Below are 55,668 nucleotides of genomic sequence, written 5' to 3'. Positions count from 1 at the left end.
GGTCAGATCTTCAAAAATGGCGCGACGGTTGGGTAAACCGGTAAGGGCATCCGTATAGGAGTGCGCGATGAGGGCCGCATTGGCTTCGCGAAGCTGGGTGACCAGCGACTCTTTCTGAATGGACTGGGCGATCAGCCCGGCGAAGAGCTTCAGAACCTGTTCGCCGCGCTCGCTCAGCGGCTTTCTGGCCGTGCTGGTGGCACAGAGCGTTCCGTAAAGTGAACCATCCGCAAGATGGACAGGAATACTCATGTAGGTGGTAATGCCAAGTGCTTTCGCTGCTTCACACTCGGGCCAACGCTCGGGCACGTCATTGCTGAATATCGTGTCACTATCCAGCGCGCGCTTGCACAGCGTCTCATCCCATGGGACGCTCAGCCCCTCCGGGATCGTCATCTGCTTGCTGTTGCGGGCGTAGAGGATGTGCTGCAGCCGCGCCTCGATATCCACCTTCGTCAGGTAGGTCGACTCCATGTCGGTGACAATTTCCAGCATCTCCAGCAGCTGGCGAACGAGGCTTTCAAGGGATTGCTCGGTGGCAAGGGTTTCTGAAACGCGAGCGAGGATAAGATCCGACATGACGTAGAATGACTCCCAGGCAGAAGACGTCTGCATCTGCATGTTATGCTGAATTTTTAGGCTTCAGACATAGTAAAACATGAATACATAAAATTTAATATATGCAGGGGGCGGGCAGCAGGCGAGAAAAAAAGCCCCGTTGTTGAGACCGGGGCAAAGACATCTTGATTACGGAATGATGTTCTCTGGTCATATCGAGAACATGCCACACTATAGTGCTGAAAAGTGCAGTTAAAATGGAGAAATCATGGAGAACGTGGCGATGACCCGTTACCCTTAGACTCTGATGACGTCAAAAGGATCAATGAGATGAGATTTCTGCTTCTGGCGCTGGCGCTTCCCCTGGCCGCCTGCACCGCCAAAACCACGCCACCTGATGCACCGAAACCGCCGCACGTTATCGGTATGGCGAACCCAGCTTCCGTCTACTGTCTGGAGAAAGGCGGGGAACAGGTCCCGGTTCAAAGCCCGCAGGGCGTGCGTACCGAGTGCAAATTACCGGGCGGCGAAGTGATTGATGAATGGACGCTCTATCGTCGCGACCATCCGCAACCCGCCAGGTGACAAAGTAATATTGCCTGCGATACACTTCTCTTTAAGATTATTCTTAGCCAGTTCCTGGCGTTCGTTATCGTGAGAGAAGTATGTTTCAGCTAAAACCGGGCAGCATGGCGATGATCGTTGGCGCCCGCACGGCGTCAGGCCGTCGCAATATTGGTAAATCCGTTGAGCTGTTTGGCCTTTGCCAGCCTGGCCTGCGTTTTGTTAACCCGGTCAACGGCGTGATGACGCAATTACCGGTCACCGCAGATCGCGCGCTTTGGCTGGTGACGGGTGATGTCTACGCCTTTGACAACCAGCACGGCTTTGCGTTTGTCCGCGCCGAACATCTGATGCCGCTCACCCCGGATGAAGCGCCGCAAATTCTGGATGAACTGACGATCGGCTGATCACAGATGGCGCAGCCAGTCGGCTAAGACCAGAGCGTGATTTTGCTCCGTGTTTTTGGCAGCAAAGAGCAGGGTGACGGTCTGCCTGCGCGCCAGCGTCGCCAGACGCACGCCCTCGTCAGCCTGCTGCGCCAGCTCTTCCCGATAGGCCTGACTGAAGGCGGTGAAATCAATCGTGTCGCTGTGAAAGGCCTTTCGTAGTTCATTCGAAGGCGTGAGCGCTTTACACCATTCGTCATACGCGAGATCCGTTTTCTTCAGCCCGCGCGGCCACAGCCTGTCCACCAGTATCCTATAGCCGTCGTCAGGGCTTGCCTGTTCGTATACCCGTTTGCACTGAATCATGATTCCACCCTCCCAATTTAAGGTATTGTGATAATTGCAAAAGATCGGTAGTCTGAGGTTCCTTATGTTATCTGATAATACTCTGGCATAAGGAACCTTTCATGGAACACCTCCCGGTTAAAACAACGCTGCGCATTGCGCTGGTTGGCGATTACAATCCCAATGTTATTGCGCATCAGGCTATCCCGCTGGCCATTGACGACGCCGCCGCAGTGCTTGACCTCACCGCCGATTACGACTGGCTGGCCACGACGGAGCTAACAAGCGCTGAAGATCTGGTGGGCTACGATGCCATCTGGCTGGTTCCTGCCAGCCCCTATAAAAACACGGCGGCCGCTTTTATTGCCGCGCGCTACGCCCGTGAGAACGGCATCCCGTTCCTGGGCACCTGCGGCGGGTTCCAGCATGCGCTGATTGAGTATGCCCGAAACGTGCTGGGCTGGGCTGATGCGGCACACGCTGAGACGGATACCGAAGGCACCATGGTGATTGCGCCGCTGACCTGCTCGCTGGTGGAAAAAACGGATGCCATTGAGCTGCGCAATAATACGCTGATCGCCAAAGCGTACGGCAAGCCCGAAATTGAAGAGGGGTATCACTGTAACTATGGCGTGTCGCCGGCGTTTGCGCAGGCGCTGGAAAGCGGTGATATGCATGTGACGGGCTGGGACGATCGGGGTGAAATCCGTGCCGCGGAGCTGGTGACGCACCCGTTCTTCGTGATCACCTTATTCCAGCATGAACGTGCCGCGCTGGAAGGACGCCCGGTCGTGCTGGTGCAGGCGATGCTGCGCGCAGCGCGCGGGTAAAAAAGGCAGACCCGGTGGTCTGCCTGAGGATTTAACGGGGCGCGATCTCCCGGTCTCGCCCGGCTAACACACCGCAGATAGCCATTATCACAGCGGCCAGCGCACAGCCCAGAAGCGGGATTTGCCAGTCTCCTGCGGTATCGTGAATTTTCCCCATCAGCGGCGGGCCGCAGGCGGCAAGCAGGTAGCCAATCGACTGTGCCATTCCGGAGAGCGCCGCCGCCTGGTGCGCAGAGCTGGCGCGCAGGCCGATGAACGTCAGGCCGAGGATCATTGTTGCCCCTGTGCCAAAGCCAAACATCAGCGTCCACATCACCGCCATTCCGGGCATAAACCATAATCCTGCCGCGCTTATCGCGCACATCAGGGCCACTAAGCCTGCGATCGCTCGCTGATCTTTCAGGCGGTGGAGGATCAGCGGAACGGCGAGTCCCGGCACGGCCGTGGCCAGCTGCAACAGACCGTGCACCGAACCGGCCTGCGCTTCGCTGAAGCCGTGGCTCAGCAATATCGCCGGCAGCCAGCCGATGATGACGTAGTAGATCAGCGAGTTAATTCCTAAAAAGAGCGTCACCTGCCAGGCGAGGGCCGAGCGCCAGAGCGCGCGGTTTTGCAGCGCGCCTGCGCCCGTTACCGTTGCGACGTGTTTCTGACGCCACTGCGGCAGCCAGAGCAGCAGTGCGACCAGCGGAAACGCCATCAGCATCAGCAGCGCGCCATGCCATCCCGCGCTCCCCTGTGCAAGGGGAACGATCATTGCTGAGCCAAACGCCGCCGAGACTCCCATCGTCAGGGAATAGGCGCCGGTGAGCTTCGCCACCTGGCCCGGAAAATCACGCTTAATTAATCCCGGTAACAGCACATTACCGAGCGCAATACCGCAGCCGACGATCGCCGTTCCGATGAAAAGCAAAGCGGCGGAAGGCAGCGAGCGAACGGCAATCCCGGCGCAAATGAGCAGCAGGGCGATAAACAGGCTGCTCTCCATGCCGATACGCCGGGCAACGCCTGCGGCGAGCGGCGAGACAAGGGCGAAAGCCAGCAGGGGCAGGGTGGTCAGCAGACCGGTTTGCGCCGTGCTTAAGCCATAATCAAGACGAATGGTATCGAGCAGCGGCGCTGCGCCAGTAAAGGTGACGCGAAGCGTGGTGGCAATCATCAGGATGCCTGCAATCAACAGCGCGCCGTGTTTTCCTGAGGTGCGAATAGCAGTAGTCATTATGTTCTCATACGTTCAAGCGAGCGCACACAATACCGATTTTCTCAGCGGTTGAAATCAGGCTAAAATGACAGTTTATCGCTCATATCGGACAAACTGATGATTGGTCTGGGACTGGAAGGCTACGATCCGGATAGCCAGTACGATGCAGCCGTCGCATTTCGCATTCAGGTAGTGGCGGAGGAACAATATATTCCGCTTCATCATCACCGTAAGGGGCAGCTGATTCTGGCCCTCGGCGGCGCAATCACCTGTGAAGTGGAAAATGCCATGCTGATGGTGCCGCCCCAGTATGCCGTCTGGATCCCCGGACAGATGCCGCACAGTAACAGGGCCACGCCGGGCGCGCAGCTCTGCTTTTTGTTCATTGAGCCGGGGGCTGCCAGCCTGCCCGAGCGCTGTTGTACCCTGAAAATTTCCCCCCTGGTGCGGGAGCTGATTTTATCGCTCGCGGAAAAATCACGTGAACAGCTGCAGCTCGCGGCCACCTCGCGTCTGGTGGACGTCCTGTTTGACGAGCTGCCGCTCCAGCGACAGGAGCATCTGCAGCTGCCCGTGTCGCCCCATCCCAAAATCAGGCTGATGAGCGAGAAGATGGCGGAAGAGCCCGCCGCCTGGCAGACGCTGGCGCAGTGGGCGAGCCACTTCGCCATGAGCGAGCGCAACCTGGCGCGGCTGGTAGTGAAGGAGACCGGTCTGAGCTTCCGCCGCTGGCGTCACCAGCTGCAGCTGATTGTGGCGTTACAGCATTTAATAAGCGGCAAATCGGTGCAGCAGGTGGCCCAGTCACTGGGCTATGACTCGACCACCGCGTTTATCACCATGTTCAGGAAGGGACTGGGCCAGACGCCGGCGCGTTATATGGCCAGCCTGACTACGACTTCCCAATAAACAGCGAGACAAGGCCTGCCGCAATCAGCGGGCCGACCGGCACGCCGCGAAAGAGCGCCACGCCCAGCACGGTGCCCACCAGCAGGCCCGCCACCAGCGAGGGCTGGCTACTCATCAGCGTGACGCCGCGTCCGCCCAGCCATGACACAAAAATCCCCACCGCGATCGCCACCAGCGATTTCCAGTTTACAAACGAGTGCAGCAGCGTTGAGGCGGGAAGCGTGCCGCTGGCGATGGGCGCCATCACCCCGATGGTTAAGATGATGATCCCGATGGTGAGGCCTTGTTTTTCTATCCACGGGAAAAAGGTATTTAACGGAGTCACGCGCACAATAATCAGCACCAGAATCGAGATGGCAACGGTGGTGTTATGGCTGATAAAGCCGAGCGCGGCGAGTGCCAGAAGAATGAGCAGAGTAGGGTCAAACATTGGGAATCCTTGCCAGAATAATGGTCCTGTTTACTGTACGCGCAAACGCGGCAGAGAACAGTGTTAAAAAGATTTTATCGTTGTCATAACCTTGTCATTTACGCGGATTAAAACGAAAGCAGATATCGCAAAAGGGTCGCCATCATGAACGATCACATGTTTGTGGAAACGCTGATCATCTCCTCATCGTTTTTCGCTATTGCCGTTATTCTTGTTGCCTCCGTGCTGTTCCTGGAACGAAAAGGCTGACAGGGCGTCAGCCGTTGCAGTTAGGCTTTATGGAAGGTGACGAGCTCAGGACGGGCGATGCGCAGGTAATCCTGGGTATCCATAATCACGGATTTCTCCAGCAGGCCGGCGTTAAACGCGATTTCGTCAAAGCGCTCGAACAGCAGCGGGTCGGCAACCAGCGCCAAATCAGGATGGAAGCTAAAGGGCGGGATAGCGCCGAAAACGCAGGCGGTCAGGGCATCTACTTCGGCCGGGCTGGCGAGGGAGGCCTTTAGCCCGCCAAAATGGCTGGCAAGCTGGCTCAGGTCAGCCTGCAGGTCGGCGGCGAGGATCGCCAGAACATGTTTCTTTACGCCGTTTCCCTTCACCTTGCAGACCAGGGCTTTAGCGCCTTGCCGCAGGTCGGTTCCGCGAATTTCACTTACCGCTTCACATTTCCCGACCGCCTCGTGCTCCATGACGCGAAAACGCGCGCCCTGCTCGGTGAGTAAGGTAATGAGCTGCTGGTGGGTTCCTGTGCCAATAACGTCGTCAGTCATAACGATTTTCCCGGTGATAATCCAGTATGCAGGGGTCTACATTAGCACGGGATGAACGGGGTCGAAAGAAAACAGCCAGCGGGTTCGCTGGCTGTGGGATTATGCGTTGCTGGTAGCAGACTGCTTGTGGAACAGCTCCCTGAACACCGGATAAATGTCATCCTGGTCACGGATATGCTGCATGGCAAAATTATCGAACATCGACTGCAGATGCTCATACTCCCGCCACAGGGTCTGGTGCGCACGACGGGTGATTTCGATATAGCTGTAGTAACGCACCACCGGCAGAATTTTCTTCGCCAGAATCTCGTGACACAGCGGCGAGTCGTCGGCCCAGTTATCGCCATCCGACGCCTGCGCGGCATAAATGTTCCACTGTGCCGGGTCGTAGCGCTCTTTGACCACTTCATCCATCAGCTTCAGCGCGCTTGAGACGATGGTGCCCCCGGTTTCCTGCGAGTAGAAGAACTCATGTTCATCCACTTCTTTTGCCTGGGTATGGTGACGGATATAGACCACCTCGACGTTCTTATAGGTTCTGCTCAGGAACAGATAGAGCAGAATATAGAAGCGCTTTGCCATATCCTTGGTGGCCTGGTCCATCGAGCCGGACACGTCCATCAGACAGAACATCACCGCCTGGCTGGAGGGCTCAGGGCGTTTCTCGTAGTTCTTGTAGCGCAGGTCGAAGGTGTCGATAAACGGGACCCGTTCGATCTTCGCCCTCAGCTCTGCAATCTCTTTACGCAGGCGCTCCTCTTCCAGCAGTTGCGCCGGTTCCGTATTTTCCACCACCTTCAGGCTGCTCTCCAGCTCGCGCAGTTCGCGACGTTTGCCTGCCGTCATGGCCGTGCGTCGCGCCAGCGAGTTCTGCAGCGAACGCACGACGCTGATGTTGGCGGGCACGCCGTTGGCGGTATAGCCCGCGCGGTGGGTTTTATATTCATTAAGCTGACGATGCTGATTCTTTTTCAGATTCGGCAGCGCCAGGTCTTCGAACAGCAGGTCGAGATATTCATCTTTTGAGATCTGGAAAACAAATTCGTCCTGACCTTCACCGTCCTGGCTGGCCTGTCCCTGACCGCTTCCTGAACCACCGCCGCCGCCCTGAGGGCGCTCAATTCTGTCGTTCTGAACGAAGTGGTCATTACCTGGGTGTACGCGATGGCGCAGGCCGCCTCGCCCCTGATGAAACATCGGTTCGCTGATGTCATCGGTGGGGATGGAGACAGACTCGCCGCTGTCGACGTCGGTCACCGAGCGTTTGTTGATGGCCTCGGAGATAGACTGTTTAATTTGCGCTTTATAACGACGCAAGAAGCGCTGGCGGTTCACCGTGCTCTTGTTTTTGCCGTTAAGACGCCGGTCAATAAACCAGGTCATATACCCCCCGTACTGCATTTGCCAACTTGCATTTTGTAGGCCCGGCAGGCGCTAACCGCCGCCGGGCACTTGTTTTAAGACGATTTACGCACGCGCAGGTACCATTCGCAGAGCAGGCGGACCTGTTTGCGGGTGTAGCCTTTTTCCATCATACGGTCGACAAAATCGTCGTGTTTTTTCTGTTCATCGGTTGAGGTTTTGGCGTTAAACGAGATCACCGGCAGCAGCTCTTCGGTATTGGAGAACATTTTCTTCTCAATGACCGTGCGCAGCTTCTCGTAGCTGGTCCAGTTCGGATTGCGCCCGTTGTTATGCGCTCTGGCGCGCAGGACGAAGTTCACAATCTCATTACGGAAATCTTTCGGGTTGCTGATCCCGGCAGGCTTCTCGATTTTTTCCAGCTCCGCGTTCAGGGATTCACGGTCAAACAGCTGGCCGGTATCCGGGTCGCGGTACTCCTGATCCTGGATCCAGAAGTCAGCGTAGGTGACATAACGGTCAAAAATGTTCTGCCCGTATTCTGAATAGGATTCCAGGTAGGCCGTCTGGATCTCTTTGCCAATGAACTCGGCGTATTTCGGGATCAGGTAACCTTTCAGGAACTCAAGGTAGCGTTCAGCCTGCTCCTGCGGGAACTGCTCGCGCTCGATTTGCTGCTCCAGCACGTAGAACAGATGCACCGGGTTGGCCGCCACTTCCGCATGGTCGAAGTTAAAGACGCGGGAGAGGATCTTAAACGCGAAGCGCGTGGACAGACCGTTCATCCCTTCATCAACCCCGGCGTAGTCGCGATACTCCTGATACGACTTCGCTTTCGGATCGGTATCCTTCAGGCTCTCACCGTCATAGACGCGCATTTTCGAGTAGATGCTGGAGTTTTCCGGCTCTTTCAGGCGCGACAGGATGGAGAAGCGAGACAGCGTTTCCAGCGTGCCCGGCGCGCACGGCGCATGCACCAGCTCACTGTGGTTAAGCAGTTTCTCGTAAATTTTGATCTCTTCGGAGATCCGCAGGCAGTAAGGCACCTTAACGATGTACACGCGGTCAAGGAAAGCCTCATTGTTTTTGTTGTTACGGAAGGTCACCCATTCAGATTCGTTCGAGTGGGCAAGAATGATCCCGTTAAACGGCAGGGCGGAGATACCTTCCGTCCCGTTGTAGTTTCCTTCCTGAGTGGCCGTCAGCAGCGGATGCAGCACCTTGATGGGCGCTTTAAACATCTCGACGAATTCCATAATCCCCTGGTTAGCCCGGCACAGCGCGCCAGAGTAACCGTAGGCATCCGGGTCGTTTTGCGCGAAGTTTTCCAGCTTGCGGATGTCGACCTTACCGACCAGCGCCGAAATATCCTGGTTGTTCTCATCACCGGGTTCCGTTTTAGCGATGGCGATCTGTTCCAGGATCGACGGCCAGACTTTCACCACGCGGAATTTGGTGATGTCGCCCCCAAACTCATGCAGGCGTTTTGCCGCCCACGGCGACATGATGGTGCCGAGGTAGCGACGCGGGATGCCGTACTCTTTATCCAGAATCTGCGCATCTTCCTGCGGATTGAACAAGCACAGCGGGTGGTCATTCACCGGGCTGCGCTCGCCGTTGGCGCTCAGGACATAGATAGGCACGCGCTGCATCAGCGACTTCAGGCGTTCCGCCAGCGAGGATTTACCGCCGCCCACGGGGCCGAGTAAATAGAGGATCTGTTTCTTCTCTTCCAGACCCTGAGCGGCATGCTTCAGGTAGGAGACAATCTGCTCTATGGCATCTTCCATGCCATAGAACTCTTCAAACGCCGGGTATCGGGCGACCACCCGATTCGAAAAGAGACGGGAAAGCCGGGGTTCCAGGGCAGTGTCAACCATGTTTGGCTCACCAATAGCCATCAATAGCCGTTCTGCCGCATTGGCATAGGCACTGCGATCTTGCCGACAGATGGTAAGAAACTCCTGCAGTGTGAACTCTTCGTCCTTGGCAGCTTCATAGCGCTGGCGATAGTGATCGAATATATTCATGGCATGCCGTCCTTTCGTTTTTTAGCACAGGATAAGAGCCGTTCGTATGAGTAGTGGAGGCTCCCGGAAGAGAATCTCTCGCACCTCACTGCCAGAGCAGCAACCTGTGTGCCAGGTCAGACGCTAAGAACCGCAGGGTGTTCAGGAAAACTCTTCTTAAATTAAAGCGTAGATGGCATTTGCAAAACTTGCATGCCCATAAAATCTACTTTCAATGACATATCAATAACTCATCCAAAAATTTCCACTCTGGTAATAAGGCAAAAGCACATTTTTCATTCAGCGGTCATGTAAATGAAAGCCGGTTGTCATCTGATAAGTTAAAAATAATGGGTTAATCAGACTGATTAGCAGGCAAAAAATTTTGGGATGTACGGGAATGGCGGTTACACTTCACCCGCTGATTATTTGACTACAGGAAAGAATGGATTGTGACCAAACTCAAACTTCTGGCATTAGGCATCCTTGCCGCGACCGCAGTAAGCACCGCACAGGCGGAAAGTCAGTGGACGGTTGGCGCGGGTGTTGGCGTCATTAACAGCCCGTACAAACAGTATGACCGTGATGTTTATCCTGTGCCGGTTATCACCTATGAAGGCGATAACGTCTGGTTCCGTGGGCTCGGCGGCGGCTACTATCTGTGGAACGATACGGCCGATAAGCTCTCCATCATGGCGTACTACGATCCTACGCACTTCAAGCCGGGTGACAGCGACAGCCACGCGCTTCGCCAGCTCGACAAGCGTAAAAGCTCGATGATGGCCGGCCTCTCTTATGTGCATAACACCCAGTATGGCTTCCTGCGTACGGCCCTGGCAGGCGATACGCTGGATAACAGCAACGGCTTTATCTGGGATCTGGCGTGGCTGTACCGTTACACCAACGGTGGTCTGACCCTGACGCCGGGTATTGGTGTGCAGTACAACAGCGAGAACTACAATGACTACTATTATGGCGTCTCTAAAAACGAGTCCCGTCGTAGCGGTCTGAAGAGCTACAGCGCAGATGACGGCTGGGATCCGTACCTGGAGCTGACCGCGAGCTATAACTTCCTTGGCGACTGGAGCGTGTATGGTACTGGCCGTTATGAGCGTCTGAGCGATGAAGTGAAAGACAGCCCGATGGTCGATAAGTCCTGGGCAGGCATCTTCTCTGCCGGTGTGACCTACAAGTTCTGATTGGGCACTTATATTGTGCAATTGGTGCATCAAAACGGGGCGCTTGCGCCCCGTTTGCTTTAGTGTGGTGCAGCGAGATTATCGCTTAATAATGCGGATCGTCTGCCCTAAACGAGATGGCTTTTCTTCACTCGCTTTCTGCGGGGTAGTCACGCAGGCCGTTTCCACGCAGACAAACGTTTTATAACCGTCGTCAGGCACGTCGGCCATGCTGACAGACAGTGCAGGGCCCGGGTTCCAGCCCACCACGTTGCTGTGATGGTGATGTACTACCTCAATGCCGCGGTTCAGGGCACCGTCGTGGATCATGCTGCATGCTTCCGGATGCAGATAGACGCGGTCGGTACGGTCAGGAAACGCCTGAACGCCGTCGCTGAGTTTGCCTTCTTTCGCGTTGTCGACTTTATCGATAAAGGTATCGCCCAGACCGCTCACCTTCACAGCGCTGATGTCACCCACGTTGAAATAGGTGTGCAGGGCGGAGGTGGTTTCGAACTCGCCGTGGGCTTCCAGTTCGATTTCACAGGTTTTACCCAGCTTAAAGCGGGCGTACAGGGTGAAATCGTGCGGCCACAGAGCGCGGGTTTCGTCATTTGCCTGCAGCTCAAAGGTCAGCACGGCGCCGCTGTCGTCTTCGTTATGCGCTTTCAGGGTCCACTGCTGGTTACGGGCAAAACCGTGAGAAGGTAAACCCGGCTGTGCGGACGGGCCGAACCACGGCCAGCAGATCGGTACGCCACCACGGATTGCAGCCCCTTTTTTGAAGGAGGTCGCATCACTGAGCCACAATCCCTCAACTTCACCTTCCGGCTTCCAGGAGAGCAGGTGGGCGCCGTTCAGCGCCACGGAGGCCTTAACGCGCGGATGGTCAACGACGATAACGTCAGCACCGTCAATCTGGCGGCGGGAGAGCACAGGGGTAAGTTGTTCGACTACCGGAAGTGCAAAAATTTTATTAATCATTAAGCAATCCTCTGTCTTATAAATAAAAAAGGCGACCGAAGTCGCCTTTTTGGATCAAACACTCATCTCAACTTATTTGGAGATGTGAGCGATCAGGTCCAGTACTTTGTTAGAGTAGCCGGTTTCGTTGTCGTACCAGGATACCAGTTTAACGAAGTTGTCGTTCAGTGCGATACCTGCTTTAGCATCGAACACAGAAGTGCACACTTCGCCGTTGAAATCGGTAGATACAACGTCGTCTTCGGTGTAACCCAGAACGCCTTTCATTGGGCCTTCGGAAGCAGCTTTGATTGCTTTCTTAATTTCTTCATAAGAAGCAGCTTTTTCCAGACGAACGGTCAGGTCAACAACGGATACGTTAGGAGTTGGAACGCGGAACGCCATACCAGTCAGTTTGCCATTCAGTTCTGGCAGTACTTTACCTACAGCTTTAGCCGCACCGGTAGAGGATGGGATGATGTTCTGAGCCGCGCCACGGCCGCCGCGCCAGTCTTTGTGAGACGGGCCATCAACGGTTTTCTGAGTAGCGGTGGTTGCGTGAACGGTGGTCATCAGACCTTCGATGATGCCGAAGTTGTCGTTGATAACTTTAGCCAGCGGTGCCAGGCAGTTGGTGGTGCAGGATGCGTTGGAAACGATGTCCTGGCCAGCGTAAGTTTCGAAGTTTGCACCACGAACGAACATTGGGGTGTTGTCTTTGGAAGGACCCGTCAGAACAACTTTCTTCGCACCCGCAGTGATGTGTTTACGTGCAGTTTCGTCGGTCAGGAAGATACCGGTTGCTTCAGCAACAACGTCAACACCAATTTCGTTCCATTTCAGGTTAGCTGGGTCTTTCTCAGCAGTAACGCGGATGGTTTTGCCATTTACAACCAGGTGGCCGTCTTTCACTTCAACGGTGCCGTCGAAACGACCGTGAGTTGAGTCGTACTTCAGCATGTACGCCATGTATTCAGCGTCCAGGAGATCGTTGATACCAACGATTTCGATGTCAGAACGTTTCTGAGCAGCACGGAAAACAATACGGCCGATACGGCCAAAACCGTTGATACCTACTTTGATAGTCATATATTCCACCAGCTATTTGTTAGTGAATAAAAGGTTGCCTGTAAAATTACAAAAACCTTACGCAGCGTCAAGCGGAATCGTGTCAATCATTGCGACAAATCAATCCTGTGACTAACGTTTGTGCGACTGACTCGCCTCACTTTCCCTTTGAGCTTGCAACCACATGGGGGCTGCGCCCGGAATTTTAAAGTCCTCGCAGGATAAAAATGTGAATATGATCACAATTGCCTGACCGCCTTTTCGCGACACATAAGTTTAGATCAAAAGTGCACGCAAGGGTGTTAATGTTTTGTTAGAATGCGGGGTAAAAGATGTCTGTTTCTACAGCGAGATGTAAGCATATGTCGAACCAACGTAACCCCGACGATTTGAAAAAAAACCTCACAGAAATGCAGTTTTACGTGACGCAAAACCACGGGACGGAACCGCCGTTCACCGGGCGTTTACTGCACAACAAGCGAGACGGCGTCTACCACTGCCTGGTCTGTGATGCTCCGCTGTTCAATTCCCAAACGAAATTTGATTCGGGCTGCGGCTGGCCGAGCTTTTACGAGCCGGTGAGCGATGAGGCTATCCGCTATCTGACCGACTCGTCGCACGGTATGGTGCGCACGGAAATTCGCTGCGGCAACTGCGATGCGCACCTTGGACACGTCTTCCCGGATGGCCCTCAGCCGACGGGCGAGCGTTTCTGCGTGAATTCAGCCTCAATGAGCTTCACTGACGACGAAAACGGCGACCAGATCAAGGGTTGAAAAAACGATTCAGCAAATTATTCCTTTAAAAGGGCGGGATTGTGAATATTGAAGACATGATTAGCGGTATGACGCCGGAGATTTATCAGCGTCTGGTCACCGCCGTAGAGCTGGGAAAATGGCCCGATGGCGTCGCGCTGACCCCGGAGCAAAAAGAGAACAGCCTGCAGCTGGTGATGCTGTGGCAGGCGCGCAACAACACCGACGCGCAGCACATGACGATCGACACCCATGGTCAAATGGTGATGAAGAGCAAGCGTGAGCTGAAAGAGGACTTTGGTATCACCCCGAAGCCGATTGCGACTTTCAAATAATGCTCTCATGTAGGCCGGGTAAGCGCTAGCGCCACCCGGCACGCTACACTTTAGTGCGGGATCCCGAGCGACGCCGCCAGCTGCTTCGCTAACTGGTTTTCGTCATCTGCGCCGTACTCCCAGAACATCGCCCCGGCGAGACCTTTCTCTTTGATGTAGTCCGCTTTGATCGCCACGGATCGCGGGTTCTCATACGAAATCGCAAACAGCGCGTTGCCATCGGCACCCTTCACCGAAAGCCACGGCACCTTTGCCTGGTCGTCCCAGTGTTCAGTAAAGCGTTTCTGCGGATCGTTCAGCAGCTTTTTGACGATATCGTTGTACTTCACGTAGGTATCTTTGGTCAGGTCATAGCCGAGCGACTTGAACAACCCGATCTCCTGCGGCACGAAGTAGGGCTGAGTGGCCGGATTTTTTTGCGCATCGGGTTTCGTCCAGTCAATGCCCGGCTCCACGGCGCGTTTCGGTACGCGGCCATAGAAACCAATCCCGAGATTCATCTGCTGTGGCTTCAGCCCGGCGGCCAGATAGTTGTTCACCACAAAATCGACGCTGTATTTGTCCGCGGCGGCCACCGTCGGCCAGGCGCTGGAGTCGTACAGGTTGGCGTTGAAATACTGCGTGCCGTACGCCATGTCGTAGGTCATCAGGTTGATGTAATCGAGCAGGGGCGCAATGGCTTTCACATCCACCCAGCTTTTCGGACTTTCCGCATTCGCGCCTACCGCAATGGTCACCAGCTTTTTATGCCCGAACGCGTCGCGCATCTCCTTCAGCAGGGCGGTAAAGTTTTCCCTGTCGGTGGGCTGGCTTGCCACCAGGCCCCAGGCGCCGTTGACCGGATACTCCCAGTCGAGGTCGATCCCGTCCAGACCATATTTTTCAACAATCTCCTGCGCGGAGCGGATGAACACTGCGCGGCTCTCTTGGGTTGCCGCTGCGCCAGAGAAACCACGCGCGCCCCAACCGCCGACGGAGAGCAGGACCTTAATATTTGGGTTTTGCTTACGCAGCGTGGGGATTAAGGCCAGATCGGACGCCACTTTTGGCGATAGCCAGATTTGATGCAGCTTCGCCGGATCTTTCAGCGCGGCGTTGGTTTCGTCTTTTTCGTCGTTATAGACCAGACCAAACGAGTAGTTCAGGTGGGTGATCTGGCGAACGTCCAGCTTATTGATATCGCCACCCGGTCCGGCGGTGACGTCGCCACCCCCGTTAAAGTAGCCCACGGACATCAGGGAACTGGCGGAGGCAACTGACGCGCAAAGCAAGGGTAAGGCTGCCAGCAAGGGCAAACGTTTCATACAAGTTCCTCTTTGACTTAATAAAAATAACCACGCCACGGAAAAGGCGTGGCGAAAAAACAGCCTGAAGAGAATAGCATTACCGCTTCGCTGAGGTTGCGAGGGAGTTCACTTTATGGGGATCGGAGGGGGAGTTTTGCCGGGTGGCGCTGACGCTTACCCGGCCTACAAAACCAAAGAAGTCGGCCGGGTAAGGCGCAGCCGCCACCCGGCTTAAAAGGCCTAAGCCTGGGTTTCCAGCCAGTCTTCGAGCGTATACAGCGTCGCGCCTTCCGCAGCCATATCCATAAACGCCTGAGCGCTGTCCTGCGGGTGAATGTTCACCCCGCGGCAGCCGTCGGTGATGACGCTGACGGTGTAGCCAAGCTGAAGCGCATCCAGCACGGTGAACTTCACGCAGTAGTCCGTTGCCAGCCCCAGTACAATCAGCTCGGTGATTTCATGGTGACGTAACCAGGCGTCCAGCGCCGTTTTCTGGCGATGCCCGTTATCAAAAAACGCGCTATAGCTGTCGATAGCCGGGTTTTCACCTTTATGGAACACCGCGTCGATGGCTTTCTGGTTCAGGAGCGGATGTAACTCCGCGCCTTCCGTTTGCTGTACGCAGTGATCCGGCCAGAAAGTTTGCGCCAGCCCGTCGAGTTCACCCTGGGTGAAGGGCTCAACATTGTGCTGGCTGGCAAAGCTGCCGTGATTTGCCGGGTGCCAGTCCTGGCTTGCGACAACTGCTTCACCACGGGCTTTGCACCAATCAATCAGCGTGTTGGCCACGTCAACGGTGCTGTCACCTTCGGCGACGGCCAGCGCACCGCCCGCGCAGAAATCATTTTGCAAATCGACCAGGAGCAGGGCGCGTTGCTTCATGAGACCTCCTTATTCGTCAGGCGTCAGTTCGCCGCGCAGGTTTTGCATCATCGCGCTGCGAATGGACTGAATGTCCAGATCCTGACTCAGTAAATAGTGAAGTTTAGTCAGCGTTGCCTCAACGGTCATATCGAAGCCGCTGATCACCCCCGCATGCGCCAGCGCGTTGCCGGTGGCATAGCCGCCCATATTGACTTTACCGGACATACACTGGGTCAGGTTTACCACCACAATTCCGCGCTCGCTGGCCTCCTGAAGCTCTTTCAGGAATTCACCGTTCTGCGGGGCGTTACCCACGCCGTAGGAGCGCAGGATCAGCGCCTTCACCGGCTGGCGCAGGAAGTTACGCACCACGTCCGCAGAGATACCCGGATAAATGGTCACCACGCCAATCGGTTGTGGAGTAATCGGATGCACAATCAGCTCGCCCGCGGTGTTTGGCGCAGGCGGCGTGCCCAGACGACGGATATGAATCCCGGCCTCCAGCAGCGGCTGCAGGTTGGGTGAGGCGAAGGCGTCAAAGCCGTCGGCGTGGGCTTTGGTGGTGCGGTTACCGCGATACAGACGGTTGTTAAAGAACAACGACACTTCGTTAATCGGGTAATTCGCCGCCACGTAAAGGGAGTTCAGCAGGTTGATCTGCCCGTCAGAGCGCAGCTCCGCCAGCGGAATTTGCGATCCGGTGACGATAACCGGCTTGCTCAGGTTCTCCAGCATGAAGGAGAGCGCCGAGGCGGTAAATGCCATGGTGTCGGTACCGTGCAGGATCACGAAGCCGTCGTACTGGTCGTAATGGGCTTTAATATCATCCGCGATGTGCTGCCAGTCTTCCGGCGTCATGTCGGAGGAGTCCATCAGCGGCTCGTATTCGTGGATGGTGAAGTCAGGCATTTCCGGACGGTGGAATTCGGGCATCAGCGCAAGCTGACGCTGCAGGTGGCCGGAGACGGGGATATAGCCGTTTTCAGAGCGCTGCATACCGATGGTACCGCCAGTGTAGGCTACATAAATCGATTTCTTCTGCATGGTAGTGAGTTCTTGTTCTTCAAAAGAAAAAAATCCCCTCTTCGTAGGAAGAGGGGACGGTTTTTAACGGACGTTCGCGCAGGTCAGGCAAAACGCGTAACGACTCTGTGGATCGTTAAAGGCCGCAAGCTTATCGCTTTCTGCCTTCATCGCTTTTGCCGCCGTGGCGACCGGCGCAGGCAGATAAGCCTGCAGCGCCTCCGGCAGCATGGCGCGTACCGAGCCGGACATGCTGTCCATGACCATATCGAAGAACGACGGTTCGTCCTGGTAATACTCGATATGCCACTGCTTCAGCTTCGCCAGTTCGGCGGCTTTCTTCACCGCGTCATCGAAGTCGCCCAGGCTGTCCACCAGTCCGTTGCTCTTCGCATCCTGACCGGTCCAGACGTGGCCCTGCGCAATCTGGTCGATCTGCTCAGGCGTCTTTTTGCGCGAGTCGGCGACCAGGGTGATAAAGCGTTTATAGCCGTTCTCAATGCTGAGCTGCATCATCTCAGAGACTTCCGGCGGCAGGGATTTGGTCACCGCGACATCCGCGAGCGGAGAGGTCGCTACGCCGTCAGTATGCACGCCCAGAAAATCCAGGCTGTTCTCTACGGTGTTGATCACCCCGAAGATGCCAATCGAGCCGGTGAGCGTGCTTGGGTTCGCCACGATGTAGTTGGCTGGCGTGGAGATCCAGTACCCCCCGGAGGCGGCCATTCCGCCCATTGAGACGACGACAGGCTTACCGGCGGCGCGGGCCGCGGCCAGTTCAGCGCGGATCACTTCGGAGGCGCTGACGCTACCGCCAGGGCTGTTGACCCGCAGGACAATCGCCTTCACTTTCGGATCCAGGCGCGCATCGCGGATTTGTGACGCGGTGGTATCGCCGCCCACGTTCCCCGGGGTCTCCTGACCGTCCATGATCGCACCGTTAGCAAAGACCACCGCGACGCTGTCCCCGTTCTCATCCGGTTTCTTCGTCGAGTAATCATACATGCTGATGGCGCTGTAATTTTTGTCCTCTTTGCTCCAGCCAAACTGTTTGCTCAGGGATTTTTCAATCTCGGCGCTGGTGCCCAGGGCATCAACCAGTTTGTTATCGAGCGCGTATTTCGCGGTATCGCCGTCAACCTTGCGCAGGCCTTCGAGCACGCCCTGCGCGCCAGGGAACACCTGCTCAGGCGTAATCTGACGGTTAGCGGCAACGGTGCCGAGATAGTTCTGCCACAGCTCGCCAATCCAGCGGCTGTCCGCTTCGCGGGCGGCAGGTGACATATCGTCGCGGATAAACGGCTCCACGGCGGATTTGTACGTGCCGACGCGGAAGACGTGGGTGGTAACCTTCAGCTTATCGAGCAGCGATTTATAGTACAGGCCGTTGGTGGCAAAGCCGTGCAGATCGACCGTACCCTGCGGGGAGAGCCAGATTTTATTGGCGAAGCTCGCCAGATAATATTGTCCCTGGCTGTAGCTGTCGCCCACGGCAATGACCGGCTTGCCGCTGTCGCGGAATTCGCGCAGCGCTTTACCGATGTACTGCATAGACGGCTGATCGCCGCCGGCAAAATCTTTCAGATCCAGCACGATGCCGGTGATGTTGCGGTCATCTTTCGCCTGACGGATGGCATCGACGATATCGAACAGGGAGTTTTCCTGCAGGCGGTCGGACGTGGCGCCAAACAGCTGGCGGCCGATCACCCCCAGACGGTTGCTGGCTGACGGTTTATCAACGATGACGCCGGTAATATCGAGTAACAGGGCCCCGCGAGTCGAATGCTGCGCCTGATTTGCGTTGCTGATGTGCATCCAGATGCCCGCGCAAACCAGAACCAGGAAGATGAAGAAGATGTTCATCACCAGGTTGCGGACGAAGTTGAGCAGTCGCCACGTCCATTTAAAGAAACCGGCAATAATTCGCCAAAGGGTTCGCATGTATTCTCCCTAACCAGAAAATGACTGTTTCCGTCGCCACTGGACGGTAATGTTGGGTTATCGTAATGACCCAACCGCCACTTGTCAGCAGGAATCGCCTGCCAGGCTGTAACAAAATCTGCCGTCGTGTTAATTTTGTGAGTAAATTTCAAGAAAGGAGTTAACCAATGGACGCACTCGAACTGCTTGTTAACCGCCGTAGCGCTTCCCGTCTGGCCGAACCTGCCCCGGCAGGCGAGCAGCTGGAGAACATTCTGCGTGCCGGCATGCGTGCCCCCGATCATGGCACGCTGCAGCCGTGGCACTTCTTTGTGATTGAAGGCGAAGGCCGCGATCGTTTCAGTAAACTGCTGGAGCAGGGGGCGGTGGCCGCAGGGCAGGATGAGAAAGGAATCGAGAAGGCGCGTAATGCCCCGTTCCGCGCCCCGATGATCATCACTGTCGTGGCAAAATGTCAGGTGGATCATAAAGTCCCGGTCTGGGAACAGGAAATGTCTGCGGGCTGTGCGGTGATGGCGATGCAGATGGCCGCCGTCGCGCAAGGCTTTAACGGTATCTGGCGCACCGGTGCGCTGACCGAAAGCCCGGCGGTCCGGGACGGTTTTGGCTGCGGTGAGCATGACAAAATTGTCGGTTTCCTCTATCTCGGTACTCCGCAGCTTAAAGCCTCCAGCACCATCAGCGTGCCGGACACCACGCCTTTCGTCAGCCGTTTCTGATAGCGCGCGCTAAACTGTCTGGATTCTGAGCATCTGCCGCAGAATTCAGACAGTCATACTTACCTCTTTATGGAATGAGCGCTACCATAGCGCGATTGAGATGACAGGAGACGTCCATGAGCGAGCAAACCATTCGTTTAACGCAGTACAGCCACGGAGCCGGTTGCGGTTGTAAAATTTCCCCGAAAGTGCTGGAGACCATCCTGCACAGCGAACAGGCGAAGTTTGTCGACCCGAACCTGCTTGTCGGCAACGAAACGCGTGACGATGCAGCGGTTTATGACCTGGGTAACGGCACCAGCATTATCAGCACCACCGACTTCTTTATGCCGATTGTCGACAACCCGTTCGATTTCGGGCGTATTGCGGCCACTAACGCCATCAGCGATATCTTCGCCATGGGCGGCAAACCGATTATGGCGATCGCTATTCTGGGCTGGCCGATCAACACCATCCCGCCGGAAGTAGCCCGTGAAGTGATTGATGGCGGCCGTTTCGCCTGCCAGCAGGCGGGGATTGCGCTGGCCGGTGGTCACTCTATCGATGCGCCGGAGCCTATCTTCGGCCTGGCCGTTACCGGCGTGGTCCCGACCGAGCGCGTGAAGCGCAACAGCACCGCGCAGGCGGGCTGCAAGCTGTTCCTCACCAAGCCGCTGGGCATTGGTGTGCTGACCACCGCCGAGAAAAAATCCCTGCTGAAGCCTGAGCACATAGGGCTGGCAACCGAAGTCATGTGCCAGATGAACCTCGCGGGTGCGGCGTTCGCCAATATCGACGGCGTGAAGGCGATGACCGACGTGACCGGTTTTGGTCTGCTGGGGCACCTCTCCGAAGTGTGTCAGGGCGCGGGCGTGCAGGCGCAGGTCTGGTATCAGGACGTGCCGAAGCTACCGGGCGTGGAAGAGTATATTGCTCAGGGCGCGGTCCCGGGCGGTACCCAGCGTAACTTCGCCAGCTATGGTCACCTGATGGGCGAAATGCCAGAAGAATGGCGCAACCTGCTGTGCGATCCGCAAACCTCCGGCGGCCTGCTGCTGGCGGTCACGCCGGAATCCGAAGCCGAGGTTCAGGCCACGGCCGCCGAGTTCGGCATTACCCTGACGGCGATCGGCGAGCTGGTGACCGCGCGCGGTGGCCGACCGATGATTGAGATCCGTTAATTCGATGCGGTTGTTTATTGCCGAAAAGCCGAGCCTGGCCCGTGCCATTGCCGATGTGCTGCCCAAGCCGCATCGCAAAGGCGACGGCTTTATCGAATGCGGTAACGGGCAGGTGGTCACCTGGTGTATCGGTCACCTGCTTGAGCAGGCGCAGCCGGATGTCTATGACAGCCGCTACGCCCGCTGGAATTTAAACGATCTGCCCATCGTGCCGGAAAAATGGCGACTGCAGCCCCGACCTTCGGTGACCAAACAGCTCAACGTGATCAAGCGCTTCCTGCATGAAGCCGATGAAATCGTGCACGCGGGTGACCCGGACAGGGAAGGACAGCTGCTGGTGGATGAGGTGCTGGACTATCTTGAACTGGCGCCGGAAAAGCGCCAGCAGGTGCAGCGCTGCCTGATCAACGACCTCAACCCGCAGGCGGTGGAGCGTGCGATCTCGCGCCTGCGCGCCAACAGCGAATTTATTCCGCTGTGCGTCTCGGCGCTGGCCCGCGCGCGCGCGGACTGGCTGTACGGCATCAACATGACCCGCGCCTACACCATCCTCGGGCGCAACGCGGGCTATCAGGGCGTGCTCTCCGTGGGGCGCGTGCAGACGCCGGTGCTGGGGCTGGTCGTGCGTCGTGATGAAGAGATTGAGAACTTCGTCGCCAAAGATTTCTTTGAAGTGAAAGCGCATATCGTCACGCCTAAAGACGAACGCTTTACCGCCGTCTGGCAGCCGAGCGATGCCTGCGAGTCATATCAGGATGAAGAGGGGCGTTTGCTGCACCGTCCGCTGGCGGATCATGTGGTTAACCGCATTACCGGACAGCCCGCTATCGTCACCAGCTATAACGATAAACGGGAATCAGAACCCGCGCCGCTGCCGTTCTCGCTGTCGGCCCTGCAGATTGAGGCCGCGAAACGCTTTGGCCTCAGCGCGCAGAACGTGCTGGATATCTGCCAGAAGCTCTATGAAACCCATAAGCTGATCACCTATCCGCGTTCGGATAGCCGCTACCTGCCGGAAGAGCATTTTGCCGGTCGTCATTCGGTGATGAACGCCATTAGCGTGCACGCGCCGGATCTGCTGCCGCAGCCGGTGGTGAACCCGGACACCCATAACCGCTGCTGGGACGACAAAAAGGTGGACGCCCACCACGCGATTATCCCGACGGCGCGCGCCAGCAGCGTCAACCTGACCGACAACGAAGCAAAGGTCTATAACCTGATCGCCCGCCAGTACCTGATGCAGTTCTGTCCGGACGCGGTGTTCCGCAAATGCGTGATCGAACTGGAAATCGCGAAAGGGAAATTCATTGCGAAAGCCCGTTTCCTCGCAGAAGCAGGCTGGCGCACGCTGCTGGGGAATAAAGAGCGTGACGAGGAGAACGACGGCACGCCGCTGCCCGTCGTTGCCAAAGACGATGAGCTGCTGTGTGAAAAAGGGGAAGTGGTGGAACGTCAGACCCAGCCCCCGCGCCATTTCACCGATGCGACGCTGCTGTCCGCGATGACCGGCATCGCCCGGTTCGTGCAGGATAAAGATCTGAAGAAGATCCTGCGCGCCACCGACGGTCTGGGTACGGAGGCGACCCGCGCGGGGATCATCGAGCTGCTCTTTAAGCGCGGTTTTCTTGAGAAAAAGGGGCGCTATATCCATTCGACCGAGCCGGGCCGCGCGCTGATTCATTCCCTGCCGGAGCTGGCCGCCAGGCCGGACATGACCGCGCACTGGGAATCGGTGCTGACGCAGATCAGCGAGAAGCAGTGCCGCTATCAGGACTTTATGCAGCCGCTGGTGGGGACGCTTTACCAGCTGATCGATCAGGCGCGCAGCACGCCCGTGAAAACGTTCAGAGGGATGGTTGCACCCGGTGGTGGCGCGAAGAAACCGTTTAAAAAGAAAAAGAGCGCGGCCGCTTCTTAACCCGTAGGCCGGGTCAGGCGAAGCCGCCACCCGGCGAAAGACAGCTCTGCGGCCTGAAAAAAGCCCGGTGGCGGCTACGCCTTACCGGGCCTACAGGGCGAGAACGCCGCGAAAACTTAAATCACACCCTGCCCAATCATCGCATCCGCCACCTTCACGAACCCGGCGATATTCGCCCCGCGCACGTAGTTGGTTTGTGACGCTTCACCGCCATACTCCACGCAGGCGTGGTGAATATCCAGCATGATATGGTGCAGGCGCGCATCCACTTTCTCCGCCTTCCAGCCGAGACGCGCGGCGTTTTGCGCCATTTCGAGGCCGGAGGTTGCCACGCCGCCCGCGTTGGCGGCCTTGCCCGGTGCAAACAGCACGCCTGCCTCCAGGAACAGGTCCGTCGCGTCGATGGTGGTCGGCATGTTTGCCCCTTCGGCGACCGCTTTTACGCCGTTGCTAATCAACGTGCGCGCGGCTTCAGCATCCAGCTCGTTCTGCGTGGCGCACGGCAGGGCGATATCCACCGGCACGCCCCACGGCTGTTTACCTTCGAGGTAGGTCAGGCCAAACTCCCGGGCGTAATCCGCTACGCGTCCATCGCGGCTGGCTTTGATTTCACACAGGCGCGCCAGCTTCTCTGCCGTGAAGCCCGCTTCATCCACCACCGTTCCGCTGGAGTCAGAGGCGGTCACCACGCGAGCGCCAAACTGCATCGCTTTTTCAATCGCGTACTGCGCCACGTTACCGGAGCCGGAAACGGCTACGCGCATGCCTTCGAAGCCTAAGCCGTGACGCTTGAGCATGGCCTCTGTGAAGTATACCAGGCCGTACCCGGTCGCTTCCGGGCGGATCAGGCTCCCGCCAAACGACAGCCCTTTGCCGGTAAAGACGCAGGCGCTGTTGTTGGAAAGCTTTTTCATCATCCCGGCCATAAAGCCCACTTCACGTCCGCCCACGCCGATATCACCGGCAGGCACGTCGGTGTCCGGGCCGAGGTGACGGTAGAGTTCGGTCATCAGCGCCTGGCAGAAACGCATCACTTCACCTTCGCTTTTGCCTTTCGGGTCGAAATCGCTGCCGCCTTTTCCGCCGCCCATGGGCAGCGTGGTCAGTGCGTTTTTAAAGGTCTGCTCGAAGCCGAGGAATTTCAGAATCGACAAATTCACGGACGGATGGAAACGCATGCCGCCCTTAAACGGGCCGATGGCGGAGTTAAACTGGACGCGCCACGCGCGGTTAACCTGCACCTGATTGCGATCGTCCACCCAGGTCACGCGGAACTGGATCACGCGCTCTGGCTCGACCAGGCGTTCGAGCAACGACATCTGGCGATAGCGCGGGTTTTGTTCAAGGAAGGGCCACAGGGTGGTCATCACTTCACGCACGGCCTGGGCGAACTCGCTTTGGTGCGGGTCGCGCTGCTGAACATGGGCAAGGAAACTTTCCAGAGAGCGTGTCTGATCCATAGATATAAGAACCTCTTATAATAATGTTTGTATATGACTTATGCGTTTTGTGTTGTTTTTTTGACTATACCACCCGTACCGCTTTGTGTGGCAAGCAGAAATTCAGGACGAAAGGGAAATTAATGACAGGTGCTGCGTCATAACCAAAAGCGATGACGAGATAAATTAAAGGTTCCGCGCGGGTTTACCGTTATAGTCATTATCAAGGGAACAACAGGAAGATGTGTCTATGAACCGTTATGTACTTACCGCGTTATGTGCGATCTTTACCGCAGGCGCGCAGGCTGACCGCATTCGCCCGGATGTAGAAGTGAACGTGCCGCCGGAGGTGTTTAGCTCCAGCGGCCAGCGCGCGCAGCCGTGTAACCAGTGCTGCATCTACCAGGATCAAAACTATTCTGAAGGGGCCGTCGTGAAGGCGGAGGGCGTGCTGTTGCAGTGCCAGCGCGACGAGCGCGCCATCAGCACGAACCCGCTGGTCTGGCGTCGCGTAAAACAATAAACGCCTCCAGCAGGGGAATATCCGCGGGGGCTAAGGCGTAGCCAAACGCCTCTTCCGGCGTGCACCATGCCAGCGCGCTGTGGTAGTGCGCCGTGAGCGCACCGCTAAACGCAGGAACGTGCCAGGCGTGCAGGTTGATTAAGCGCTGCGAGACTACACGCTGGTGGCTTGCCACGTATTGCGCGGGCAGCGCTTCAATACCCAACTCTTCGCGCAGCTCGCGGATAAGCGCCTCGGGCTGGGTTTCACCCGCCTCGACTTTGCCGCCTGCAAATTCCCACATGCCCGGCTGGTCGGCGTGGGCAGGGCGCTGCGCCAGTAAAATTTTGTCGTCTTTTTCGATGATGGCGGCAACGACATCGAGTGTTTTCAGCATGGTCGTCAATAATTGATAGCGAAAAAAGACATATTATCGTGCCCTTTCTCAGAGTCCAGTAATCAGGAGAATCAGGTGAAAGAGACTACCGCCTGGGTTGCCCCTATCGAATCCCTTCCCGCCAGCCTTAGACCGATTGCCGTGATGCAGAAAAAGCATTTTGGCGCCGTGCTGAATCCCACGCGCTGGTGGGGGCGCATGCCGCGTCTGTTCTGGCTGGTGGCGCTGTTCGTCGGTTTTCTGGAGCGTCGTCGCGCGCGCCTGTCACCCGTGCTGCGTTCGCTGCTCATGACGCGGGTGTCCCAGCTTTGCCACTGCGCTTTCTGTATTGATGCCAACAGCCTGCGGCTGGCCGAGCGCTGCGGGGCGCTGGAAAAGGTGCAGGCCGTTAGCGACTGGCAGGCATCCGCCTTGTTCACGCAGCAGGAGCGCGCGGCGCTGGCCTACGCCGAGGCGGTGACCGCCACGCCGCCCCGGGCGGATGAGGCCATCAGAACGGCGCTGAAGCGCCACTTTACGGAAGATGCCATCACCGAGATGACGGCGCTCATTGCCTTTCAGAATCTCTCTGCCCGCTTTAACGCCGCGCTGGATATTCCGGCGCAGGGGCTATGCGCCACCTTTAACGAGACGCCCCATGCTTGATCGCCATCTTCACCCGCGGATAAAACCGGCGCTGGATCGTCTGGTCTCCGTGCTGGACAGGCCGGGCATCACGCCCGACGGATTGACCCTGACCGGGTTTGCCATCGGCGTGCTGGCGCTGCCGTTTCTGGTCCTTGGCTGGTATCCGGCGGCGCTGGTCGCCATCGTGCTTAACCGCCTGCTGGACGGTCTGGACGGGGCGCTGGCGCGCCGCAGAGGCCTGACCGATGCGGGGGGATTTCTCGATATCGCGCTCGACTTTCTGTTCTACGCCCTGGTGCCGTTTGGCTTTGCGCTGGCAGCACCGGCAGAAAATGCGCTGGCGGCCGCCTGGCTGCTGTTTGCGTTTATCGGGACCGGCAGCAGTTTTCTGGCGTTTGCGGCCCTGGCCGCGAAGCACGACATCGACAACCCCGGCTATGCGCACAAGTCGTTTTATTACATCGGCGGGTTAACGGAAGGGACGGAGACCATCATGCTGTTTGTGCTGTGCTGCCTTTTTCCTGCGCACTTTACGCTCTTCGCGTGGGTATTCGGCGCGCTGTGCTGGCTGACCACCACAACGCGCATCTGGAGCGGCTACGTGACGCTGAAGTCACTTAATCCTTAGCGCGCGCTTTCAGGCCCGCGCTCACCGGTCGTCACCGGGTTCTGCGGATGACTGCTCCATTCGTACCAGCCGCCGTCATAGACGGCGATATTCTTCCAGCCCATCGCCCGGGCGTACATAAAGGTTTCAGACGCCCGCCAGCCGGTGCCGCAGTAAAACGCGACGTGCTGTTCCGGCAGAATATTCCAGCGCTTCCACTGGGCGGCGATGTCGTCAGCGCTGCGCATGGTGCCATCCGGGTTATGGAAATCCTCCATGTGGGTGGCATCGCTGCCCGCGTGACCCCAGCGGGCACCGGCAATTTCACCTTTTGGCTTGATGTAGCTGTAGCCGCTGGTTTCGCCGATGAACTCCGGCCACGAGCGTATGCTGACCAGAGAGGCATCCTGACGGTGCAGCATGCCGCGCGCCTGTTCCATATCCACCATCAGCTGCGGCTGACCGGGGATCGGCGCGCCGAAATCGGGGGCGGGCGTCACTTTACCGGGCGTACCGCGCTCAACCGGCAGGCCTGCATCCGACCACGCCTTCCAGCCGCCGTCGAGAATACGCACATCCTTCACGCCCGCATACAGCATAATCTGCGCCACGCGCGCGGCGGCGTAGACGTCGCGGCCATACAAGATGACGGTGGTGTCGTGACGGATCCCGTGCTTCGCCAGCATCGCTTTCAGCTTGTCGTCGGAGACTTTATTCCACAGCGGTTCGCTTTCCACCTCGTTGGTGTCGATATAGCCCGCGCCGGGAATGTGGTTCAGCAGGTAAAACTTCGGTGCACCCCAGGCGGCCTCAATCACTTTCCAGTCGCCCGCCGGTGCGGCAGCCACGGGTTTACCCTGCTGGAGCCGGTGGATCCACTGCGGGTAAACAAGCTGTTCAAAGTGAGGCAGGCGCTGAAGGCGCTCGGGCGTCTGCAGAGCATCGCTGAGCAGCGAAACGTGGCGGTACCCGGCTTTCTCCAGGCGGGCTTTCACCGCCTGGTTATCGTTCTCGTCGCCGTACAGGGCGATGGTCGTCGCAGGGGTGAGCTGATGCTGTTTTGCCCACAGCGCAATCTGCTCGTCGCTCATGGCGCTGAGCCAGGCGGCAGCAAGGTTGAGCGCGGCGGGTTCATGCCCGGAGGGGCCGCTAAGCATCTGCGGCCAGCCGTTATAGAAGGCGCTGGCGCGTGTGTCGACAGGCGTGCCGTGCTGTGCCTGAAGCTGAGACAGCGTGATGGCGTTGGGCATATCAGCCGCCAGCGAGGAAAAGGAAGCGAGGCCGCAGAGCAGGGCCAGCGCGGTCAGTTGAGAAACACGTTTCATCGAATAACCTGACGTCAGTAAAAGAGGGGGGCATTGTCGTCTCTCCCGAATCGGAAAACATTGCGTTAGCACATTATTGCCAGCGAGAAATCTCAATCATCTCGCCGCCGGGTGGAATATCGTCCTCATCGTGCGTGACCAGCACCGCCGGAATATTGCGCGCGCGGACGGCGTCAAATACCCATGCCCGAAACGTGGCCCGTAACGCTTTATCGAGGCGGCTGAACGGTTCATCCAGCAGCAGCGCCTGCGGCTCCGCGAGCAGGGCCCGCAGCAGGCTGACCCGGGCACGCTCCCCGCCGGAGAGGGTGGCCGGATCGCTGGCGTAATGGCCGCTCAGCTCGGCGGAATCCAGCGCCTGCGCGACCGCCTCCCGACGCGCGCGTCCGGTGATGCGCTCGGGCAGCGCCAGCAGCAAATTTTGCCCGACGCTGAACTGATCGAACAGCAGCGCGTCCTGAAAGAGAATACCCAGCCCGCGGGACTCCACGGGAAGCGCGTCGCAGCGACGCGCGTCGAGCCACAGTTCGCCCCGCGCCTGGAAATCGTCTGACAGCGCGCCGACCATCCAGGCAAAAAGGGTCGACTTTCCGCTGCCGGACGGCCCCATCAGGGTGACGATCTCCCCGCGGGGCACGCAAAAACTGACCTCGCGGAAAAGCGGTTCGATGGTGAGATTTTTTACCTTCAGCATTAACGTAACCCTTGTCGGTAGCGGCCCACGAGCCGGGATAGCAGGGCGGCAAGACCAAATACCGTGCCCGTGACCAGCAGTAATCCCAGCGCCCGGTTAGCGAGAATCGGGATGCTGCCCCCGCTGCTGAGCGCCACGGTTTCGGTGGTCAGCGTGGCGAAACGCCCCGCGCCCAGCCACAGCGTCGGCATATATTGCGCCATGCTGACGGAAAAGCCGGTGGCAAAGGCCAGTAGCGCAGGGCGCACCAGCAGCGGGCATTTCAGCAGTAAAAAGATTTTTGTCCGTCGCCAGCCGAGGGTTCTGGCGGTGAGAATAAGCCGGGGATCGATCCGGCGCCAGGCGGGTTGCAGTACCAGCAGCATCCACGGCAATACCCACAGAAGGTGGCTCCAGAGCACGGCGGCGTAGTGCCCGTCGATGCCCAGGTGCAACGCAATGGCATACTGGCCGGTGACGAGCGGGAGGGCCGGAAGGGCGAGCGGTAACCATACCCACAGCGTGCCGCGCTGCGGGCCCCACTCCAGCCAGAGTAACCCGACGACCAGGCCGGTCAGGCTTGAAAGCAGACCGAAGGAGAGGCTGCTCCCCACCGGGCCAACGTCATCCCGTTGCGCCAGCATCAGCAGTACCGCGGCGCACAGGACGCCGCAGGCGGGCAGAAACCCGCTCAGTGCCCGCTCAGGCAGCACGCGCTGCGACCGGGGACGCGTTCCGGTGAGGTCCGCAAGTGTGCGAACCCATGCCTTCCAGAGTCCGTATCCCAGAGCGGCAAGCGCGGCCAGCAGCAGAAGGAGAAGCAGGCACAGCAGCGTCCCTTTTGCCTGCTGCTGCGCGTCGCCCTGGCTTAACCACTGCCAGGCCAGCACGGCCAGGGTAGGCGGGTTGCCGGGCCCGAGAACGATCGCCACGTCCACGACCGACAGCGACCATGCCAGCACCGCCAGCATGACTGCCCCGAGGACGGGCGCGATAGCTGGCAGAATCAGCCAGCTCAGCGTCTGAAAACGCCCGTAGCCGAGCGTCTGCAGGACGATCTTCTGCTGCGCGAGCCGTTTTTCCGGCAGTACGGCATAAATCGCCCACAGGACAAACGCGCTCTCTTTGACCGCGAGCGTCAGCCCCAGCCCGGCGCCGTAGCGGTCAAACGGCGGCGAACAGACGGTGCAGACCTGATAAAACAGTCCGCCCTCGGCAAACAGCAGTAGCGCGCCGGTGGCGAACGCCACATGGGGTATCGCCAGCAGCCACGGCAGACGGGTTGTGAGACGTCGCCAGCGTTTTCCGGGCCAGAGAAGGCTGACGAGGAGAAGGGCAATGAACAACGCCCCCAGCGTGGCGATGAGCGTTGAGACCAGCGTGGCGACGGCCGCCTGCGGGAGCTGCGGATCGTTCAGCAGCCGCTGCCAGTTTGTCACCGAAAACGCCGGGGCAAGCAGCATGGCGCCGGCGGGCAGGATCGGCAGATAAATCACCGCCATCGCCAGCCAGACGAGCCCGCTCAGCGGGTGCCGTAACGACGCAGCCATTCCTGCTCCAGCGCGTTCACCCAGGCGGACTGCGGCTCGGCAAGCACCTTCGGCAGCCCCTGAGGCGTGTGGGCCAGCAGCTGTCTGGCTTCTTCTTCGGGCAGCGTTTTCGCATCCAGCACGCTCGGATCGCCCCAGATGGCCGGGTCAGCTTTGCGGATCTGCGCCTGCGGCGACAGCAGGAAATTGGCGACCATTTTCGCTCCCGCGCTCGCGCTGGCGTTGGCCGGAATCGCCACAAAATGGACGTTGCCGAGCATCCCGCTCTGAAAACCAAAGCTATAGCCGTCGGCGGGCAGTTCGCCGCTCGCCACTTTCTGCTGCGCATGGGCCGGGTTAAAGGTCAGCGACAGATTCAGGCTGCCGCTGGCAAGCAGGGCATCCATCCGTGCAGGAGAAGGGGGAAAATCTTTCCCTTCGCGCCACAGCAGCGGGTGGAGCGTGTCCAGATAATCCCAGAGCGGGGCCGTGACCTCGGCAAAGGTGCTATCGGGGGCCTTTTGCAGCGCCTCCGGGTGAGCGGTTAGCGTCATCAGCAGCTGCTCAAGAAATGCCGTGCCGGTAAAATCGGGCGGGCGAGGATAGCTGATCTTGCCCGGATGCTGCTGCGCGTACGCCAGCAGCGCCTGAGGATCGGTCGGCGGCGTCGGCATGCTGGCTTTGCGGGCGATAAAGGTCAGCTGCGCGCCGCCCCACGGCGATTCCGCGCCGTCTGTGGGGATAGCAAAATCCTCCGTAACGGGCTTGCGGGTATCAACATAGCGCCAGTTGGGCAACGTCTGCGCCCATCCGGTCTCCAGCAGGTTTGCCTCTTTCAGCGTGCGGAAGTTCTCGCCGTTAACCCACAGCAGGTCAACGGAGCCGTTGGTCTTGCGCCCCGCGGCGGCTTCGGTCTGAATACGTTTTACCGCGTCGGCAGCATCCGCCAGCGGGACAATTTTAAGGGTAATGGCATAGTGCGTTTGCATCTCGCCGCTGACCCACTCCAGATAGCGGTTGACCGCCGGATCGCCGCCCCAGGCGTTAAACCAGACGGTCTGGCCTTTGGCCTGTTGCTGAATAGCCTGCCAGCCGTCGGCGGCATACAGAGGGGCCGCCAGCAGCAGCCCGGTCAGAAACGCGCAAAAACGCACACGGCGCATAATGCCTCACTTTTTAGCAGACGGGAGATAACGGGAAAACAGCCGGCGGGTGACCAACGGCAATACCCCCAGTAGTGTAAAGGCGAATAGCATGCCCGGCGACAAAATATCGCGCAGCGAGGTCACTTTTCCCAGCTCGCGCCCGGCGTTGAGAAAGACCACCGTCGCGGGCAGCATGGCGACCTGGCTGACCCACCAGTAGCGAAATACTCCCATGCGGGTCAGTCCCATCAGCAAATTCACCAGGAAAAACGGGAACAGCGGCATCAGGCGCAGGGCAAAAAGATAGCCCGCGCCGTCGCGCGCCATGCCGGTATTCACCGTACCCATCTGCCTGGCAAACCGCCGTTGCACCCAGTCGCGCAAAAGATAGCGGCTGGCGAGCATCGCCAGCGTGGCCCCAAGCGTGGAGGCAAACGAGACCAGCACAGTGCCTTCCCACAGGCTAAACAACGTCCCGCCCAGCAGGGTCAGGATCGCCGCGCCGGGGATCGAGAGGGCGGAGACCGCCACATAGACCGCAAAGAAGATCAGCGCGCTGCGCAGCGGCGAGTGGTCGACATAGGAGAGTAATGCCTGCTGGTGCGTTTTAATCCCTTCCAGGGAGAGGGTTCCCGGCGGAAGCATGATAAACGCCAGAATAAAGGCGCCCAGAAGGGCGCACAGGAAGAGTGTTTTTGAAAGGTTCACGCGTCATTACAGCTTGAATTTAGCCCACACCGGCGCGTGGTCAGACGGTTTTTCCATGCTGCGGATGTCGTAGTCGATCCCGGTTTCGATGCAACGCTCGGCCAGCGGGGAACTGGCCAGCAGCAGATCGATACGCAGGCCGCGGTTGTCGTCAAAGCCTTTAGAGCGATAGTCAAACCAGGAGAAGCGATCCTGCGTTTCCGGGTTGGCATTGCGGAAGGTATCCACCAGGCCCCAGCCCAGCAGGCGCTCCATCCACTCACGCTCTTCCGGCAGGAAGGAGCATTTGCCGGTGCGCAGCCAGCGTTTGCGGTTCTCTTCGCCAATACCGATATCGAGATCCGTCGGGCTGATATTCATGTCGCCCATGATCAGCACCGGATTCTCTTTTTTGAGTTCGGTGGTCAGGTAGTCCTGCAGATCCTGATAAAACTTCGCTTTAGCCGGGAATTTGGTCTCATGGTCACGGCTCTCACCCTGCGGGAAATAGCCGTTGATGACCGTGATATTGCCGATCTCAGAAGGGACTTCCGCCATGATAATGCGACGCTGTGCTTCTTCACCGTCGCCCGGGAAGCCGCGACGCACGGAAACCGGCGGCGCTTTGGTCAGCAGCGCGACGCCGTAGTGACCTTTCTGGCCGTGATAAAAGACGTTGTAGCCGAGTTTCGCCACCTCTTCGAGGGGGAACATGTCGTCGTGAACCTTTGTCTCCTGCAGGCCGATCACATCTGGCTGATGTTGCTCAACGATAGCTTCAAGCTGATGAGGGCGGGCACGCAGGCCGTTGATATTAAAAGAGACAAATTTCATAGTCGCTGCCAGTGCAAGGTGAATAGTGCAAGGATGGTAGCAGAATTTGCGTCAACTGTTACCGGGTTCGACCAATAACTGCAACAGATAATGCCGGTGGTGCAATATTTGCACCATTCTGACGCGCTTCGCCCCCAAAGAGGGCGTAAATGGCCGATAAATTTCGCGAGCGATCACAATTCCAGAATTATATTTGGCCTGTGCATACTCTTTCTGATTTTCATGCGGCAAAGCGCCGCTTGTCGTAAAAATATTCACTTTTTATGCACTAACAGTGAATAACTCCATGTTGTAACTTATTGATATTCTGTTCTCTCAACCCGTTTATGCATTTTTATCGCTGGCTGGCACGAAGGCTGCAATCTACATTCACAGTGCAAACACTCAATTATTTAACATTCAAATAACCTTTTATTTACCGGATGAGGTCGCTATGTCTCTGTCAATTACGCGTGAAAATTTCGATGAATGGATGATGCCGGTTTACGCTCCGGCGGCTTTTATTCCGGTTCGTGGGGAAGGCTCGCGCCTGTGGGATCAGCAGGGTAAAGAGTATATCGACTTTGCCGGTGGGATTGCGGTGAACGCGCTGGGGCATGCGCACCCGGCGCTGCGTCAGGCGCTCAATGACCAGGCGGCGAAGTTCTGGCATACCGGCAACGGCTTTACCAACGAGCCTGCGCTGCGCCTGGCCAAAAAACTGATCGACGCGACGTTTGCCGAAAAAGTCTTTTTCTGTAACTCGGGGGCGGAAGCCAACGAAGCGGCGCTGAAGCTGGCGCGCAAATATGCGCACGATAAGTTTGGTACCCACAAGAGCGGTATCGTGGCGTTTAAAAATGCCTTCCACGGACGCACGCTCTTTACCGTCAGCGCGGGTGGCCAGCCTTCCTACTCGCAGGATTTCGCACCGCTGCCGCCGGATATCCGTCACGGTATTTATAACGATCTGCAGTCTGCCAGCGAGCTGATTAACGACACCACCTGTGCGGTGATCGTCGAGCCGATGCAGGGTGAGGGTGGCGTGCTTCCGGCGAAAAAGGAATTCCTGCAGGGGCTGCGCGAGCTGTGCGATCGTCATAACGCGGTGCTGATTTTCGACGAAGTGCAGACCGGCGTGGGGCGCACCGGCGAGCTGTATGCCTATATGCACTACGACGTCACGCCGGACGTGCTGTCGACCGCCAAAGCGCTGGGCGGCGGCTTCCCGATTGGCGCGACGCTGACCACCGAGAAATTCGCCAGCGTGATGACCGTTGGTACCCACGGCACCACCTACGGCGGCAACCCGCTGGCCACCGCCGTTGCCGGACAGGTGCTCGACATCATTAATACCCCTGAGGTGCTGAAGGGCGTTAAGCAGCGCCACGACTGGTTTGTTGAGCGCCTGAATGCCATCAACGGCAAGGTTGGCCTGTTTAAAGAAATTCGTGGCCTGGGGCTGTTAATCGGCTGCGAGCTCACCGCTGAGTTTGCCGGAAAAGCTAAACTTATTTCACAGGAAGCGGCAAAAGTGGGTGTGATGGTGCTGATTGCCGGTGCCAACGTCGTGCGTTTTGCTCCCGCGCTGATTGTCAGCGAGGAAGAGGTGCAAACCGGTCTGGACCGCTTTGCGCTGGCGTGTGAAAAGGTGAAATCCGGGGTGTCATCATGATGGTCATCCGTCCCGTTGAGCGCGGCGATCTCGCCGGGCTCATGCAGCTTGCCGGTAAGACGGGAGGCGGGCTGACCTCGCTTCCTGCCGATGAAAAAACGCTGTCGGCGCGCATTGAGCGCGCCCTTCAAACCTGGCAGGGGACGTTGCCAAAAAGCGAACAGGGGTATGTGTTCGTGCTGGAAGACACCGACACGGGGACCGTGGCCGGGATCTGCGCCATCGAAGTGGCCGTCGGGCTTAACGACCCGTGGTACAACTACCGCGTCGGCACCATGGTTCATGCCTCGAAAGAGCTGAACGTCTATAACGCGCTGCCGACGCTGTTCCTCTGCAATGACCACACGGGCGCCAGCGAGCTTTGCACGCTGTTCCTCGACCCGGCGTGGCGCAAGGAGGGCAACGGCTATCTGCTTTCCAAATCGCGCTTTATGTTTATGGCCGCCTTCCGCGATCGCTTTAACGAAAAGGTGGTTGCGGAGATGCGCGGCGTGATCGACGACACCGGCTATTCACCGTTCTGGGAGAGCCTGGGCGAGCGCTTCTTCTCGATGGAGTTCAGCCGGGCGGACTTTCTCTGCGGCACGGGTCAGAAAGCCTTTATTGCCGAACTGATGCCGAAGCATCCTATCTATACCCATTTCCTCAGCCCGGAAGCGCAGGCGGTGATCGGCGAAGTGCATCCGCAAACCGCGCCTGCCCGCGCGGTGCTGGAGAAAGAGGGCTTCCGCTACCGTAACTATGTCGACATCTTTGACGGCGGGCCCACGCTTGAGTGCGATATCGACCGCGTACGCGCGATCCGTAAGAGCCGGCTGGTTGAGGTCTCTGAAGGCCAGCCCGCGCCGGGCGACTGGCCCGCATGCCTGGTGGCGAACGAAAATTACGCCAACTTCCGTGCGATGCTGGTGCGGACCAACCCGAAATGTGAACGTCTGGTGCTGACGGCTGCAGAACTGGATGCCCTGAAATGTAACGCCGGCGATAAGGTTCGCCTGGTGCGTCTCTGCCCTGAGGAGAAAACAGCATGACATTATGGATTAACGGTGACTGGGTCACGGGCGAAGGCGAACAGCGCGTAAAGACCAATCCGGTAGGAAAAGAGGTGCTCTGGAAGGGGAACGACGCCAGCGCCGCGCAGGTGGAACAAGCCTGCCATGCCGCTCGCCGCGCGTTCCCGGCGTGGGCAAAACAGCCTTTCGCCGTGCGCCAGGCGCTTGTTGAAAAGTTTGCCGGGCTGCTGGAGGCAAATAAGGCCGAACTGACGCGCATCATCGCGTCTGAAACCAGTAAACCGCGCTGGGAAGCGGCAACCGAAGTGACAGCGATGATCAACAAAGTCGCCATTTCGGTGAAGGCGTACCACACCCGCACCGGCGAACAGCACACCGAGATGCCGGACGGCGCGGCCACGCTGCGCCACCGTCCGCACGGCGTGCTGGCGGTGTTTGGTCCGTACAACTTCCCGGGGCATCTGCCGAATGGCCACATTGTGCCCGCGCTGCTGGCGGGCAATACCGTGATTTTCAAGCCGAGCGAGCTCACCCCATTAACCGGCGAGGCGGTGGTTAAGCTGTGGGAACAGGCTGGCCTGCCGCCGGGCGTGCTGAACCTGGTGCAGGGCGGACGCGAAACCGGCCAGGCGCTGAGCGCGCTGAGCGATATCGACGGCCTGCTGTTTACCGGCAGCGCCGGGACGGGCTATCAGCTGCATCGCCAGCTGGCGGGGCAGCCGGAAAAAATCCTTGCTCTCGAGATGGGCGGCAACAACCCGCTGATTGTGGAAGACCCTGACGATATCGACGCCGCGGTGCACCTGACGATTCAGTCCGCCTTTATTACCGCCGGACAGCGCTGCACCTGCGCCCGCCGCCTGTTGGTGAAACGGAGCGCGCAGGGGGATGCGTTCCTCAAACGTCTGGTTGAGGTGAGCGCGCGTCTGGTGCCAGCCGCGTGGGATGCCGATCCGCAGCCGTTTATCGGCGGGCTGATTTCCGAGCAGGCCGCGCTGAACGTGCTGAAGGCCTGGCAGGACCACGTCGCGCGCGGCGCGAAAACCCTGCTCGAGCCGAAGCAGGTTCAGCCGGGTGCCTCGCTGCTGACGCCGGGCATCGTTGAGATGAGCGGCGCGAGCAACGTGCCGGATGAAGAGGTCTTTGGTCCGCTGCTGTGCGTCTGGCGCTATGACGATTTTGACGACGCCATCGCAATGGCCAATAACACCCGCTACGGTCTTTCGAGCGGGCTGATTTCGCCGCATCGCGAGAAGTTTGACCAACTGCTGCTGGAAGCGCGCGCCGGGATTGTGAACTGGAATAAACCGCTGACCGGGGCCGCGAGCACCGCGCCGTTCGGCGGCGTGGGCGCGTCGGGGAACCATCGCGCCAGCGCGTGGTATGCCGCCGATTACTGTGCCTGGCCGATGGCGAGCCTGGAAACCCCGGCGCTGACGCTGCCGGAAACGCTTAATCCGGGGCTGGACTTTACCGGAGGGGACCGTCATGAAAGCGCGTGAAGTCAACTTTGACGGGCTGGTGGGGCTGACGCACCACTACGCCGGTCTCTCTTTTGGTAATGAAGCCTCCACGAAGCACCGTTTTCAGGTTTCCAACCCGAAGCTGGCGGCGAAGCAGGGGCTGCTTAAGATGAAAGCGCTGGCGGATGCCGGTTTCCCGCAGGCGGTGATCCCGCCGCAGGAGCGTCCGAACGTGGCGGTGCTGCGTCAGCTCGGCTTTAGCGGTACCGATGAGCAGGTGGTCGAAAAAGCGGGGACGCAGACGCCGCACCTGCTCTCGGCGGCAAGCTCCGCCTCTTCGATGTGGGTCGCCAACGCGGCCACCGTCGCGCCGTCAGCCGATACGCTGGATGGCAAAGTCCACCTGACGGTGGCGAACCTGAATAACAAGTTTCACCGCGCCACCGAAGCGGAAACCACCGAGCGCGTGCTGCGCGCCATTTTCAACCAGGACGCCCATTTCGCGGTGCATCAGGCCCTGCCGCAGGTGGCGATGTTTGGCGACGAAGGCGCGGCCAACCATAACCGCCTGGGGGGCGATTATGGCGAGCCGGGTCTGCAGCTGTTTATTTACGGGCGCGAAGAGGGGGGCCACGCCGCGCCAACCCGTTATCCTGCGCGCCAGACGCTGGCGGCCAGCCAGGCCGTTGCCCGCCTGAACCAGGTCAATCCTTCCCAGGTGATTTTCGCCCAGCAGAACCCGCATGTGATCGACCAGGGCGTGTTCCACAACGACGTGATTGCCGTTTCCAACCGCCAGGTGCTGTTCTGCCACGAGCAGGCGTTTGCCCATCAGGAAAAGCTGCTCGCCACGCTGCATGAGCGCGTGCGCGGCTTTACGCCCATTCAGGTGCCAATGGCGGCGGTAAGCGTGCAGGACGCGGTTGAAACCTATCTGTTCAATAGCCAGCTGCTCAGCCGCGATGACGGCAGCATGATGCTGGTTCTGCCGCAGGAGTCCCGGGATCATCAGGGCGTGTGGCGCTACCTGACCGAGCTGGTGAAGGCCGATAACCCGATTGACGAACTGCGCGTGTTTGACCTGCGTGAAAGCATGGCCAACGGCGGTGGTCCAGCCTGTTTACGTCTGCGCGTGGTCTTGACTCAGGACGAAATGCAGGCGGTTAATCCGGCGGTCATGATGAACGATACGCTCTTTACGCGCCTGAATGACTGGGTCGATCGCTACTATCGCGACCGGCTAACGCAGGCCGATCTGGTTGACCCGCAGCTTCTGCGCGAAGGTCGCGAGGCGCTGGACGCGTTGTCGACAATCCTGCAGCTGGGATCGGTTTATCCGTTCCAGCGCTAAAGGAGTGGGTATGGAAAATTTACTGGCGCTGACCCTGGCCGATGAAACGCCGGAACAGAAAGAGGGGGATGGCCCCTCATTTCGCTGGCGGTGGCTGGGGCGCGGGGTGCTTGAGCTGACGCCGACCGCAAAGAGCGATCTCTCGCTGCTGCTTTCAACAGGCATTCACGGGAATGAAACGGCGCCCGTTGAGATTGTCGATCTGCTGCTGCGCGCGCTGTATCGCAATGAAATTGCCCTGAAGTGCCGCGTGCTGGTGGTGCTCGGCAATCCCCCTGCGCTGGCGCAAAACAAACGGTATCTGGTGAGCGACATTAACCGCATGTTCGGCGGGCGCTGGTCGCAGTTTCCGCAGAGTGACGAAACGGCGCGGGCAGCGTGGCTGGAGAACGTGGTGACCGCGTTCTTTGCCGCTGCGGGGCCCGTGCGCTGGCATCTGGATCTGCATACGGCCATCCGCGCGTCCTACCATGTCCGCTTTGGCGTTCTGCCGCAGCGCAATCAGCCGTGGGAGGAAGATTTCCTGAGCTGGCTGGGAGACGCCGGGCTGGAGGCGCTGGTGTTTCACCAGTCGCCGGGCGGAACCTTTACGCACTTCACCTGTGAGCACTTTGGTGCGTTGTCCTGTACGCTGGAGCTGGGGAAAGCGCTGCCGTTTGGGCAAAACGATCTCACCCGCTTTGCGCCAACGCATCTTGCCCTGCGGGCGCTGCTGGGCGGGTCGGCTCCCGAGCCTACGCATCAGACCGTTGAGCGTTACCGGGTCGTACAGCAGATCACGCGCCGCAGCGACGCCTTCCTGCTCCACATGGCCGCACACACCCTCAACTTCACCCCGTTCCGCAAAGGGGCGCTGCTGGCCGAGGACGGCGAGGAACGTTACGAGGTGCAGAAAACCACCGAGTATGTTTTATTCCCTAACCCAACCGTCGCGTTTGGCCTGCGGGCCGGGCTGATGCTGGAAAAAATATCCTGAACCTTTCCCCTCTCATCATCCGGGAGGGGAAGTTAAATACCGTTTCTTAGCAATTAAAGCGCGTGAACGTGTTTTGCAGAATATTCCTGGTGAATTGCTTTATTATTCACCTTCACTCCGTTATACTTTTGCTAAATCGCTTTAAAATCATCGTATTGAATATTTTTGGTTGCAACTCTCCACGCTTTATCCTTATTTCCTCCACATTTGGCGAAAATTTGTTTTTTACACTTTCATTGTTTTACCGTTGCTCTGACTAATTGACGATAAACCCCGTAAAGTTAATCTCGTCAACACGGCATAGCGCCGAAGAATAACTGAAAGAAAGGAAATAAATTATGCGTAAGTTTACTGCACTGTTTGTTGCTTCTACCCTGGCTCTGGGCGCTACCAGCATGGCGTTCGCCGCAGATACTGCGACCACCACCGCTGCCGCGCCTGCTGAAGGCAAAATGATGATGCATCATAAAGGCCCGGGTATGCACAACGAGATGATGATGTTTAAGGATCTCAACCTGACGGATGCGCAGAAACAGCAGATCCGCGATATCCGGAAAAGCGAACGCGAGCAGATGAAACGTCCGCCGCTGGAAGAGCGTCGTGCCATGCATGACATCATCGCCAGCGACAGCTTCGACAAGGCGAAAGCCGAAGCGCAGATCGACAAAATGGCCGAGCAGCACAAAGCCCGCATGCTGGCTCACCTGGAAACCCAGAACAAGATCTACAACATTCTGACCCCGGAACAGAAAAAACAATTTAATGCGAATTTTGAGAAGCGTCTGACAGAACGTCCGGCGATGGAAGGTAAAATGCCAGCACCAACCGAATAATCGGTTCACTCTCTTAAGACCGCCGGGATCCTGTCCACAAAAGCGAAAACGCTGTGGACAGGACCGGCGGTTTTTCTTTCCTGCCCTCTTGTCTGCCGCCGCCAGCGCGGTATGCTCCTGTAGTCGCATCAGAGAATGTTTGTAGAGTCATGGCGTTAGAATTTTTATTAACGTTCCGCTAAGGCCTGCCCGCTCTGCTGCCGATACTGTGTTGTGAATACCTAACGATAACAAACAAGACAGCAACGATAGCAATATCCTTGCCCTGGCACGGGTTGTGCCATTCAGGAGTGGTGATGGAGTTCTTTGATATCCGTAAGATGCCGGTCAGCCTCTGGCGCAATGGTGCGGGTGAAACGCGTGAGATTTGTTGTTTCCCTCCCGCAACGCGCGATTTTCACTGGCGCGCCAGTATCGCGACTATCGCCAGCAACGGCGAATTTTCCTCTTTTCCCGGCGTCGATCGGGTAATTACCTTGCTGGAAGGCGGGGAGGTGACGCTGGATGCGGGCCAGGCGTTCTTCCATACCCTTAAGCACCATCAGCCCTACAGCTTTGCCGGCGACCTGCCGGTGAAAGCGCTGCTGTCCGATGGGCGGATGGCGATGGACTTCAACATCATGACCCGTCGCGACTGCTGTCGGGCGAAGGTGCGCGTGGCTGACCGTACCTTTACCACCTTTGGCACACGCGGGGGCGTGGTGTTTGTGTTAAGCGGGGCGTGGCAGCTGGGTGATAAATTGCTGACGGCCGATCAGGGCGCCAGCTGGGAGGAGGGTACCCACACGCTGCGTCTGCTGGAGGCTCAGGGTACCTTATTGTTCAGCGAAATCACGTGGCTGCCAGGCCATTGAGCTCAATGATTTCAAACTTACCGGCCAGCACAGGTTTACAGAGAATTTTGTAGCCATCGTGGTCAAATCCGGCGGGCGTGCGCAGCAGGGTTGCCGCGTCGTTGATATCGTCGACAGCGCCCAGCCAGAGCCAGTTATTGACGATGTGATATTGGGTCATCGCGTCACCCACTTCTTTGAGCGCAACGGCGCTTTCCCAGGGCCAGCACTTCACGCTGATGGCCGCCAGACCGGCGAGGAGCCGGGCGTCGTGGGCCTCAACGCTCTCTTTCCCACAGCAGGCACCGGCACAGCGCTTCAGCGCGGATCGGAAACAGGCGCGTCCACGCGTGGTCGCCTCCAGGCCCAAAAGGCTGTAGCAAAGCTGGAGCTCGTCCGCCAGCGTCTGCAGCGCCTGAAGTGCGGCACGTTTATTGGCGAACAGTCCGTAGAGATTCGGGGCATGAGAAAAATCGACGTCGCGCGCGTAGACGACCTGCGGCTTGCCTTCGTTGATCTGCAGGGAGCAGAGCTGACGGTTGCGGCGCAGGCGCTTGTTGAAAAGCGGCTGTTGTTCTTTTATCAACCGCGCCTCCAGCAACAGCGCGCCCATTTCTCCCGCCGTCTGGAACCAGGTAATGCGTCGCGACTGGCGCAGCATGGCGGCCTCATCCGGAGTACGCAGATGGGATAACACCCGACTGCGAATGTTAACGCTCTTGCCGATGTAGAGCGGCAGCGTGTCGCTTTCACCGTGAAAGATGTACACGCCCGGCTGTTTAGGCAATGCCTCAAGCCAGGGACGAAGGTGCTCGGGATATTCGTAGATAGCCGCCGCTTCAAACTCAAGACGCGGGGCGGATTGACGCCTGCTCACATACTGCTCCATATACTGTTCAGGCATACAGTGTAGCAGAGAGGGTTTGGTTAAAAAAGAGCCGGGTGGCGGCTACGCCTTACCCGGCCTACAAAACGGGGCTACCGTTTTGCGTTTATTTCCAGAAGTCGTCAAACACCGTTATCGGTGGGCGACGCTTGTGCTCGGTTTTCAGATACCAGCCTTCGATGATCTTTGCGGTGCCTTCATCCAGCTTTTTGCCTTCCAGATAATCATCAATGTTGTCGTAGGTGACGCCAAGAGCCGCTTCATCCGGCAGGGAAGGGCGATCGTCCTCCAGATCGGCCGTCGGCGCTTTCTTATACAGATGCTCAGGACAGCCCAGCGCGGCAAGCAGCTGCTTACCCTGACGCTTGTTCAGGCGGAAGATCGGGTTGATGTCGGTGCCGCCGTCGCCGTACTTGGTGAAGAAACCGGTGATCGCTTCGGCCGCATGGTCGGTGCCGACCACGACGCCTTTGGTCATCCCGGCAATGCTGTACTGCGCTTTCATGCGCTCGCGGGCTTTCTCGTTGCCGCGAACAAAATCGCTTAACTCAATGCCCGCTTCGCGAAGCGCCTGCTCGCTTGCCAGCACGGAGCCTTTAATATTGACGGTCAGCACGCGGTCAGGCTGAATGAAGGCGATTGCATCCTGGCAATCCTGCTCGTCCGCCTGTACGCCATATGGAAGACGCACGGCGATAAATTGCAGGGTTTCATCTCCCGTCTCCTCGCGCAGCTCTGAAATTGCCATCTGGCAGAGCTTACCGGTCAGCGTTGAATCCTGGCCGCCGCTGATGCCCAGCACCAGAGATTTCAGGAAAGAGTTCTTCTTTAAATACGCTTTTAAAAAATCCACGCTGCGGCGGATCTCTTCATTTGCATCTACCGCAGGCTTCGCGCCCAGCGCCTGGATAATCTCTTGTTGCAGAGTCATCACGCTCTCCATAAACAGAATGTGTTAACTGTTAAAACTAACCCTTTGGACGTAAAACGACAAGGATCACAGTTTCGAGTGCGCTAATTTACGCCGTTTTAGCAGGTTATCGTTGTTTTATTAGAATTTTCCGAAATTCGTCTGGCGTAACGCACAAAGTTGAACAATAGTACTTTTTATCCCATGCTTAGATAACACGCTGATAAACAAGAGGACGGAATATGAACAAGAACGTAGCAGGAATTCTTAGCGCAGCGGCGGTACTGACTATGCTGGCAGGGTGTACGGCTTACGATCGCACCAAGGATCAGTTTACGCAGCCCGTAGTAAAAGATGTCAAAAAAGGGATGACCCGTTCGCAGGTCGCTGCGATTGCCGGTAAACCTTCTTCCGAAGTCACCATGATTCATGCTAAAGGGACCTGCCAGACCTACATTCTGGGTCAACGTGATGGTAAGGCAGAAACCTACTTTGTCGCCCTGGATGATACCGGTCATGTGATCAACTCCGGCTATCAGACCTGTGCTGAATACGATACTGACCCGCAGGCACCTAAGGCGTAGTAACCCTGCTTGCCTGAGGATGTTAACAAACCGGCCCCGGGGCCGGTTTTTTTATGCATCAGAAAATCTTATTTCTTTTCGCGAATTATTTGCCCGAAATGTGAGGGTAGTCAACAAGCCAGGTCAATGAGAGACAATTTGAGTCTGTTCAGAATTATCCCCTGTCTGTACCATTGCGTATACTCACTCCAACGATAAACAACAGTACGCAAACTACCTGTCTGCCGGGACAGCGAGTCGAGTGAGAACGCGACGGCAGGTAGTCATACAAGAGGGAAATTACGATGGAAAAGAAACATATCTACCTGTTCTGCTCAGCGGGCATGTCAACCTCGCTTCTGGTGTCAAAGATGCGTGCGCAGGCTGAAAAGTATGAAGTCCCTGTGGTGATCGAAGCGTTCCCGGAAACGCTGGCGGGCGAAAAAGGTCAGACAGCCGATGTTGTTTTACTGGGACCGCAAATTGCCTATATGTTGCCCGAAATTCAACGACTGTTACCCAATAAACCGGTCGAAGTGATCGACTCGGGGCTGTACGGCAAGATTGATGGTTTAGGTGTTCTTAAAGCTGCTGTGGCAGCGATTAAAAAAGCTGCTAATTAATTTTTATTTTTCCCGTCAAAGAGTTATTTCACACACAATACGCCGTAACATGCGTTACGGCATTTAAGGGTATTTTCCTATGAGTAAAGTCATCGCTTCACTTGAAAAGGTACTCCTTCCTTTTGCTGTTAAAATAGGAAAGCAGCCTCACGTTAATGCCATCAAAAACGGCTTTATTAAATTAATGCCGTTGACGCTGGCCGGGGCCATGTTCGTTTTAATTAACAACGTTTTTCTGAGCTTTGGTGAAGGTTCCTTCTTTTATTCATTAGGAATTCGGTTAGACGCTTCCACAATTGAAACCCTTAATGGTTTTAAAGCCATCGGCGGCAACGTCTATAACGGTACGTTGGGGATTATGTCGCTGATGGCGCCTTTCTTTATTGGGATGGCGCTGGCAGAAGAGCGTAAGGTGGACCCACTGGCTGCCGGGTTATTATCCGTCGCCGCCTTTATGACAGTGACCCCGTACAGCGTCGGTGAAGCCTATGCTGTGGGCGCCAACTGGTTGGGTGGGGCTAACATCATCTCCGGTATTGTTATCGGCCTGGTGGTGGCAGAGATGTTCACCTTTATTATCCGTCGCAACTGGGTGATCCGCCTGCCGGATAGCGTACCGGCCTCCGTTTCCCGTTCATTTTCCGCGTTGATTCCAGGCTTCATTATTCTCTCTATTATGGGGATTATCGCCTGGGCGCTCTCCCACTGGGGCACGAACTTCCACCAGATCATCATGGACTCTATCTCTACGCCGCTGGCGTCTATGGGTGGCGTGGTCGGTTGGGCGTACGTGATTTTCACCTCTCTGCTGTGGTTCTTTGGCGTGCATGGTTCACTGGCACTGGCCGCGCTGGACAGCGGAATTATGACCCCGTGGGCACTGGAAAACGTTGCACTTTATCAGCAGTACGGCTCCGTTGACGCGGCGCTGGCAGCGGGTAAAACCTTCCATGTGTGGGCGAAGCCGATGCTTGACTCCTATATCTTCCTGGGCGGTACCGGGGCAACCTTGGGTCTGATCATCGCGGTCTTTATTGTCTCTCGTCGCGCAGACTACCGTCAGGTCGCGAAGCTGGCGCTGCCATCAGGCATCTTCCAGATTAACGAACCGATTCTGTTCGGTCTGCCAATCATCATGAACCCGGTCATGTTCATTCCGTTCATCCTGGTTCAGCCGCTGCTGGCCGCTATCACCCTGACGGCGTATTACATGGGCATCATTCCACCGGTCACCAACATTGCACCGTGGACCATGCCAGCGGGTCTGGGCGCCTTCTTCAACACCAACGGCAGCGTCGCAGCCTTCCTGCTGGCGATATTTAACCTCGGGATTGCCACCCTGCTGTACATGCCGTTCGTAGCGATTGCGAACAAAGCCGCCACCATCATTGATGAAGAAGAGAGCGAAGAGGATATCGCCCTCTCACTGAAATTCTAAGATTGACGGCGCGGGGAAACCCGCGCCAGCCACAAGGAGCTTAAAGATGTTAGATTTGGATAATATTGTCGCAGACGACGCCGTCGAGAACGATCTCGAAGAAGTGGTGATGGGGCTTATCATCAACTCCGGGCAGGCCCGCAGCCTGGCCTACGCCGCGCTGAAGCAGGCCAAGCAGGGGGATTTCGCCGCGGCGAAAACCATGATGGAACAGTCCCGCACGGCGCTGAACGAAGCGCACCTGGTGCAGACAAAGCTGATTGAAAGCGATCAGGGCGAAGGGAAGATGAAGGTCAGCCTGGTGCTGGTCCACGCGCAGGATCACCTGATGACCTCGATGCTGGCACGCGAGCTGGTGGCGGAGCTTATTGAGCTTCACGAGAAGATGCAGTAAGTCAGACTGAGTAGCAGGAGGTCAGCACGATGGAAATTAAAACCGCACTTGAACAGCAGCTGTTTAATGGCAAAAATTTTCACGTGGTTATCTACAACAAGACGGAGAGCGCCAGCGGTCTGCATCAGCATGACTACTACGAGTTCACGATTGTTCTGACCGGCCGCTACTACCAGGAGATCAACGGTAAGCGCGTTCTGCTTGAACGAGGGGATTTTGTCTTCCTGCCGATGGGATCTTATCACCAGAGCTTTTACGAATTTGGTGCCACCCGTATTCTGAATGTGGGCGTCAGCAGACGTTTCTTCGAGAAGCATTATCTGCCGCTGGTGCCGTTCTGCTTTGTGGCCTCCCAGGTTTATCGCGTCAAAAACGAGTTCATGACCTGGATTGAAACGGTTATCGCCTCGCTTAACTTCCGCGACAATGAATTTGATGAGTTTATTGAAACGGTGACCTTCTACGTGATGAACCGGCTGCGCCATCATCGTGAAGAGCAGCAGGTGACGGATGATATTCCGCAATGGCTACGCAGCACCGTTGAGCTGATGCACGATAAAAGCCAGTTCAGCGAAAATGCGCTGGAAAATATGGTCTCCCTGTCGGGCAAATCCCAGGAATATCTGACCCGCGCGACGCAGCGTTATTACCGTAAAACGCCCGTGCAAATTATTAATGAAATCCGCATTAATTTTGCTAAAAAACAGCTGGAAATTACCAACTATTCTGTCACCGATATTGCATACGAGTCAGGATACAGCAGCCCCAGCCTGTTTATTAAAACCTTTAAGAAATTGACGTCATTCACACCGAACAGTTACCGGAAAAATTTGACGGTAATTAATTAACTGTCGGCGGATTACCCGCCACGAATATTGCTTTAATGGCTTGCCCAAATAGCGGGAAGAGCACGCTATACCTTGCAGGCGATTAACCTGATACGCTAAGGGAGATATTATGCAGAAGAAATTAAAAGTCGTAACCATTGGTGGCGGCAGCAGCTATACCCCGGAATTACTCGAAGGTTTCCTGAAACGTTATCATGAATTACCGGTCAGCGAATTATGGCTGGTAGACGTTGAGGAAGGTCAGGAGAAGCTGAATATTATTTTCGACCTGTGCAAGCGCATGGTGGAAAAAGCGGGCGTGCCTCTGACCGTGCATAAAACCCTCGATCGTCGTCTGGCGCTGAAAGATGCGGATTTTGTCACCACCCAGCTGCGCGTCGGCCAGCTGAAGGCGCGTGAGCTGGACGAGCGTATTCCCCTGAGCCACGGGTATCTGGGGCAGGAGACCAACGGCGCGGGCGGCCTGTTTAAAGGCCTGCGCACCATCCCGGTGATTTTCGACATCGTCAAAGACGTGCAGGAGATCTGCCCGAACGCGTGGGTCATTAACTTCACCAACCCGGCCGGTATGGTGACCGAGGCGGTCTATCGTCATACGAACTTCAAGCGCTTTATCGGCGTCTGTAATATTCCGATCGGCATGAAGATGTTCATCCGCGACGTGCTGGCGCTGACCGACAACGACGATCTCTCCATCGATCTGTTCGGCCTGAACCACATGGTGTTTATTAAAGATGTCATCGTGAACGGAGAATCGCGCTTTGCCGAGCTTCTCGACGGCGTGGCCTCCGGTCGTCTGACGGCGGCATCGGTGAAAAACATCTTTGACCTGCCGTTCAGCGAAGGGCTGATCCGCTCGCTGAATCTGCTGCCTTGCTCGTACCTGCTTTACTACTTCAAGCAGAAAGAGATGCTGGCCATCGAAATGGGCGAGTATTATAAGGGCGGCGCGCGTGCGCAGATCGTTCAGAAGGTCGAAAAGCAGCTGTTCGATTTGTATAAAGACCCGAACCTGAACGTCAAACCGAAAGAGCTGGAGCAGCGCGGCGGGGCCTATTACTCCGATGCGGCGTGCGAAGTGATCAACGCCATCTACAACGACAAGCAGGCGGAGCACTATGTTAACGTCCCGCATCACGGCCATGTCGACAATATTCCGGCTGACTGGGCCGTTGAAATGACCTGCATCCTGGGGCGCGAGGGGGCTAAACCGCATCCGCGTATCACCCACTTCGATGACAAGGTCATGGGGCTGATTCATACCATCAAAGGCTTTGAAGTGGCAGCAAGCAACGCGGCGCTGAGCGGGGAGCTCAATGACGTGCTGCTGGCCCTGAACCTCAGCCCGCTGGTGCATTCTGACCGCGACGCGGAGCAGCTGGCCAGCGAGATGATCCTGGCGCATGAAAAATGGTTGCCGAACTTTGCCGCCACGATCGAGAAGCTGAAGTTCAAACAGCAATAAGAGGACGCACAATGGAAAACCTGCTGATCGTTAATGCTGATGATTTTGGTCTCTCGAAAGGTCAGAACTACGGCATTATTGAAGCCTGTCGCCGGGGGGTTGTGACCTCTACAACGGCCCTGGTTAACGCTGAGGCGGTTGAACACGCGGCGCAGCTGAGCCGCGAGGTGCCAGAGCTGGGCGTCGGCATGCATTTTGTGCTGACGCTCGGGATGCCGCTTTCGCCAATGCCGGGCCTGACGCGCGACGGCCAGCTGGGTAAATGGATTTGGGAACGGGCGGAGCAGGGTGCTCTGCCGCTCGAAGAGATTGCCCGCGAGCTGGAGTGCCAGTTCAACCGCTTCGTTGATGTGTTTGGTCAGGCGCCGACGCACATCGACAGCCATCACCACGTGCATATGATCCCGGCGATTTTCCCGCTTGTCGCCGGGTTTGCACAGCGCAAAGGCGTGGCGATGCGCGTGGATCGCAATGTGCACGGATTGCCGGACTGCGCTGTTACGTCCACTGAGGGGTTCAGCAGCGCGTTTTACGGAGAAGAGATCAGCGAAGCGCTGTTCCTGAAGGTGCTGGATGATTCCGCTGCCCGCGGTGAAACCTCGGTGGAAGTGATGGCGCATCCTGCCTTTGTCGATAACACCGTGCGTAAAAGCGCCTACTGCTGGCCGCGGCTGGCGGAGCTGGACGTGCTGACGTCGGCCTCGCTGAAATACGCGATTGCCGAGCGCGGGTATCGGTTGGGGACGTTCAGGGAGCTGTAAGAGTTGCCGGGTGGCGGCTTCGCCTTACCCGGCCTACGAACGACCTGCTAACTCTTGTAGGCCCGGTAAGGCGAAGCCGCTACCGGGCTTTTTTTTACGCCGGAATCTGATCGATCTTACAGCTGCGTGACCAGACGCGGTGCGCGGCGAGCAAATCAAACAGCTTCGTCATGAAGGCATCGTCAACGTTATCTCCCTCGACAATGCCGTCCTCACCCTGATCGGCCACCTTCAGCTGCGCTTTAAACTGTCGCGCGTCGCCGGACAGCGCGATCGGTTTCAGGTGCTTATAGGCTTCCAGCAGATAATAGACGGCGTCGCCGTTGGTCAGCAGACTGGCAAGATCTCCGCCTGGCACAATCACCGCATCGACGGTGAGCGATGGCGCACCGGCAAAGGTCGCCGCGACCGGCAACACAGAACCATCGTCGGCCGTCAGTTCACCCATGCGGGAATAGAGCAGTTTGGCATGCACGCCCTGGGTTTTTAGCGCCTGCATGATCCCCAGCACGTCGCTGGCGCGGGTTTTGTCGTTCAGCAGAATGGCAACCACGCGGCCTTTAATCGAGCCGCCCGGCACCGCATACAGGCTCAGCGACGGATCTTTCTTCACGCCGTTAACCTCTTTCGGCGGAGCGAGGTTACGCTGCTCGTCGGTCAGCGTAATGCCCAGGTTGTCCGCGACGCTCTGGGCAAGCTGAACATCAATATGCGCCAGCTGATCGACCACGCGCTCGCGGATGTAGGTGCGCACCACTTTACTCAGCTCAAAGCTGAAGCCGCCGATGATGTGCTGTTGCTCAATCGGCGTCTGGCTGTTCCAGAACAGGCGAGGGTGGGCGTAATACTCGCCGAACGAGGGGCTGCGCTCGCGAATTTTATTGCCATCAATACGCTCCTGATAGGATTCAAATCCACCGCGTTTCGGTCCGGGAGGCGTTTCACGCGGCCAGTTATCGTTGATGGAGTTCGGCTCATAGTTCGCCGGGTTGGTATCAATATCCTGACGGTGCATCCCGTCGCGCTGGAAGTTGTGGTACGGGCAGGTTGGGCGGTTAATCGGAATTTCGTGGAAGTTCGGCCCGCCAAGACGGCTGATCTGCGTATCGGTATAGGAGAACAGGCGTCCCTGCAGGAGCGGATCGTTGGTGAAGTCCAGCCCCGGCACGATATGCCCCGGGTGGAACGCGGCCTGCTCGTTTTCGGCAAAGAAGTTATCCGGGTTGCGGTTGAGCACCATTTTACCCACCAGCTGCACCGGCACCAGCTCTTCCGGGATCAGCTTCGTCGGGTCCAGAAGGTCGAAATCGAACTTAAATTCGTCCTCTTCCGGGATGAGCTGCAGGCCCAGCTCGTATTCCGGGAAGTCGCCCGCTTCAATGGATTCCCAGAGCTCGCGGCGATGGAAGTCCGGATCGCGCCCGGTCAGCTTCTGCGCCTCGTCCCACACCAGCGAGGCTTTACCCGCCACCGGCTTCCAGTGGAAACGGACAAACGTGGCTTTCCCCTCGGCGTTGATCATTCGGAAGGTATGGATGCCGAACCCCTCCATGGTGCGGTAGCTGCGGGGGATCCCGCGGTCTGACATCGCCCACATCACGTTGTGTAAGGTTTCAGGCTGCAGGGAGACATAGTCCCAGAAGGTGTCGTGCGCACTTTGTCCCTGCGGTATGGCCCAGTGGGGCTCCGGTTTTACCGCATGGACAAAGTCAGGAAATTTATGCGCGTCCTGAATGAAAAACACCGGGGTGTTATTGCCCACCAGATCGAAAATGCCCTCTTCGGTATAAAACTTGGTGGCAAAGCCGCGGATATCACGCACCGTGTCTGCCGAACCTGCGCCGCCCTGCACGGTGGAGAAACGCACAAATACCGGGGTAATTTTATCCGGGTCGGAGAGGAAGTCCGCTTTGGTGATCGCCTTCAGGCTCTTGTAGGGCTGAAAATAGCCGTGCGCAGCGGAACCGCGTGCGTGGACGATGCGTTCCGGTATCCGCTCGTGGTCAAAATGGGTGATTTTTTCCCGCAGAATGAAGTCTTCCAGCAGGGTTGGCCCGCGCGAGCCTGCGCGAAGGGAGTTCTGATCGTCAGCAATGCGCACGCCCTGATTGGTGGTGAGCGCAAAACCTTCGCCGCCTTTACGGTGTGGCTCAAGCGATTTCAGCTTCTCGTTTCCCGTATCCGGGGATTTCATGCTTCCCGGTGCGGTAGGCTGTTCGCCCGGTGCGGAAGGGCCCGGGGAGGGGCGGTGAGAGCCGTCAGAAGGGGCGAGAGAGTCCATGCCCGGTTGAGATTCTTCAGTGCCATGAATCGGTGATTGATGTGTTTTATCTTTGTTCGACATTGCACGCTTCTCCTTTATCCATTGCTAAAAACCCTATTAAGGATAGAACAATGTCGTGAGATGGCTCGCGAACTAAGAGTTTTCACATGCCATCATTAACGAAAGGAGCCATCTCACCCACTCGGAGCGCGACGGAAGGCAGCAGGATCGGCTATCATAGAATTTTCCTGCTTCAAGAATTTGCTTTAGTGAATCCGTCGCTTATGAAACCTCTTCGTCAACAAAACCGCCAGGTTATTAGCTATGTGCCCCGCGTTGAGCCCGCGCCGCCAGACCATGCCCTGAAAGTGGAGGGCTTTCGCGATGTGTGGCAGTTACGGGGGAAATACGTGGCCTTTGTGCTAATCGGCGAGCATTTCCGTCGCTCTCCCACCTTTACGGTGCCGGAGTCCGCACAGCGGTGGGCGATGCAGATCCGCCAGGATGAAGAGGTTGAAGAATAACAGCCATAAAAAAACCGCCTGTTGGCGGTTTTTTTATATCTACAGCGATTAACGATGCGCCAGTTCGGCGTCGTCTTCACTTTCCAGAATCGCTTTGTCGGTCTGCTTCAGCCACTGGCTGGTCAGCGTACCGGCGGTCATGGAGCCGCTGACGTTCAGCGCGGTACGGCCCATGTCGATCAGCGGCTCAACGGAGATCAGCAGCGCGACAAGCGTCACAGGCAGACCCAGCGCAGGCAGCACAATCAGCGCGGCGAAGGTTGCACCGCCGCCAACGCCCGCAACGCCTGCGGAGCTTACGGTGACAATCCCGACCAGCGTGGCGATCCAGACCGGATCCAGCGGGTTGATGCCGACTGTAGGAGCAACCATTACCGCCAGCATCGCCGGGTACAGACCCGCACAGCCGTTCTGACCAATGGTGGCACCAAAGGAGGCAGAGAAGCTGGCGATGGATTCAGGCACGCCCAGACGACGAGTCTGTGCTTCAACGTTCAGCGGAATAGACGCGGCGCTGGAACGGCTGGTGAAGGCAAAGGTCAGTACCGGCCAGACCTTACGGAAGTATTTCAGCGGGCTGACGCCGTTCACGCCCAGCAGGATGCCGTGCACCACGAACATAATGCCAAGGCCCAGGTAAGAGGCGACAACGAAGCTGCCCAGCTTAATGATGTCCTGCAGGTTAGAGCCGGCAACCACTTTGGTCATTAGCGCCAGCACGCCGTAAGGGGTGAGCTGCATGACCAGACGAACCAGCTTCATCACCCAGCTTTGCAGGGTATCAATCGCGGTCAGCACGCGTTCGCCTTTTGGCGCATCGTCTTTCAGCAGCTTCAGCGCCGCCACGCCCAGGAACGCGGCGAAAATAACCACGCTGATGATGGAGGTTGGGCTCGCACCGGTCAGGTCAGCAAACGGGTTCTTCGGAATGAAGGAGAGCACCATCTGCGGCACGGTCAGGTCAGCCACTTTACCGACGTAGTTGGTCTGAATTGCGGCCAGACGCGCCGTTTCAGCGGTCCCCTGAACCAGACCTTCTGCGGTCAGGCCAAACAGGTTAGTGACCAGCACACCCACCAGCGCGGCAATCAGCGTGGTGAACAGTAGCGTACCAATGGTCAGGAAACTGATTTTTCCCAACTGGGTCGCGTTATGCAGGCGGGCAACGGCGCTCAGAATAGAGGCGAATACCAGCGGCATAACGATCATCTGCAGCAGCTGAACATAGCCGTTACCGACAATGTTGAACCACTGAATGGAATCTTTCAGTACTGGATTATCGGAGCCATAAATAGCCTGTAATGCCAGACCAAATACGACACCCATGGCCAGACCAACCAGCACCTTTTTCGCCAGGCTCCACTGTTTATGGCGCGCCTGCGCGAGAAGCAATAGCAATACAACGAACACAACGACGTTCGCGATGAGTGGAAAATTCATCTCCGTTCTCCTGATTTATTATCGGGTCGGTTTTTACCGATCCTGTTGGCGGAAGGTTAGCAGAAGTGTGATGTCGCGCTTATATCCAAATGGAATGGGTTATGACAAATGGGATAGTTTTGTTGGTTTACTGTTCAATCTGGTGATGAATAAAGCGATTGAACTGAAATTGTAGCGAATTAATCATCTGGGAAGACCAGCGGACTGCACTGTTTTCGGGCAACGTTTGCGGCATCCAGACGGCGTAAGCAAACAGCGCCATGCACAAGACGCGCTCCAGCTGGTTCCCTTTCTGCGGTGCGAGGATGGGAAAACGGAAGCGCCAGCGGCAGGGCCACAGCAGCGGTACGCCCGCGGGCGTCAGCATATCGGCCAGAATATGGCTCAGATAGCCCAGCACCATCCCCTGGATGGCATCGGCGGGGACGATCCAGCTTTCGGGCACTTTTAAATAGAAAAGCGTCAGCAGGCCAAACACGGCCAGCAGGCTGTGCGTAAACCCCCGGTGGCCGAACGCGCGGGCGATGGGTTTCGATACCCACTTCAGGCGCTGTCCGAGGAACGACTTGGGGTGATCGATGTCGGGCAGCAGACAGGTCAATACGGCGGAAGGGACGATATGCCACCAGTCCCCCTGTGCCAGCACGGGGGTGAGTTCAGCGTTTTTGGCAAATACTGCGCACGCGATAGAAAAAAGCAGGTGGCCTTCCGCCGTCATGATAAAACCCATAAAACTGTCAATTCATACAGTATAGGGTTTTTATACAGTAGGCGGAAGAGGTGACGGTGTAACTGTTTGTCACAAACTGCAGGAGGGTCTTAACCGCCCCGGAGGTGATGCGCCGTGAGTTCTGCCAGTGAAATCAGCTTCACATCGGCAAGGGCAAACCGGGGATCGTGGCGGCCTTCTTCCGCAGGCACCACAATGGAGCGCATCCGCGCGGCTTTAGACGCTATCATGCCGTTAACGGAATCTTCCAGCGCAACGCAGTTGAGGGGATCCACGCCGAGCTTAGCGGCACAGTCGAGATAGACCTGCGGGTGCGGCTTGCTGTAAGGCAATTTCTCAGCGGACGCCAGCGCGTCGAAACTGTCGCGCAGTTCAAACATGATGAGCACTTTTTCCAGCATATGCAGCGGTGACGCCGAGGCCAGGCCGACCTTGAGCCCCTGGGCTTTACACAGCGCGACGGCCTCACGTACGCCGGGCAGCAGCGGCTTGCTCTCTTCTACCAGCGAAATGGCGCGGCTGATAATGCGCGCGGTCACTTCATCACGACCCGGTCCAGCCCACGGCTGTTGGGCAAACCACAGGTCAACCACCATATCGATGCGCAGGCCCAGCGTATCGGGAAGTTCATTACGGCGGCTGATGTCCACGCCCAGGCTGGCCATGACCTCCAGTTCGGCGCGATCCCACAACGGTTCGGAATCGATCAGTAATCCATCCATGTCAAAAATTGCGGCAAGAATTTGGCGCGGTGTCGACATCACAACGTCTCCTTATCCAGGGTGTTCGACAGACGATAAGTGCTAAGCACACTCTGCAATTTAGCATATTGCTTTTAAAGAGCGGGCGAAATTGATGACCAGCAGGTAGACTTAGGCACAAATAACGCGTCTTTATGAAGAGGAACTGATGACGTATCAACAAGCTGGACGCATTGCGGTCTTAAAACGTATTGCTGGCTGGGTGATTTTTATTCCTGCCGTCATTTCTACGCTGATTTCTGTACTCAAATTTATGTACGATCACAGTGAAAAACAGCCGGGTATCAATGCGGTTATGCTTGATTTTGCGCATGTGATGATTGAGATGATGCGTTTTAATACGCCATTCTTGAATGTCTTCTGGTTTAACTCACCGACCCCGGATTTTCAGCATCAGCTGAATATCGGCTTTTGGGTGATCTACGCCCTGATCTTTGTTGCGCTGGCGCTGCAGGCCTCTGGCGCGCGAATGAGTCGTCAGACGCGCTTCTTACGCGAGGGCGTCGAGGACCAGCTCATTCTGGAGCAGGCCAAAGGCCCGGAAGGCATGAGCCGGGAGCAGATTGAATCCCGCATTGTTGTGCCGCGTCACACCATTTTCCTGCAAATTTTTCCGCTCTATATCCTTCCCGTGATTATCATTGTGGCAGGATACTTCTTCTTCTCACTGCTCGGTTTTCTGTAACCGATACGGGTGGCGGCAAAGCCACCCGTTCGCGTCTCAGGCGGCAAGCATGCGCTCAAGCGCCCGCTGGGCGTTAACCAGGTGTTCCCCACCAAAAAGTATGGCGCGGTTCATCAGCGTATAAAGCTGATACACCGGTTGACGATCGAGGAAGCCGGGCGGCAGGGGCGAAACCGACTGATACCCGTCGTATATCTGCGGCGGTTGTTCTGGGTGCAGCGGCAGCATGGCAAGGTCGCACTCTCGGTCACCCCAGTAGCAGGCCGGGTCGAAGATATAGGGGCCGTTGGGCCCCAGCGCGCAGTTATCGGACCACAAATCACCGTGGAGCAGAGACGCCTGAGGCTGGTGGGAGGCCAGACGCTGCTGCACGTGTTCGACGATGGCATCAATATTGCCAAACTCCAGCCCTTTTTCGGCGGCAAGCTCTAGCTGCCAGCCAATGCGCTGCTCGGCAAAAAACGTCGACCAGCGGCGCTGCCAGGCATTGGGCTGCGGCGTGGTGGAGAGATCGTTGTCAAAATCAAGGCCAAACTGCGGCTGGTCGCTCCACTGATGGAGGCGCGCTAGCTGCTGGCCAAGAATGAAAGCGTTATGGGCATCCAGCGGACGGGCGGGGAGATATTCCATGACCAGAAAACTGTAATCGCGGTCGCTACCGACGGCCAGAACCTGCGGGACCGTCACCGTTTTACTGCGCGACAACAGCTCCAGCTGATCGGCTTCGGCGGTAAATATCGGAAGCAGCTCGCGTTCATCGCATTTTACGAAGAGATCGCGCCCTGCGTAGCGTAAATGCCACGCGGCGTGGATCTCTCCGCCTGGCAGTTCGTTACGCAGTTCAATTTCACCTTCACCCAGCTGCTCACTTAAAAGATGACTGATAGCCTGCCACATGTTGACTCTCCCATGTTG

The 55,668-nt window shown here is 57.4% G+C and carries 58 protein-coding genes (1 of these 58 cut by a window edge); 30 read left to right on the top strand and 28 right to left on the bottom strand.

Going from position 1 to position 55,668, the window contains the following annotated elements:
• Positions 1–579: the 5' portion of a sensor domain-containing diguanylate cyclase gene (locus tag N6P30_RS10870; protein ID WP_031274981.1), read on the bottom strand. It extends 450 nt beyond the left edge of the window; 579 of the gene's 1,029 nt are visible here — the first part of the coding sequence; the start codon lies at positions 577–579; the stop codon falls past the left edge of the window.
• Between the two features lie 309 nt (positions 580–888).
• On the opposite strand from N6P30_RS10870, the gene N6P30_RS10865 reads away from it, so the two are divergent.
• Together N6P30_RS10865 and N6P30_RS10860 are read left to right on the top strand one after the other, a co-directional pair.
• Positions 889–1,143, top strand: coding sequence for a DUF333 domain-containing protein (locus N6P30_RS10865; protein ID WP_008500743.1), 255 nt, complete (start codon positions 889–891; stop codon positions 1,141–1,143).
• Positions 1,144–1,223: 80 nt separating this feature from the next.
• A complete protein-coding gene (locus N6P30_RS10860) occupies positions 1,224–1,529 on the top strand; it encodes a hypothetical protein (protein WP_008500742.1) in 306 nt (101 codons plus the stop codon).
• On the opposite strand, the gene N6P30_RS10855 is transcribed toward N6P30_RS10860, so the two are convergent.
• Positions 1,530–1,874 carry a DUF488 domain-containing protein gene (locus N6P30_RS10855; protein WP_023292705.1) on the bottom strand — a complete coding sequence of 115 codons (345 nt, stop codon included), beginning with the start codon at positions 1,872–1,874 and terminating at the stop codon, positions 1,530–1,532.
• Between the two features lie 101 nt (positions 1,875–1,975).
• Between N6P30_RS10855 and N6P30_RS10850 the strand changes: the two genes are divergently transcribed.
• Positions 1,976–2,683, top strand: coding sequence for a CTP synthase (locus N6P30_RS10850; RefSeq protein WP_023292704.1), 708 nt, complete (start codon positions 1,976–1,978; stop codon positions 2,681–2,683).
• Positions 2,684–2,714: 31 nt separating this feature from the next.
• On the opposite strand, the gene N6P30_RS10845 is transcribed toward N6P30_RS10850, so the two are convergent.
• Positions 2,715–3,902, bottom strand: a complete 1,188-nt coding sequence (locus N6P30_RS10845; RefSeq protein ID WP_023292703.1) for a CynX/NimT family MFS transporter — start codon at positions 3,900–3,902, stop codon at positions 2,715–2,717.
• A 99-nt stretch (positions 3,903–4,001) separates the two neighbouring features.
• Here N6P30_RS10845 and N6P30_RS10840 point away from each other — a divergent pair, with 99 nt between their 5' ends.
• A complete protein-coding gene (locus N6P30_RS10840; protein WP_008500738.1) occupies positions 4,002–4,793 on the top strand; it encodes an AraC family transcriptional regulator in 792 nt (263 codons plus the stop codon).
• On the opposite strand, the gene N6P30_RS10835 is transcribed toward N6P30_RS10840, so the two are convergent.
• The gene (locus N6P30_RS10835) at positions 4,777–5,223 is read right to left on the bottom strand and encodes a DUF441 domain-containing protein (protein ID WP_008500737.1); all 447 of its coding nucleotides are present in this window, start codon (positions 5,221–5,223) and stop codon (positions 4,777–4,779) included. The two genes, N6P30_RS10840 and N6P30_RS10835, sit on opposite strands and share 17 nt — an antisense overlap.
• A gap of 144 nt (positions 5,224–5,367) precedes the next feature.
• Between N6P30_RS10835 and yoaI the strand changes: the two genes are divergently transcribed.
• Positions 5,368–5,472 carry a small membrane protein YoaI gene (gene yoaI, locus N6P30_RS10830; RefSeq protein ID WP_010430055.1) on the top strand — a complete coding sequence of 35 codons (105 nt, stop codon included), beginning with the start codon at positions 5,368–5,370 and terminating at the stop codon, positions 5,470–5,472.
• Between the two features lie 20 nt (positions 5,473–5,492).
• On the opposite strand, the gene N6P30_RS10825 is transcribed toward yoaI, so the two are convergent.
• From N6P30_RS10825 to yeaG, 3 genes are all read right to left on the bottom strand, one after another.
• Positions 5,493–5,993, bottom strand: coding sequence for a YbaK/prolyl-tRNA synthetase associated domain-containing protein (locus N6P30_RS10825; protein ID WP_008500735.1), 501 nt, complete (start codon positions 5,991–5,993; stop codon positions 5,493–5,495).
• A 99-nt stretch (positions 5,994–6,092) separates the two neighbouring features.
• Positions 6,093–7,376, bottom strand: coding sequence for a YeaH/YhbH family protein (locus N6P30_RS10820; RefSeq protein WP_023292702.1), 1,284 nt, complete (start codon positions 7,374–7,376; stop codon positions 6,093–6,095).
• 74 nt (positions 7,377–7,450) lie between these two features.
• Entirely contained in the window at positions 7,451–9,385 is a 1,935-nt protein-coding gene (gene yeaG / locus N6P30_RS10815) for a protein kinase YeaG (RefSeq protein WP_008500713.1), read from the bottom strand.
• A 431-nt stretch (positions 9,386–9,816) separates the two neighbouring features.
• On the opposite strand from yeaG, the gene N6P30_RS10810 reads away from it, so the two are divergent.
• Positions 9,817–10,563, top strand: a complete 747-nt coding sequence (locus tag N6P30_RS10810) for a MipA/OmpV family protein (RefSeq protein ID WP_023292701.1) — start codon at positions 9,817–9,819, stop codon at positions 10,561–10,563.
• A gap of 78 nt (positions 10,564–10,641) precedes the next feature.
• Here the strand turns inward: N6P30_RS10810 and N6P30_RS10805 are convergent, their stop codons facing one another.
• Together N6P30_RS10805 and gapA are read right to left on the bottom strand one after the other, a co-directional pair.
• Complete coding sequence (locus N6P30_RS10805) at positions 10,642–11,526, bottom strand: D-hexose-6-phosphate mutarotase (RefSeq protein WP_021241049.1); 885 nt, start codon at positions 11,524–11,526, stop codon at positions 10,642–10,644.
• A 72-nt stretch (positions 11,527–11,598) separates the two neighbouring features.
• On the bottom strand, positions 11,599–12,594 hold the full coding sequence (gapA, locus tag N6P30_RS10800; RefSeq protein ID WP_006809136.1) for a glyceraldehyde-3-phosphate dehydrogenase: 996 nt from the start codon (positions 12,592–12,594) through the stop codon (positions 11,599–11,601).
• Positions 12,595–12,935: 341 nt separating this feature from the next.
• Here gapA and msrB point away from each other — a divergent pair, with 341 nt between their 5' ends.
• Positions 12,936–13,349: a peptide-methionine (R)-S-oxide reductase MsrB gene (gene msrB / locus N6P30_RS10795; RefSeq protein WP_008500710.1), complete on the top strand. Its 414-nt coding sequence runs from the start codon at positions 12,936–12,938 to the stop codon at positions 13,347–13,349.
• A 41-nt stretch (positions 13,350–13,390) separates the two neighbouring features.
• The gene (locus tag N6P30_RS10790) at positions 13,391–13,663 is read left to right on the top strand and encodes a YeaC family protein (protein ID WP_021241050.1); all 273 of its coding nucleotides are present in this window, start codon (positions 13,391–13,393) and stop codon (positions 13,661–13,663) included.
• Positions 13,664–13,713: 50 nt separating this feature from the next.
• Here N6P30_RS10790 and N6P30_RS10785 read toward each other — a convergent pair whose 3' ends face one another.
• The 4 genes from N6P30_RS10785 to sppA form a co-directional block, all read right to left on the bottom strand.
• Positions 13,714–14,967: a glycoside hydrolase family 18 protein gene (locus N6P30_RS10785; RefSeq protein ID WP_023292700.1), complete on the bottom strand. Its 1,254-nt coding sequence runs from the start codon at positions 14,965–14,967 to the stop codon at positions 13,714–13,716.
• Positions 14,968–15,189: 222 nt separating this feature from the next.
• Positions 15,190–15,831 carry a bifunctional nicotinamidase/pyrazinamidase gene (pncA, locus tag N6P30_RS10780; protein ID WP_021241052.1) on the bottom strand — a complete coding sequence of 214 codons (642 nt, stop codon included), beginning with the start codon at positions 15,829–15,831 and terminating at the stop codon, positions 15,190–15,192.
• A 9-nt stretch (positions 15,832–15,840) separates the two neighbouring features.
• On the bottom strand, positions 15,841–16,857 hold the full coding sequence (gene ansA, locus N6P30_RS10775; RefSeq protein ID WP_008500705.1) for an asparaginase: 1,017 nt from the start codon (positions 16,855–16,857) through the stop codon (positions 15,841–15,843).
• 63 nt (positions 16,858–16,920) lie between these two features.
• The gene (gene sppA / locus N6P30_RS10770; RefSeq protein WP_023292699.1) at positions 16,921–18,777 is read right to left on the bottom strand and encodes a signal peptide peptidase SppA; all 1,857 of its coding nucleotides are present in this window, start codon (positions 18,775–18,777) and stop codon (positions 16,921–16,923) included.
• A 167-nt stretch (positions 18,778–18,944) separates the two neighbouring features.
• Here sppA and N6P30_RS10765 point away from each other — a divergent pair, with 167 nt between their 5' ends.
• The 3 genes from N6P30_RS10765 to N6P30_RS10755 all read left to right on the top strand — a co-directional run bounded on the left by N6P30_RS10765 (position 18,945) and on the right by N6P30_RS10755 (position 22,574).
• Complete coding sequence (locus N6P30_RS10765; protein WP_023292698.1) at positions 18,945–19,496, top strand: NAD(P)H nitroreductase; 552 nt, start codon at positions 18,945–18,947, stop codon at positions 19,494–19,496.
• 116 nt (positions 19,497–19,612) lie between these two features.
• Positions 19,613–20,656: a selenide, water dikinase SelD gene (gene selD / locus N6P30_RS10760; RefSeq protein ID WP_023292697.1), complete on the top strand. Its 1,044-nt coding sequence runs from the start codon at positions 19,613–19,615 to the stop codon at positions 20,654–20,656.
• Positions 20,657–20,660: 4 nt separating this feature from the next.
• Positions 20,661–22,574: a DNA topoisomerase III gene (locus tag N6P30_RS10755; protein ID WP_008500701.1), complete on the top strand. Its 1,914-nt coding sequence runs from the start codon at positions 20,661–20,663 to the stop codon at positions 22,572–22,574.
• Positions 22,575–22,690: 116 nt separating this feature from the next.
• Here N6P30_RS10755 and gdhA read toward each other — a convergent pair whose 3' ends face one another.
• The gene (gene gdhA, locus N6P30_RS10750) at positions 22,691–24,034 is read right to left on the bottom strand and encodes an NADP-specific glutamate dehydrogenase (RefSeq protein ID WP_008500700.1); all 1,344 of its coding nucleotides are present in this window, start codon (positions 24,032–24,034) and stop codon (positions 22,691–22,693) included.
• 229 nt (positions 24,035–24,263) lie between these two features.
• Between gdhA and N6P30_RS10745 the strand changes: the two genes are divergently transcribed.
• Positions 24,264–24,536, top strand: a complete 273-nt coding sequence (locus N6P30_RS10745; protein WP_008500699.1) for a YnjH family protein — start codon at positions 24,264–24,266, stop codon at positions 24,534–24,536.
• Here N6P30_RS10745 and N6P30_RS10740 read toward each other — a convergent pair.
• The gene (locus N6P30_RS10740) at positions 24,496–24,912 is read right to left on the bottom strand and encodes a pyrimidine (deoxy)nucleoside triphosphate diphosphatase (RefSeq protein ID WP_023292696.1); all 417 of its coding nucleotides are present in this window, start codon (positions 24,910–24,912) and stop codon (positions 24,496–24,498) included. The two genes, N6P30_RS10745 and N6P30_RS10740, sit on opposite strands and share 41 nt — an antisense overlap.
• Before the next feature lie 75 nt (positions 24,913–24,987).
• Here N6P30_RS10740 and N6P30_RS10735 point away from each other — a divergent pair, with 75 nt between their 5' ends.
• Positions 24,988–25,557, top strand: coding sequence for a carboxymuconolactone decarboxylase family protein (locus N6P30_RS10735; RefSeq protein ID WP_023292695.1), 570 nt, complete (start codon positions 24,988–24,990; stop codon positions 25,555–25,557).
• The gene (locus tag N6P30_RS10730) at positions 25,550–26,167 is read left to right on the top strand and encodes a CDP-alcohol phosphatidyltransferase family protein (protein WP_023292694.1); all 618 of its coding nucleotides are present in this window, start codon (positions 25,550–25,552) and stop codon (positions 26,165–26,167) included. The genes N6P30_RS10735 and N6P30_RS10730 overlap by 8 nt, the downstream gene beginning before the upstream one ends.
• Here N6P30_RS10730 and N6P30_RS10725 read toward each other — a convergent pair.
• The 6 genes from N6P30_RS10725 to xthA all read right to left on the bottom strand — a co-directional run bounded on the left by N6P30_RS10725 (position 26,164) and on the right by xthA (position 32,339).
• Positions 26,164–27,471, bottom strand: a complete 1,308-nt coding sequence (locus N6P30_RS10725; protein WP_023292693.1) for a sulfurtransferase — start codon at positions 27,469–27,471, stop codon at positions 26,164–26,166. The two genes, N6P30_RS10730 and N6P30_RS10725, sit on opposite strands and share 4 nt — an antisense overlap.
• A 73-nt stretch (positions 27,472–27,544) precedes the next feature.
• Positions 27,545–28,165, bottom strand: coding sequence for an ATP-binding cassette domain-containing protein (locus N6P30_RS10720; protein WP_023292692.1), 621 nt, complete (start codon positions 28,163–28,165; stop codon positions 27,545–27,547).
• Complete coding sequence (locus tag N6P30_RS10715) at positions 28,165–29,694, bottom strand: thiamine ABC transporter permease (protein WP_023292691.1); 1,530 nt, start codon at positions 29,692–29,694, stop codon at positions 28,165–28,167. The genes N6P30_RS10720 and N6P30_RS10715 overlap by 1 nt, the downstream gene beginning before the upstream one ends.
• Positions 29,667–30,827 carry an ABC transporter substrate-binding protein gene (locus tag N6P30_RS10710; protein ID WP_050488758.1) on the bottom strand — a complete coding sequence of 387 codons (1,161 nt, stop codon included), beginning with the start codon at positions 30,825–30,827 and terminating at the stop codon, positions 29,667–29,669. The genes N6P30_RS10715 and N6P30_RS10710 overlap by 28 nt, the downstream gene beginning before the upstream one ends.
• Before the next feature lie 15 nt (positions 30,828–30,842).
• A complete protein-coding gene (locus N6P30_RS10705; RefSeq protein WP_023292689.1) occupies positions 30,843–31,526 on the bottom strand; it encodes a TVP38/TMEM64 family protein in 684 nt (227 codons plus the stop codon).
• A 6-nt stretch (positions 31,527–31,532) separates the two neighbouring features.
• Positions 31,533–32,339 (bottom strand): exodeoxyribonuclease III, encoded by an 807-nt coding sequence (xthA, locus tag N6P30_RS10700; protein WP_023292688.1) that lies wholly within the window; start codon positions 32,337–32,339, stop codon positions 31,533–31,535.
• A gap of 433 nt (positions 32,340–32,772) precedes the next feature.
• Here xthA and N6P30_RS10695 point away from each other — a divergent pair, with 433 nt between their 5' ends.
• The 7 genes from N6P30_RS10695 to ves all read left to right on the top strand — a co-directional run bounded on the left by N6P30_RS10695 (position 32,773) and on the right by ves (position 40,483).
• Positions 32,773–33,993: an aspartate aminotransferase family protein gene (locus N6P30_RS10695; RefSeq protein ID WP_023292687.1), complete on the top strand. Its 1,221-nt coding sequence runs from the start codon at positions 32,773–32,775 to the stop codon at positions 33,991–33,993.
• On the top strand, positions 33,990–35,024 hold the full coding sequence (astA, locus tag N6P30_RS10690) for an arginine N-succinyltransferase (protein WP_023292686.1): 1,035 nt from the start codon (positions 33,990–33,992) through the stop codon (positions 35,022–35,024). Before N6P30_RS10695 ends, astA begins: the two co-directional genes overlap by 4 nt.
• The gene (gene astD / locus N6P30_RS10685; protein WP_023292685.1) at positions 35,021–36,508 is read left to right on the top strand and encodes a succinylglutamate-semialdehyde dehydrogenase; all 1,488 of its coding nucleotides are present in this window, start codon (positions 35,021–35,023) and stop codon (positions 36,506–36,508) included. The genes astA and astD overlap by 4 nt, the downstream gene beginning before the upstream one ends.
• On the top strand, positions 36,495–37,820 hold the full coding sequence (gene astB, locus N6P30_RS10680; RefSeq protein ID WP_023292684.1) for an N-succinylarginine dihydrolase: 1,326 nt from the start codon (positions 36,495–36,497) through the stop codon (positions 37,818–37,820). Before astD ends, astB begins: the two co-directional genes overlap by 14 nt.
• A gap of 10 nt (positions 37,821–37,830) precedes the next feature.
• A complete protein-coding gene (gene astE / locus N6P30_RS10675; protein WP_023292683.1) occupies positions 37,831–38,796 on the top strand; it encodes a succinylglutamate desuccinylase in 966 nt (321 codons plus the stop codon).
• Positions 38,797–39,134: 338 nt separating this feature from the next.
• Positions 39,135–39,629 (top strand): ATP-independent periplasmic protein-refolding chaperone Spy, encoded by a 495-nt coding sequence (gene spy, locus N6P30_RS10670; RefSeq protein ID WP_023292681.1) that lies wholly within the window; start codon positions 39,135–39,137, stop codon positions 39,627–39,629.
• Between the two features lie 296 nt (positions 39,630–39,925).
• A complete protein-coding gene (ves, locus tag N6P30_RS10665; RefSeq protein ID WP_021241069.1) occupies positions 39,926–40,483 on the top strand; it encodes an environmental stress-induced protein Ves in 558 nt (185 codons plus the stop codon).
• Here the strand turns inward: ves and cho are convergent.
• Together cho and nadE are read right to left on the bottom strand one after the other, a co-directional pair.
• The gene (gene cho / locus N6P30_RS10660; protein ID WP_264467668.1) at positions 40,461–41,351 is read right to left on the bottom strand and encodes an excinuclease Cho; all 891 of its coding nucleotides are present in this window, start codon (positions 41,349–41,351) and stop codon (positions 40,461–40,463) included. The two genes, ves and cho, sit on opposite strands and share 23 nt — an antisense overlap.
• 103 nt (positions 41,352–41,454) lie before the next feature.
• On the bottom strand, positions 41,455–42,279 hold the full coding sequence (gene nadE, locus N6P30_RS10655) for an ammonia-dependent NAD(+) synthetase (protein WP_023292679.1): 825 nt from the start codon (positions 42,277–42,279) through the stop codon (positions 41,455–41,457).
• 221 nt (positions 42,280–42,500) lie between these two features.
• On the opposite strand from nadE, the gene osmE reads away from it, so the two are divergent.
• The 7 genes from osmE (at position 42,501) to chbG (ending at position 48,350) form a co-directional block, all read left to right on the top strand.
• A complete protein-coding gene (gene osmE / locus N6P30_RS10650; RefSeq protein WP_008500677.1) occupies positions 42,501–42,842 on the top strand; it encodes an osmotically-inducible lipoprotein OsmE in 342 nt (113 codons plus the stop codon).
• A 284-nt stretch (positions 42,843–43,126) separates the two neighbouring features.
• A complete protein-coding gene (gene chbB / locus N6P30_RS10645; RefSeq protein WP_008500676.1) occupies positions 43,127–43,444 on the top strand; it encodes a PTS N,N'-diacetylchitobiose transporter subunit IIB in 318 nt (105 codons plus the stop codon).
• Positions 43,445–43,523: 79 nt separating this feature from the next.
• Entirely contained in the window at positions 43,524–44,882 is a 1,359-nt protein-coding gene (chbC, locus tag N6P30_RS10640) for a PTS N,N'-diacetylchitobiose transporter subunit IIC (protein ID WP_008500675.1), read from the top strand.
• 46 nt (positions 44,883–44,928) lie between these two features.
• Positions 44,929–45,276, top strand: a complete 348-nt coding sequence (gene chbA, locus N6P30_RS10635) for a PTS N,N'-diacetylchitobiose transporter subunit IIA (protein ID WP_008500674.1) — start codon at positions 44,929–44,931, stop codon at positions 45,274–45,276.
• A 29-nt stretch (positions 45,277–45,305) separates the two neighbouring features.
• Positions 45,306–46,124 carry a transcriptional regulator ChbR gene (chbR, locus tag N6P30_RS10630; protein WP_008500673.1) on the top strand — a complete coding sequence of 273 codons (819 nt, stop codon included), beginning with the start codon at positions 45,306–45,308 and terminating at the stop codon, positions 46,122–46,124.
• 109 nt (positions 46,125–46,233) lie between these two features.
• Entirely contained in the window at positions 46,234–47,589 is a 1,356-nt protein-coding gene (locus N6P30_RS10625) for a 6-phospho-beta-glucosidase (RefSeq protein WP_023292678.1), read from the top strand.
• A gap of 11 nt (positions 47,590–47,600) precedes the next feature.
• A complete protein-coding gene (chbG, locus tag N6P30_RS10620; protein ID WP_023292677.1) occupies positions 47,601–48,350 on the top strand; it encodes a chitin disaccharide deacetylase in 750 nt (249 codons plus the stop codon).
• A 94-nt stretch (positions 48,351–48,444) separates the two neighbouring features.
• On the opposite strand, the gene katE is transcribed toward chbG, so the two are convergent.
• On the bottom strand, positions 48,445–50,694 hold the full coding sequence (katE, locus tag N6P30_RS10615; protein WP_023292676.1) for a catalase HPII: 2,250 nt from the start codon (positions 50,692–50,694) through the stop codon (positions 48,445–48,447).
• A gap of 167 nt (positions 50,695–50,861) precedes the next feature.
• Between katE and cedA the strand changes: the two genes are divergently transcribed.
• Complete coding sequence (cedA, locus tag N6P30_RS10610) at positions 50,862–51,137, top strand: cell division activator CedA (protein ID WP_191091794.1); 276 nt, start codon at positions 50,862–50,864, stop codon at positions 51,135–51,137.
• A 48-nt stretch (positions 51,138–51,185) separates the two neighbouring features.
• Here the strand turns inward: cedA and tcyP are convergent, their stop codons facing one another.
• From tcyP to hxpB, 3 genes are all read right to left on the bottom strand, one after another.
• Positions 51,186–52,577: a cystine/sulfocysteine:cation symporter gene (gene tcyP, locus N6P30_RS10605; RefSeq protein ID WP_023292674.1), complete on the bottom strand. Its 1,392-nt coding sequence runs from the start codon at positions 52,575–52,577 to the stop codon at positions 51,186–51,188.
• 127 nt (positions 52,578–52,704) lie between these two features.
• The gene (locus tag N6P30_RS10600; protein WP_014883483.1) at positions 52,705–53,295 is read right to left on the bottom strand and encodes a metal-dependent hydrolase; all 591 of its coding nucleotides are present in this window, start codon (positions 53,293–53,295) and stop codon (positions 52,705–52,707) included.
• Between the two features lie 101 nt (positions 53,296–53,396).
• Positions 53,397–54,068: a hexitol phosphatase HxpB gene (gene hxpB, locus N6P30_RS10595; protein ID WP_021241077.1), complete on the bottom strand. Its 672-nt coding sequence runs from the start codon at positions 54,066–54,068 to the stop codon at positions 53,397–53,399.
• 148 nt (positions 54,069–54,216) lie between these two features.
• Here hxpB and N6P30_RS10590 point away from each other — a divergent pair, with 148 nt between their 5' ends.
• Positions 54,217–54,753 (top strand): YniB family protein, encoded by a 537-nt coding sequence (locus N6P30_RS10590; protein ID WP_008500663.1) that lies wholly within the window; start codon positions 54,217–54,219, stop codon positions 54,751–54,753.
• A gap of 36 nt (positions 54,754–54,789) precedes the next feature.
• Here N6P30_RS10590 and N6P30_RS10585 read toward each other — a convergent pair whose 3' ends face one another.
• Entirely contained in the window at positions 54,790–55,650 is an 861-nt protein-coding gene (locus N6P30_RS10585; protein ID WP_008500662.1) for a fructosamine kinase family protein, read from the bottom strand.
• Positions 55,651–55,668 lie beyond the last annotated feature (18 nt).

It is taken from the genome of Enterobacter sp. PL1, from assembly GCF_945957325.1.
GTDB classification, from domain to species: domain Bacteria; phylum Pseudomonadota; class Gammaproteobacteria; order Enterobacterales; family Enterobacteriaceae; genus Enterobacter; species Enterobacter roggenkampii.
The sequence above is the reverse complement of the archived record's forward strand: the minus strand, read 5'-3'. Positions and strand labels throughout refer to the sequence as shown.

Coding starts and splice junctions, on each gene's coding strand:
- pncA (WP_021241052.1), bottom strand. CDS start 15,831: ATGAAGCAACGCGCCCTGCTCCTGGTCGATTTGCAAAATGATTTCTGC.
- N6P30_RS10785 (WP_023292700.1), bottom strand. CDS start 14,967: ATGAAACGTTTGCCCTTGCTGGCAGCCTTACCCTTGCTTTGCGCGTCA.
- N6P30_RS10755 (WP_008500701.1), top strand. CDS start 20,661: ATGCGGTTGTTTATTGCCGAAAAGCCGAGCCTGGCCCGTGCCATTGCC.
- N6P30_RS10835 (WP_008500737.1), bottom strand. CDS start 5,223: ATGTTTGACCCTACTCTGCTCATTCTTCTGGCACTCGCCGCGCTCGGC.
- osmE (WP_008500677.1), top strand. CDS start 42,501: ATGAACAAGAACGTAGCAGGAATTCTTAGCGCAGCGGCGGTACTGACT.
- yeaG (WP_008500713.1), bottom strand. CDS start 9,385: ATGAATATATTCGATCACTATCGCCAGCGCTATGAAGCTGCCAAGGAC.
- yoaI (WP_010430055.1), top strand. CDS start 5,368: ATGAACGATCACATGTTTGTGGAAACGCTGATCATCTCCTCATCGTTT.
- N6P30_RS10820 (WP_023292702.1), bottom strand. CDS start 7,376: ATGACCTGGTTTATTGACCGGCGTCTTAACGGCAAAAACAAGAGCACG.
- msrB (WP_008500710.1), top strand. CDS start 12,936: ATGTCGAACCAACGTAACCCCGACGATTTGAAAAAAAACCTCACAGAA.
- N6P30_RS10840 (WP_008500738.1), top strand. CDS start 4,002: ATGATTGGTCTGGGACTGGAAGGCTACGATCCGGATAGCCAGTACGAT.
- spy (WP_023292681.1), top strand. CDS start 39,135: ATGCGTAAGTTTACTGCACTGTTTGTTGCTTCTACCCTGGCTCTGGGC.
- xthA (WP_023292688.1), bottom strand. CDS start 32,339: ATGAAATTTGTCTCTTTTAATATCAACGGCCTGCGTGCCCGCCCTCAT.
- N6P30_RS10745 (WP_008500699.1), top strand. CDS start 24,264: ATGAACCGTTATGTACTTACCGCGTTATGTGCGATCTTTACCGCAGGC.
- N6P30_RS10590 (WP_008500663.1), top strand. CDS start 54,217: ATGACGTATCAACAAGCTGGACGCATTGCGGTCTTAAAACGTATTGCT.
- hxpB (WP_021241077.1), bottom strand. CDS start 54,068: ATGTCGACACCGCGCCAAATTCTTGCCGCAATTTTTGACATGGATGGA.
- astB (WP_023292684.1), top strand. CDS start 36,495: ATGAAAGCGCGTGAAGTCAACTTTGACGGGCTGGTGGGGCTGACGCAC.
- nadE (WP_023292679.1), bottom strand. CDS start 42,279: ATGACTCTGCAACAAGAGATTATCCAGGCGCTGGGCGCGAAGCCTGCG.
- chbC (WP_008500675.1), top strand. CDS start 43,524: ATGAGTAAAGTCATCGCTTCACTTGAAAAGGTACTCCTTCCTTTTGCT.
- N6P30_RS10850 (WP_023292704.1), top strand. CDS start 1,976: ATGGAACACCTCCCGGTTAAAACAACGCTGCGCATTGCGCTGGTTGGC.
- katE (WP_023292676.1), bottom strand. CDS start 50,694: ATGTCGAACAAAGATAAAACACATCAATCACCGATTCATGGCACTGAA.
- N6P30_RS10725 (WP_023292693.1), bottom strand. CDS start 27,471: ATGAAACGTGTTTCTCAACTGACCGCGCTGGCCCTGCTCTGCGGCCTC.
- tcyP (WP_023292674.1), bottom strand. CDS start 52,577: ATGAATTTTCCACTCATCGCGAACGTCGTTGTGTTCGTTGTATTGCTA.
- N6P30_RS10730 (WP_023292694.1), top strand. CDS start 25,550: ATGCTTGATCGCCATCTTCACCCGCGGATAAAACCGGCGCTGGATCGT.
- chbA (WP_008500674.1), top strand. CDS start 44,929: ATGTTAGATTTGGATAATATTGTCGCAGACGACGCCGTCGAGAACGAT.
- N6P30_RS10845 (WP_023292703.1), bottom strand. CDS start 3,902: ATGACTACTGCTATTCGCACCTCAGGAAAACACGGCGCGCTGTTGATT.
- N6P30_RS10625 (WP_023292678.1), top strand. CDS start 46,234: ATGCAGAAGAAATTAAAAGTCGTAACCATTGGTGGCGGCAGCAGCTAT.
- N6P30_RS10720 (WP_023292692.1), bottom strand. CDS start 28,165: ATGCTGAAGGTAAAAAATCTCACCATCGAACCGCTTTTCCGCGAGGTC.
- N6P30_RS10860 (WP_008500742.1), top strand. CDS start 1,224: ATGTTTCAGCTAAAACCGGGCAGCATGGCGATGATCGTTGGCGCCCGC.
- astA (WP_023292686.1), top strand. CDS start 33,990: ATGATGGTCATCCGTCCCGTTGAGCGCGGCGATCTCGCCGGGCTCATG.
- N6P30_RS10715 (WP_023292691.1), bottom strand. CDS start 29,694: ATGGCTGCGTCGTTACGGCACCCGCTGAGCGGGCTCGTCTGGCTGGCG.
- sppA (WP_023292699.1), bottom strand. CDS start 18,777: ATGCGAACCCTTTGGCGAATTATTGCCGGTTTCTTTAAATGGACGTGG.
- astE (WP_023292683.1), top strand. CDS start 37,831: ATGGAAAATTTACTGGCGCTGACCCTGGCCGATGAAACGCCGGAACAG.
- ansA (WP_008500705.1), bottom strand. CDS start 16,857: ATGCAGAAGAAATCGATTTATGTAGCCTACACTGGCGGTACCATCGGT.
- ves (WP_021241069.1), top strand. CDS start 39,926: ATGGAGTTCTTTGATATCCGTAAGATGCCGGTCAGCCTCTGGCGCAAT.
- N6P30_RS10825 (WP_008500735.1), bottom strand. CDS start 5,993: ATGACTGACGACGTTATTGGCACAGGAACCCACCAGCAGCTCATTACC.
- N6P30_RS10765 (WP_023292698.1), top strand. CDS start 18,945: ATGGACGCACTCGAACTGCTTGTTAACCGCCGTAGCGCTTCCCGTCTG.
- gapA (WP_006809136.1), bottom strand. CDS start 12,594: ATGACTATCAAAGTAGGTATCAACGGTTTTGGCCGTATCGGCCGTATT.
- selD (WP_023292697.1), top strand. CDS start 19,613: ATGAGCGAGCAAACCATTCGTTTAACGCAGTACAGCCACGGAGCCGGT.
- N6P30_RS10600 (WP_014883483.1), bottom strand. CDS start 53,295: ATGACGGCGGAAGGCCACCTGCTTTTTTCTATCGCGTGCGCAGTATTT.
- chbB (WP_008500676.1), top strand. CDS start 43,127: ATGGAAAAGAAACATATCTACCTGTTCTGCTCAGCGGGCATGTCAACC.
- gdhA (WP_008500700.1), bottom strand. CDS start 24,034: ATGGATCAGACACGCTCTCTGGAAAGTTTCCTTGCCCATGTTCAGCAG.
- N6P30_RS10865 (WP_008500743.1), top strand. CDS start 889: ATGAGATTTCTGCTTCTGGCGCTGGCGCTTCCCCTGGCCGCCTGCACC.
- N6P30_RS10740 (WP_023292696.1), bottom strand. CDS start 24,912: ATGCTGAAAACACTCGATGTCGTTGCCGCCATCATCGAAAAAGACGAC.
- N6P30_RS10585 (WP_008500662.1), bottom strand. CDS start 55,650: ATGTGGCAGGCTATCAGTCATCTTTTAAGTGAGCAGCTGGGTGAAGGT.
- N6P30_RS10855 (WP_023292705.1), bottom strand. CDS start 1,874: ATGATTCAGTGCAAACGGGTATACGAACAGGCAAGCCCTGACGACGGC.
- chbG (WP_023292677.1), top strand. CDS start 47,601: ATGGAAAACCTGCTGATCGTTAATGCTGATGATTTTGGTCTCTCGAAA.
- N6P30_RS10805 (WP_021241049.1), bottom strand. CDS start 11,526: ATGATTAATAAAATTTTTGCACTTCCGGTAGTCGAACAACTTACCCCT.
- astD (WP_023292685.1), top strand. CDS start 35,021: ATGACATTATGGATTAACGGTGACTGGGTCACGGGCGAAGGCGAACAG.
- N6P30_RS10695 (WP_023292687.1), top strand. CDS start 32,773: ATGTCTCTGTCAATTACGCGTGAAAATTTCGATGAATGGATGATGCCG.
- cho (WP_264467668.1), bottom strand. CDS start 41,351: ATGGAGCAGTATGTGAGCAGGCGTCAATCCGCCCCGCGTCTTGAGTTT.
- chbR (WP_008500673.1), top strand. CDS start 45,306: ATGGAAATTAAAACCGCACTTGAACAGCAGCTGTTTAATGGCAAAAAT.